The sequence below is a fragment of the Micrococcus sp. R8502A1 genome, assembly GCF_006704135.1.
Lineage (GTDB): Bacteria > Actinomycetota > Actinomycetes > Actinomycetales > Micrococcaceae > Micrococcus > Micrococcus luteus.
Map to the genome: position 1 here is coordinate 1 of NZ_VIGS01000009.1, position 56,866 is coordinate 56,866.

General features: G+C 73.3%; 48 protein-coding genes, 1 tRNA gene and 1 pseudogene (1 of these 50 cut by a window edge). 27 read left to right on the forward strand and 23 right to left on the reverse strand.

The features are described 5' to 3' along the window. Positions 1-236 precede the first annotated feature (236 nt). From FLM69_RS03145 to FLM69_RS03155, 3 genes are all read left to right on the forward strand, one after another. Positions 237-869: a DUF3800 domain-containing protein gene (locus FLM69_RS03145; RefSeq protein WP_052007043.1), complete on the forward strand. Its 633-nt coding sequence runs from the start codon at positions 237-239 to the stop codon at positions 867-869. 132 nt (positions 870-1,001) lie between these two features. Then, entirely contained in the window at positions 1,002-4,511 is a 3,510-nt protein-coding gene (locus FLM69_RS03150) for an AAA family ATPase (protein WP_141842995.1), read from the forward strand. A 402-nt stretch (positions 4,512-4,913) separates the two neighbouring features. Continuing rightward, positions 4,914-5,741 carry a PilZ domain-containing protein gene (locus FLM69_RS03155; RefSeq protein ID WP_036383207.1) on the forward strand — a complete coding sequence of 276 codons (828 nt, stop codon included), beginning with the start codon at positions 4,914-4,916 and terminating at the stop codon, positions 5,739-5,741. A gap of 8 nt (positions 5,742-5,749) precedes the next feature. On the opposite strand, the gene FLM69_RS03160 is transcribed toward FLM69_RS03155, so the two are convergent. After that, the gene (locus FLM69_RS03160; RefSeq protein ID WP_036383209.1) at positions 5,750-6,025 is read right to left on the reverse strand and encodes a DUF1540 domain-containing protein; all 276 of its coding nucleotides are present in this window, start codon (positions 6,023-6,025) and stop codon (positions 5,750-5,752) included. A 327-nt stretch (positions 6,026-6,352) separates the two neighbouring features. Here FLM69_RS03160 and FLM69_RS03165 point away from each other — a divergent pair, with 327 nt between their 5' ends. Beyond that, positions 6,353-7,114: an OBAP family protein gene (locus tag FLM69_RS03165; protein WP_036383211.1), complete on the forward strand. Its 762-nt coding sequence runs from the start codon at positions 6,353-6,355 to the stop codon at positions 7,112-7,114. 170 nt (positions 7,115-7,284) lie between these two features. On the opposite strand, the gene FLM69_RS03170 is transcribed toward FLM69_RS03165, so the two are convergent. The 4 genes from FLM69_RS03170 to FLM69_RS03185 form a co-directional block, all read right to left on the reverse strand. Continuing rightward, positions 7,285-8,466, reverse strand: a complete 1,182-nt coding sequence (locus tag FLM69_RS03170; RefSeq protein WP_036383213.1) for an NAD(P)/FAD-dependent oxidoreductase — start codon at positions 8,464-8,466, stop codon at positions 7,285-7,287. A 111-nt stretch (positions 8,467-8,577) separates the two neighbouring features. Then, on the reverse strand, positions 8,578-9,531 hold the full coding sequence (locus tag FLM69_RS03175) for a WcbI family polysaccharide biosynthesis putative acetyltransferase (RefSeq protein ID WP_141842997.1): 954 nt from the start codon (positions 9,529-9,531) through the stop codon (positions 8,578-8,580). A 183-nt stretch (positions 9,532-9,714) separates the two neighbouring features. Beyond that, positions 9,715-11,094 carry a glycosyltransferase gene (locus tag FLM69_RS03180; protein WP_255502678.1) on the reverse strand — a complete coding sequence of 460 codons (1,380 nt, stop codon included), beginning with the start codon at positions 11,092-11,094 and terminating at the stop codon, positions 9,715-9,717. Beyond that, positions 11,091-12,203, reverse strand: coding sequence for a glycosyltransferase family 4 protein (locus FLM69_RS03185; protein WP_141843001.1), 1,113 nt, complete (start codon positions 12,201-12,203; stop codon positions 11,091-11,093). The genes FLM69_RS03180 and FLM69_RS03185 overlap by 4 nt, the downstream gene beginning before the upstream one ends. 166 nt (positions 12,204-12,369) lie before the next feature. Between FLM69_RS03185 and FLM69_RS03190 the strand changes: the two genes are divergently transcribed. Continuing rightward, entirely contained in the window at positions 12,370-14,376 is a 2,007-nt protein-coding gene (locus FLM69_RS03190) for a glycosyltransferase (protein ID WP_141843003.1), read from the forward strand. A 28-nt stretch (positions 14,377-14,404) separates the two neighbouring features. Here the strand turns inward: FLM69_RS03190 and FLM69_RS03195 are convergent, their stop codons facing one another. From FLM69_RS03195 to FLM69_RS03210, 4 genes are all read right to left on the reverse strand, one after another. Continuing rightward, complete coding sequence (locus FLM69_RS03195; RefSeq protein ID WP_141843005.1) at positions 14,405-15,496, reverse strand: glycosyl transferase; 1,092 nt, start codon at positions 15,494-15,496, stop codon at positions 14,405-14,407. Then, positions 15,496-16,623, reverse strand: coding sequence for a glycosyltransferase (locus tag FLM69_RS03200; RefSeq protein ID WP_078026228.1), 1,128 nt, complete (start codon positions 16,621-16,623; stop codon positions 15,496-15,498). Before FLM69_RS03200 ends, FLM69_RS03195 begins: the two co-directional genes overlap by 1 nt. Before the next feature lie 244 nt (positions 16,624-16,867). After that, positions 16,868-16,940: transfer RNA gene (locus tag FLM69_RS03205), tRNA-Ala, on the reverse strand. 34 nt (positions 16,941-16,974) lie between these two features. Further along, positions 16,975-17,385 (reverse strand): VanZ family protein, encoded by a 411-nt coding sequence (locus FLM69_RS03210; RefSeq protein ID WP_043278591.1) that lies wholly within the window; start codon positions 17,383-17,385, stop codon positions 16,975-16,977. Positions 17,386-17,736: 351 nt separating this feature from the next. Here FLM69_RS03210 and FLM69_RS03215 point away from each other — a divergent pair. Next, positions 17,737-19,434 (forward strand): annotated as a pseudogene (locus tag FLM69_RS03215) (sodium:solute symporter family protein). Positions 19,435-19,468: 34 nt separating this feature from the next. Then, entirely contained in the window at positions 19,469-19,597 is a 129-nt protein-coding gene (locus FLM69_RS11430; protein WP_210411798.1) for a putative transporter small subunit, read from the forward strand. A 263-nt stretch (positions 19,598-19,860) separates the two neighbouring features. Here FLM69_RS11430 and FLM69_RS03220 read toward each other — a convergent pair whose 3' ends face one another. Genes FLM69_RS03220 through FLM69_RS03230 form a run of 3 tightly spaced genes read right to left on the reverse strand, consistent with a single transcriptional unit; the run spans position 19,861 to position 23,053 of the window. Further along, complete coding sequence (locus FLM69_RS03220; RefSeq protein WP_041102625.1) at positions 19,861-20,556, reverse strand: LUD domain-containing protein; 696 nt, start codon at positions 20,554-20,556, stop codon at positions 19,861-19,863. Next, a complete protein-coding gene (locus tag FLM69_RS03225; RefSeq protein WP_141843007.1) occupies positions 20,553-22,193 on the reverse strand; it encodes a LutB/LldF family L-lactate oxidation iron-sulfur protein in 1,641 nt (546 codons plus the stop codon). Before FLM69_RS03225 ends, FLM69_RS03220 begins: the two co-directional genes overlap by 4 nt. Then, entirely contained in the window at positions 22,190-23,053 is an 864-nt protein-coding gene (locus FLM69_RS03230; protein WP_036339657.1) for a (Fe-S)-binding protein, read from the reverse strand. Before FLM69_RS03230 ends, FLM69_RS03225 begins: the two co-directional genes overlap by 4 nt. Positions 23,054-23,254: 201 nt before the next feature. Here FLM69_RS03230 and FLM69_RS03235 point away from each other — a divergent pair, with 201 nt between their 5' ends. Then, entirely contained in the window at positions 23,255-24,916 is a 1,662-nt protein-coding gene (locus FLM69_RS03235; RefSeq protein WP_078026224.1) for an L-lactate permease, read from the forward strand. Positions 24,917-25,016: 100 nt separating this feature from the next. Then, positions 25,017-25,745 (forward strand): FadR/GntR family transcriptional regulator, encoded by a 729-nt coding sequence (locus FLM69_RS03240; RefSeq protein WP_002857917.1) that lies wholly within the window; start codon positions 25,017-25,019, stop codon positions 25,743-25,745. Positions 25,746-25,800: 55 nt separating this feature from the next. Here the strand turns inward: FLM69_RS03240 and FLM69_RS03245 are convergent, their stop codons facing one another. Continuing rightward, positions 25,801-26,298 carry a DUF456 domain-containing protein gene (locus FLM69_RS03245; protein WP_078026223.1) on the reverse strand — a complete coding sequence of 166 codons (498 nt, stop codon included), beginning with the start codon at positions 26,296-26,298 and terminating at the stop codon, positions 25,801-25,803. Positions 26,299-26,402: 104 nt separating this feature from the next. On the opposite strand from FLM69_RS03245, the gene ald reads away from it, so the two are divergent. Next, positions 26,403-27,545, forward strand: a complete 1,143-nt coding sequence (gene ald, locus FLM69_RS03250) for an alanine dehydrogenase (RefSeq protein WP_078026222.1) — start codon at positions 26,403-26,405, stop codon at positions 27,543-27,545. A gap of 36 nt (positions 27,546-27,581) precedes the next feature. Here the strand turns inward: ald and pdxT are convergent, their stop codons facing one another. The 4 genes from pdxT to FLM69_RS03270 all read right to left on the reverse strand — a co-directional run bounded on the left by pdxT (position 27,582) and on the right by FLM69_RS03270 (position 30,653). Continuing rightward, positions 27,582-28,214 (reverse strand): pyridoxal 5'-phosphate synthase glutaminase subunit PdxT, encoded by a 633-nt coding sequence (pdxT, locus tag FLM69_RS03255; protein WP_181743471.1) that lies wholly within the window; start codon positions 28,212-28,214, stop codon positions 27,582-27,584. Beyond that, positions 28,211-29,155 (reverse strand): pyridoxal 5'-phosphate synthase lyase subunit PdxS, encoded by a 945-nt coding sequence (gene pdxS, locus FLM69_RS03260; protein ID WP_036313496.1) that lies wholly within the window; start codon positions 29,153-29,155, stop codon positions 28,211-28,213. Before pdxS ends, pdxT begins: the two co-directional genes overlap by 4 nt. A gap of 115 nt (positions 29,156-29,270) precedes the next feature. Then, positions 29,271-29,756, reverse strand: coding sequence for a DedA family protein (locus FLM69_RS03265; RefSeq protein ID WP_041102620.1), 486 nt, complete (start codon positions 29,754-29,756; stop codon positions 29,271-29,273). A 51-nt stretch (positions 29,757-29,807) separates the two neighbouring features. Further along, positions 29,808-30,653, reverse strand: a complete 846-nt coding sequence (locus FLM69_RS03270; protein WP_078026220.1) for a CoA ester lyase — start codon at positions 30,651-30,653, stop codon at positions 29,808-29,810. A 158-nt stretch (positions 30,654-30,811) separates the two neighbouring features. Here FLM69_RS03270 and FLM69_RS03275 point away from each other — a divergent pair, with 158 nt between their 5' ends. The 10 genes from FLM69_RS03275 (at position 30,812) to FLM69_RS03320 (ending at position 43,288) form a co-directional block, all read left to right on the forward strand. Continuing rightward, on the forward strand, positions 30,812-31,546 hold the full coding sequence (locus FLM69_RS03275) for a GerMN domain-containing protein (protein ID WP_063188608.1): 735 nt from the start codon (positions 30,812-30,814) through the stop codon (positions 31,544-31,546). Positions 31,547-31,618: 72 nt separating this feature from the next. Further along, positions 31,619-32,833 carry a PLP-dependent aminotransferase family protein gene (locus FLM69_RS03280; protein ID WP_141843008.1) on the forward strand — a complete coding sequence of 405 codons (1,215 nt, stop codon included), beginning with the start codon at positions 31,619-31,621 and terminating at the stop codon, positions 32,831-32,833. 94 nt (positions 32,834-32,927) lie between these two features. Next, a complete protein-coding gene (locus FLM69_RS03285; protein ID WP_060974213.1) occupies positions 32,928-34,526 on the forward strand; it encodes a fumarylacetoacetate hydrolase family protein in 1,599 nt (532 codons plus the stop codon). Positions 34,527-34,528: 2 nt separating this feature from the next. After that, positions 34,529-35,230 carry a GntR family transcriptional regulator gene (locus tag FLM69_RS03290; protein WP_063188614.1) on the forward strand — a complete coding sequence of 234 codons (702 nt, stop codon included), beginning with the start codon at positions 34,529-34,531 and terminating at the stop codon, positions 35,228-35,230. 83 nt (positions 35,231-35,313) lie between these two features. Then, positions 35,314-36,858 carry a 5-carboxymethyl-2-hydroxymuconate semialdehyde dehydrogenase gene (hpaE, locus tag FLM69_RS03295; RefSeq protein WP_141843010.1) on the forward strand — a complete coding sequence of 515 codons (1,545 nt, stop codon included), beginning with the start codon at positions 35,314-35,316 and terminating at the stop codon, positions 36,856-36,858. 262 nt (positions 36,859-37,120) lie between these two features. Further along, positions 37,121-38,287: a 3,4-dihydroxyphenylacetate 2,3-dioxygenase gene (hpaD, locus tag FLM69_RS03300; protein ID WP_141843012.1), complete on the forward strand. Its 1,167-nt coding sequence runs from the start codon at positions 37,121-37,123 to the stop codon at positions 38,285-38,287. Positions 38,288-38,682: 395 nt separating this feature from the next. Further along, positions 38,683-39,468, forward strand: coding sequence for a 2-keto-4-pentenoate hydratase (locus tag FLM69_RS03305; protein WP_049146549.1), 786 nt, complete (start codon positions 38,683-38,685; stop codon positions 39,466-39,468). Positions 39,469-39,597: 129 nt separating this feature from the next. Further along, positions 39,598-40,458, forward strand: coding sequence for an HpcH/HpaI aldolase/citrate lyase family protein (locus FLM69_RS03310; RefSeq protein ID WP_141843014.1), 861 nt, complete (start codon positions 39,598-39,600; stop codon positions 40,456-40,458). Between the two features lie 209 nt (positions 40,459-40,667). Then, positions 40,668-41,618, forward strand: coding sequence for a hypothetical protein (locus FLM69_RS03315; protein WP_141843016.1), 951 nt, complete (start codon positions 40,668-40,670; stop codon positions 41,616-41,618). Between the two features lie 173 nt (positions 41,619-41,791). Beyond that, positions 41,792-43,288 carry a YdiU family protein gene (locus FLM69_RS03320; RefSeq protein ID WP_141843018.1) on the forward strand — a complete coding sequence of 499 codons (1,497 nt, stop codon included), beginning with the start codon at positions 41,792-41,794 and terminating at the stop codon, positions 43,286-43,288. Between the two features lie 60 nt (positions 43,289-43,348). On the opposite strand, the gene FLM69_RS03325 is transcribed toward FLM69_RS03320, so the two are convergent. Both FLM69_RS03325 and FLM69_RS03330 read right to left on the reverse strand, forming a co-directional pair. Continuing rightward, a complete protein-coding gene (locus FLM69_RS03325; RefSeq protein WP_141843021.1) occupies positions 43,349-44,638 on the reverse strand; it encodes an NAD(P)/FAD-dependent oxidoreductase in 1,290 nt (429 codons plus the stop codon). Continuing rightward, entirely contained in the window at positions 44,635-44,964 is a 330-nt protein-coding gene (locus FLM69_RS03330) for a bifunctional 3-phenylpropionate/cinnamic acid dioxygenase ferredoxin subunit (protein ID WP_141843023.1), read from the reverse strand. Before FLM69_RS03330 ends, FLM69_RS03325 begins: the two co-directional genes overlap by 4 nt. A 321-nt stretch (positions 44,965-45,285) precedes the next feature. On the opposite strand from FLM69_RS03330, the gene FLM69_RS03335 reads away from it, so the two are divergent. Both FLM69_RS03335 and FLM69_RS03340 read left to right on the forward strand, forming a co-directional pair. Beyond that, positions 45,286-47,196 carry a LysM peptidoglycan-binding domain-containing protein gene (locus tag FLM69_RS03335; protein ID WP_141843024.1) on the forward strand — a complete coding sequence of 637 codons (1,911 nt, stop codon included), beginning with the start codon at positions 45,286-45,288 and terminating at the stop codon, positions 47,194-47,196. A 286-nt stretch (positions 47,197-47,482) separates the two neighbouring features. Beyond that, positions 47,483-48,004 carry an HPP family protein gene (locus tag FLM69_RS03340; RefSeq protein ID WP_063188632.1) on the forward strand — a complete coding sequence of 174 codons (522 nt, stop codon included), beginning with the start codon at positions 47,483-47,485 and terminating at the stop codon, positions 48,002-48,004. Between the two features lie 16 nt (positions 48,005-48,020). Here the strand turns inward: FLM69_RS03340 and FLM69_RS03345 are convergent, their stop codons facing one another. Together FLM69_RS03345 and FLM69_RS03350 are read right to left on the reverse strand one after the other, a co-directional pair. Beyond that, a complete protein-coding gene (locus FLM69_RS03345) occupies positions 48,021-49,151 on the reverse strand; it encodes a histidinol-phosphate transaminase (protein ID WP_181743472.1) in 1,131 nt (376 codons plus the stop codon). A 56-nt stretch (positions 49,152-49,207) separates the two neighbouring features. Further along, positions 49,208-49,936, reverse strand: coding sequence for an IclR family transcriptional regulator (locus FLM69_RS03350; RefSeq protein WP_020624880.1), 729 nt, complete (start codon positions 49,934-49,936; stop codon positions 49,208-49,210). A gap of 198 nt (positions 49,937-50,134) precedes the next feature. On the opposite strand from FLM69_RS03350, the gene FLM69_RS03355 reads away from it, so the two are divergent. Beyond that, on the forward strand, positions 50,135-52,048 hold the full coding sequence (locus FLM69_RS03355; protein ID WP_141843026.1) for an FAD-binding monooxygenase: 1,914 nt from the start codon (positions 50,135-50,137) through the stop codon (positions 52,046-52,048). 30 nt (positions 52,049-52,078) lie between these two features. On the opposite strand, the gene FLM69_RS03360 is transcribed toward FLM69_RS03355, so the two are convergent. Together FLM69_RS03360 and FLM69_RS03365 are read right to left on the reverse strand one after the other, a co-directional pair. Next, the gene (locus tag FLM69_RS03360) at positions 52,079-53,578 is read right to left on the reverse strand and encodes a hypothetical protein (protein ID WP_245245392.1); all 1,500 of its coding nucleotides are present in this window, start codon (positions 53,576-53,578) and stop codon (positions 52,079-52,081) included. A 29-nt stretch (positions 53,579-53,607) separates the two neighbouring features. Beyond that, the gene (locus FLM69_RS03365) at positions 53,608-54,045 is read right to left on the reverse strand and encodes a hypothetical protein (protein WP_141843030.1); all 438 of its coding nucleotides are present in this window, start codon (positions 54,043-54,045) and stop codon (positions 53,608-53,610) included. A gap of 259 nt (positions 54,046-54,304) precedes the next feature. Between FLM69_RS03365 and paaA the strand changes: the two genes are divergently transcribed. The 4 genes in view from paaA to paaD are tightly spaced (at most 3 nt apart) and all read left to right on the forward strand, a layout consistent with a single transcriptional unit that may run on beyond the window. Next, a complete protein-coding gene (gene paaA, locus FLM69_RS03370) occupies positions 54,305-55,312 on the forward strand; it encodes a 1,2-phenylacetyl-CoA epoxidase subunit PaaA (RefSeq protein WP_036316646.1) in 1,008 nt (335 codons plus the stop codon). A 3-nt stretch (positions 55,313-55,315) separates the two neighbouring features. Next, on the forward strand, positions 55,316-55,618 hold the full coding sequence (gene paaB / locus FLM69_RS03375) for a 1,2-phenylacetyl-CoA epoxidase subunit PaaB (protein ID WP_020624884.1): 303 nt from the start codon (positions 55,316-55,318) through the stop codon (positions 55,616-55,618). After that, positions 55,615-56,448, forward strand: coding sequence for a 1,2-phenylacetyl-CoA epoxidase subunit PaaC (paaC, locus tag FLM69_RS03380; RefSeq protein ID WP_095347245.1), 834 nt, complete (start codon positions 55,615-55,617; stop codon positions 56,446-56,448). Before paaB ends, paaC begins: the two co-directional genes overlap by 4 nt. Continuing rightward, positions 56,445-56,866, forward strand: partial view of a 1,2-phenylacetyl-CoA epoxidase subunit PaaD gene (gene paaD / locus FLM69_RS03385; protein WP_061866840.1) — the 5' portion only. It continues 88 nt past the right edge of the window; the window shows 422 of its 510 coding nt (coding positions 1-422); it begins with the start codon at positions 56,445-56,447; its stop codon lies off the right edge, out of view. The genes paaC and paaD overlap by 4 nt, the downstream gene beginning before the upstream one ends.

Genomic DNA, 56,866 nt, shown 5'->3' on the forward strand with positions numbered 1-56,866 from the left:
CCCGCCGTCACCGGTGAGCTCGACGCCGCCCGCGTCGATCTGCGCGAACAGGGCATCAAGCTGCCCTGAGGCTTTCAGCTGCTCGACCAGGTCCTGGCCCGAGGGCTCGCCTGGGTTCTTCTCGTCGGTCATGGTCATGATTCTTACCGTTCCTCTCGGTACGGCTTACACAGACCATCTGACACGCCCATCTGTTCCGGCCGGATACCCCCGCGCGCTTTCCGCAGCAGCTCCGCGTGTTCGATGCGCTCGTGCGGTCCGTCGTCGTCGACCACGGCGGCAAGCTGTTCTACTACGCCGACGAGAAGCAGCGTGGGACGCCCAAGCAGATCGGCCTCGACGTCGAGAAACGCGAAGCCGACGCCATGCGAGAGACTCTGAACCGTCTGGCCCGCCACGCTCACCTCCACGGTCAGAACCTGATGGTGATCATCGACCAGATCAACGAGAAGACGCGGGTGGAGCGCGTCGCATCGATGTACGCGCACATCTTCAGCCGAGCCGGCGACTTCCCAGAGATGCGATGCATCGTGGAACCGCCCATGCACGTGGACAGCTCGCTGAGCTCCAACGTGCAGTTCGCCGACTGGGTCGCAGCCGCCGTCACACGTGCCGTCGACCATCAATTGAACGACTCATCCAAGTACGCCTGGGTTACCGATCCGCAACGGCTCGCATCGACGAGGGGAAGCTTCACCTACGAGTCCAAACTTCACTTGTGGAACCGCGGGGTGCCCGATATCAACCACTCCGAACTCTTCCACCGCGAACGACGACTCGCCCCCACCGTGCAAGGACAACTGCTGGGAACCGCGGTGGACCCGGCTGCGGCAGAGAAGATGGCGAAGATCTGGCGGGCGGGACGCTGAGACCCGGGGTCACTGATGGAGAGAACCCCCCGCCCTGCAGCTGCGCGGGTTCCCCTACTGATACCGGTTTCACAGCCCAGCCAGCGGCTATGCTGAGCCGAGAATCCATCGCCTGAGATCCGAGGAGTGCCGGTGTCCATTCTGCGCGTCCATGACGGACTCTTCGGTCTCACCTTCCAGCAGGCGCTGGACAAGGCCTCCCCCGGAGCGACGATCGCGCTCACCCCCGGAACCTACGCGGAGTTCGAGAGCATTCCGGTCGGAAACCTACGGATCATCGGGGCCGGATCTCGCCCCGAGGACGTCATCCTCGTGACCCAGCTGGATGTGCACGGCCAAATCTCCGTAGAGAATCTGACGCTGCAGGCGCCGCACTTCCACAACGCCGTACGTCTGCACGGCCCCACAGCCTCCGCCGTCTTCCTCTACACCGCCATCCAGCCTGAGCCCACCGGCCAGTTTCCCGCCGTGTACTCGGAGGGTGGCGCGGTGACGGTGCGTCGTTCGACCCTCGACCAGGGTCCCGGGGGCTGTGCCCTCTACGTGGAGGGACAGGGCACCGCGACCTTCGAAGACTCCACCACCGGCACCGTCAACGCCGTGGCTTCAACAGTGACCACCGTTGATTCCACCCACGGGGCCTTCCATCTCTCCGCTGCCAGCAAGGTCCACGCCCGCGGCACCCTGTGCCTGGCCCCGGCAGAAGGCATGCGCGGGCTCGTCTTGACCGCCTTCAGTGTGCTGAAGGCCGAGCGGCTCACCACCGATATCACGTACCTCGAGCTGTCCCTCGAGGACAGCGCTCTAGATGTCGCCGAGGTCTCCACGTCAAGCGATGTCGACGTGCACGTGATGACCTCAGGCGGGTCGCACGTCCAGATACCGCCGGACACTGTGCGCGTGACCGACATCGATCGGCAGAAGGCGGAACAGGAGGTCGCGGAACGTCGACAGCGCGAGGAGGCGGCAGCCCGCCGTCGTGCCGAGGAAGCGGCTGCTGAGGCTGCTGCCACAGGCGAAGCCGCACGCCAGGCGGCCGCTGAAGCTCAGGCGGAGGCCCGCCGCCAGGAGGAAGCCAAGCCCCGGGCGGTGATGTGGACGGCCGCCCAGGGCGCAGACTTCACAACCGTCCAGGACCAGCTCCGCCCCGGTGACACGCTGGTGCTCGAGGAGGGGGACTTCCACCTCCCTGATCCTGCGATCATGCTGAACTGCCACATCCGCGGCACGGGGCGCGCTGACCGCATCCGCCTCCACGGCGCTGTCGGCATCCCGAACGGTGCCAACGTCCGCCTCGAGAACATGCTACTTGTGACACCGTCTACCGGGAACGCCGTGAATGTGCACGCCGGCGGCAACGCCACGCTCACTGGTGTCCTGGTGGACCCCACCAAAGCGGAAGTATTCTCTCCACTGTGCTCCTCCGGTGGGCGGCTCACACTCAACGAGGTGCGGGTCGTCTCCGAACCCACGTCCTACCTTGCCGACGTGCTGGGCACGCAGGGCGGCGTGATCGTGGCCGAGGACTCCACCTTCGGCATCGTTCGTCTTGAGTCCTCCGCACGCGCCACCCTGACCGATTGCACGGCGAACCAGCTCTATGTCTTGGGATCCGGTGAAGCCCTGAGCCTCGGCACCCTCCGTATCCCCCCGACCACCCCGCACCTGCGCGCCCTCGCCGTCGAGGAAGGCGGCCGCGGCACCATCGCGGATCTGTGCGTCGAGGAACCGTGCGAGGTGTTCGTCGCCGGCTCCCTTCAGATCGCCCACGTGAGCTCAGCACCCCACGCGCTTCACCTCATCACCACCGACACGGCGTTGCACAGCATTCCCGAAGATGCCATCGCCACGGCGGAGGAGCCCTCACAGACAGCCACGGCGGATGCCACCCTGGTCGAGCACCCAGGCGAGAACAGCACAGGTGACAGGGAACCCTCCGCCGGGCGTGGCCACGACGGGGCAGATCTGGCGGACACTAACTGCGACCCCATGGCTCAGCTGAGCGCCCTCACCGGGCTGGCCGACGTCAAGAACCAGGTGCAGACGTTCATCGCGGAGGTCCGGTTCGCCGAGGCACGCCGACAGCGCGGCTTCGCCGTCCGGCGGCAGACCCTGCACAGCCAGTTCCTCGGCAACCCCGGCACCGGCAAGACCACGGTGGCCCGGCTGCTGGGCCGCGCACTACATCAGGCAGGTGTGCTGTCCTCGGACGTCTTCGTCGAGGTCACCCGTGAGGACCTGGTCTCTGAGCACATCGGCGGCACTGGACCGAAGACCCGGAGGATCCTGGAGTCCGCTTTGGGCGGCATCCTCTTCATCGACGAGGCCTACACACTCGCGGAAGGAGGGCCCCAGGACTTTGGCCGTGAGGCGATCGCAACCCTGCTGGCCTTCATGGAGAACCACCGAGACGAGTTCATGGTGATCCTCGCGGGCTATCCGGAGCAGATGCACGCATTCTTCAAGGCCAACCCGGGGCTGCGCTCGCGTGTGCCCTTGCGCTTCGACTTCGAGGACTACAGCACAGCCGAGCTCGTCCAGATGGGCCTCGCCGCCCTGGCGGACGACGGCTTCACCGTGGATCCCGACGCCTACCGGCGCACCGTGGCGGAGGCGCACCGGTCCTCGGGGGATCGCAGCAACGGCCGCTGGGTCCGTAATCTCAACGACAGACTCGTCCGGCACATGGCCCATCGCGTCATGGCCGAGTCGGGAGCGGCCGAGGACATGGTGGGGGTCGAAGACGAACGGCTCACCCAAGTCGACCCAGCGGACCTTCATGCTCTGCTGGGCCGATCTACGGAAGACGACACCGGCGTCGACCACCTACTGGTGGAGCTGGACGAGATGGTTGGGCTCGAGACCGTCAAGGCCTGGGTGCGCGGGCTGGTGGCCCAAGCAGAGGCGGACGAGCGCTTGCGCGACGCCGGCGTCGACCTGCCGCGCCCCACGTATCACATGGTGTTCGCCGGCAGCCCGGGAACCGGCAAGACGACCGTCGCCCGCCTGGTCGGGAAGCTCTTCCATCGCCTCGGCATCCTGTCTACTCCCCAGGTGGTCGAAGCCAGTCGGGAGCGAATGGTCGGCCGCTACATCGGTCACACCGAAGAACGCACCGGTCTCCTTCTGGACGAGGCACGCGGTGGTGTGCTGTTCGTGGATGAGGCCTATCAGCTGGACATGCCGGACAGCTCGAACGACTTCGGCAAAGTCGCCGTGGAGACCCTCATAACACGCCTGGAGGACGATCGTCATTCCTTCATCGCGATCTTCGCGGGGTACACCGACCGCATGGCGCAGTTCCTCTCCCTCAACCCGGGGTTGGCATCCCGAGTACCGCACAATATCGAGTTCCCGGACTACAGCCCCGACGACATCGCGGAGATCGTGGTGCGCACCCTGCGTCGGACCTGGTCGTTTGACGAGACCGTGCTCCGGTCCGCCGTCGCGCAGGGACACGCCGCACTGCCGCCGGAGTCCCGCGCCAACGCTCGCCAGGCCCGCAACTACGCCGACGCCATCTCCCAAGCGCACAAGACCTGGATCACCGAGTCATCGACGGACGGCGACGACATCCGGCACATCAGAGACGCGACCATCATCGGTGTCCTTGCAGCGGAACCTACGGGCCAGGATCAGTGACCGCGCTGCCCTGCGACGGGTTCAACCTGGGCATCGTCGAGCGAGAGCCCCGGCAGCTGGAGTACATGCTGGGGGCCTGGGGCTCGCGACCGCGTCCACGCGACCCGGTCCTCAGCGCCGTTCTCTGAACAACAGTGCGCTGGGGAGCGCCGTTTCCCGAACGAAAGCATCAGGAGTTCGCACGTCCGGCGCACCCACTGAGCCGCCCCCTTCAAGTTGAGTCGCGTGGGGCGGAAGGTCATGATCGGCTGGCTCCCTCGACGACGGCATGTGAGTCCCGTCACCGTAGCCCAGCACCACACACCCCCACCGCCCCGCACCCGATAAATACACAACACTCGCCTTGCGTATCTCACTGAGGTGTGCCTTACTGGTTCTCGGACCCCCGCCGGAAGGACTCCCATGGCCCACGCCTCCACGCACCCCGCCCATCCGCTGCCGCCCGTGGCGCCCCGTCGTCTGCTGCTGGCCCAGCGGCTGCTCCGTGGCGAGGGCTCCGTCGAGGTCACGGCCTTCCGCGCCGGCGAGACGCTCACGACGGCCGTCCACGGCGTGAGCGCGGACGGCCGCCTCGTGGTCGCCTACGTCCCCAACCTCCTCGGTTCGCTCGGCGCGTTCCACACGCCCGCGCCGCTGGACGTGCGCGTGGACGTCCTGCGGGACGCCCTGGACCTCACGCTCCCCACCCGCCTGGCATCCGTGCATCTGCTCGGCACCCTGCGCTGGTGCCGGGACTCGGCCGAGGTCGCGGAGCTGGGGCTGCGCGGTCGCGTCGCGGACCTCGTGGCCGACGTCGGCCCGCGGGTGCGCGTGGGCGTCGTCGAGACCCAGCGGATCCTGTTGCACGACGTCGACGGCGTCGCCGTGTTCTGCCGCCACACCCTGCCGCTCACGTCGCGCGGGCTCATCGACCAGACCGAGCTCGCAGACCTTGCGGACGACGTGCTGGGCACCGCCCCCGAGGTGCTCGCAGACCTGGCCGACGCCGTCGCCCTGGGCCTGCTGCCGGGCGAGAGCACCCCGTTGCAGGTCGACACCGCACCCCTGCCCGAGTCCCCCGCCCACGCCCTCGACGCGGACGAAGCCGGGGTGACCCTGCTCCGCGTCCGCGACGGCGAGAGCACCGCGGTGCACGTGGCCCTGCCCGGTGCAGGCCGGCTCGACCACAGCCCGCGGCACGCCTGGCGGCGACTGCTGGACGCGATCCCGGCGCGAGTCGCCCACCCCTGAGGGCGGCGTCAGTCGATCGTGTAGGTGGCGCAGGTGGCCACGTCCGTGACCTCGATGCCCTCGGCGGTGCAGGCGAGGTCGGCGTTGTACGTGCACTCGAGGCGGTGGCACGCACCGACGGTCGAGGTGCTCTCGGTCACCGGGCGGCGGACATCCAGCTGGACGAAGGTGCCGCAGCCGGGCGTGCGGTCGGAGCCGGCGACGGTGATAGCCAGGGCGTTGCAGGACGTCTCGGCGTTGAAGGCGCAGGCGCTGGCGGCGCAGGTGCGGACGGCGGTGGTCATGGCGTGATCCTCCCGGTTCGGGCCCGCCCCGGGATGGGGCGGCGCTGCTGGAATCGAGATTACTCCGGCCCGCGAAGAGCACAAGAGGGGTGAGCCTTAGTCCATAGGTGATTAGCGCAAAGACATTTTGCGCATTGTCGTGTGCCGTATGGACCGACGTCGTGCCCGCCGGCCGCCCGGAATCTTCTGCATCTCTGGCCCTTCTGGCGACCACGCGCCCACTCAGAAGGGTCAGATGCGCAGACGATCCGCCGTCCCCGCCTCCTGAGCAGACCCGGCAGCTCCACCACCCTGGCCGAGTCCGCCCCGCACTCCTAGCGTGGGGCCATGAGCACCCATCGCCTGTCCTCCACCGCCCTCGGATTCGCCGCCGGACTGGGCACCGCGGCCGCTGTCACCGCAGCCCGCAAGATCGCCCTCATGGGCGCCGTGGGGAAGGGCCACCCGCTCAAGCACCGCCTCCTGGACGCGGCATCCGGCCTGGTCCAGCCGAAGTACCCCATGGGCGCGATGAGCACCTATCTCAACGGACTGCACTTCTACGCCGACGACCTCGGCCGACAGGTCGAAGCCAGCCACTTCTGCATCCACCTGCGCCACGACCTGCACCAGTGCGTGATCTTCGACCGCAACGCGCCGGACGCACGGCTGATCGGCATCGAGTACATCATCAGCGAGGAGCGGTTCCGCAGCCTCCCCGACGAGGAGCGGCGCCTGTGGCACAGCCACCACTACGAGGTGAGCTCCGGCGCCCTCACCGCCCCCGGGGTGCCCGAGCTGGCCGAACACAGTTACTTCGAAGACCTCATCCACACCTATGGGAAGACGTTCCACACCTGGCAGTACGACCGGGACGACTTCCCGTACGGCATCCCCCAGCTGATGATGGGCCTCACCGGCGACGGCCAGGTGGACGAGGCCCTCCTGCGCGCCCGCGACGAGCGCGTGGGCGTGGACACCGCGGCCAAGCGGCGCAACCGCGCGGACATCCCGGTCCCGGACGTGGTGCCGGGCGCGAACAGCTGGGAGCGCGGGCGGGTCGTGCAGACCACGCTCGAGGAGCGCCCGGTGCGGGGCCGCGACGACTGAGGCCGACCTCGTCGGCAGGGCGCCGCTTCCCGAACGACAGCAATGCGACACGCCGCCGTTTCCCGAACGAAAACGCTCGGCGGGCCGGCGCCGTCATCCGGATCGGGCGGGGGCGCCCCGCGAGGGACAGCACGTCCGCCGCACGTGTCGCGGCAGCGAGAACGCTGGGCTCAGACCTTGCCCTTGAGCAGTCGGTGCCAGTAGATCCGGGGCTGGCCGAAGCGGTCGAAGGCCGCCGTGCTCTTCCGCGGCTTCGTCAGGTCCACGCCGGGGATCGACCGGTCCTCGGAGCCGTCGCGGACGTGCTCGTCCAGGACCAGCTCGTCCCGGCTGACCATCACGGGGATCACGGTGTAGCCGTCGTACTTCTGGAGCGGCTTCCCCGCGTCCGCGGCCTGGATGTTCTGGGCCAGGATCTTGACCTGCCGGCGCAGGGCACCGCCGGAGGGCCGTGTGCCCAGGGCGGCGGCGTCGCCCAGCGCCCACACGTGCGGGTGCACGGGATGCCGCAGGGTCGCGGGATCCACGGCCGCCAGGCCAGCCTCGCCGTCGTCCGCCAGGCCTGCCTCGGCGATGAACTCCGGGGCCCGCACCACGGGCGTGATGTACGCGGCCGCGACGTCGGTGATCCGCTCACCGGTGTTGAGCACCACCTCGCGGGCCTCGTGGTCCACGGCGTTCACCTCTGCGCCGGCGTGCACATGGATGCCGTACGTCGCCATGGCCTCGGCCAGAGCGGGGTCGATGGTCTGCCGGTCCAGGATCCGGCCGTAGGGGGTCACCAGGTGGACATCCACGTCCGGCAGGATCCCCGTGCGCTCCCACGCCGCGCAGGCCAGGAACAGCGCCTTGAGCACGGTGCCGCCGCACGAGGAGGGCTCAGCCGGCACATTCGCCACCACACGGTCCCCCGCGGCCACACGCGACAGCAGCGCCCGGGCGGCGTCCACGTGCTCGGGCACGTGCGCACTCGCCGCCCATCCGGCGGCGTAGGCCTCACGCAGCCCGTCGATCGCACCCCACCACGGGGTCAGCCCCGGGCAGAGCACCAGGTGGCGGAAGCCCACGGTCAGCCCGGTGCTCGTCACCGCGGTCCGTTCCTCGGCGTCCACGGCCACGACGTGGTCCGGGATCCATTCGACCCCGTCCGGGATGACGGCCCGCATCGGCCGTTCGAACCGGGCCATGTCCGCCTGCCCGCCCGCCGCGTAGTTCAGCATCGGCCGGTAGCGGTGCAGCTGTTGGCCGTCGGCGATGGCGACCCGACCCTGCCGCTTCCGCCGCAGTGCGGCGGCCAAGGACACGCCGGCGTTGCCGCCGCCGACGATCAGGATGTCGTACTGCTCGGTCACGTGGTCCTCCGTGGGGTGGCGGGTCAAGGAAACGGTACGACCGCCCCCGCAGACGTGCTCCGCGGCAGACGGGACGTGCCGCCCATCCTCCACTGGGGGCCGGGGCCGGCGCTAGCCCGCGAGGCCCAGCAGCCGCAGCTGTTCGGCGTACTTGCGCAGCCCCACCTCCACGGCCTGCGGGTTCTGCGCGTACCAGTCCAGGTGGGTCTGTCGCAGCTGCTCGGCCGGAACGGTCTGATCGGCCACGGTCCAGTCCTCGGTCGGCTCGGCGTCGAGGTCGAGGGCCTCCACCACGACCGCCTCGAGGGGCGCGCGCACCCCGCCGAGGAGCACGCGGGAGGCGGGCACGGGCTGGACGGCGACGTCGCCCGGCAGGTGCTCGGCCGCGCGCTCGGCCACGCGGGTCAGCAGCGTGTTGGTCGGGTGGTTCACGGTGTAGAAGCCGACGCCCCGCTCCGCCGCCACGAGGTCCGCCATGGACAGCGTCCCCTTCGCCTCCTCCCGCGCCCGCAGCGCCTGCACGGACGCGGCCGCGGCCTCGCGGATCGCCACCGGCGCCACCTCCCGACGACGGCCCGTCGCCGCCTCAGCCAGCACGCGCAGATCGTGGTACGGCACGACGGGCGGGTCCTCCCCCGGCCGCTCGGCCGCCCCGGGCGCGAACTTCCAGTTGCGGAGGGTGACCTGCCAGGGGAAGCGCGAGACGTCGTACACCACGGGGATCCGCACCACGGCGGCGTCCTCGGGCAGCCGGGCCACGAGCTGGTCCGTGCCGATGGGCATGCCCCGGTAGTCGTGCGGGATCGGCTGGGTGACGAGCGCCTTCACGCGGGGCAGCAGCCGCTCCAGGTGCTCGACCTCGTCCGGCTGGACCTCGAAGGCGGGCGGCACGCGGACGCTCACCAGGTCCGCCCCGTGCAGCGGTGTGCCGGGCTCCCCGCCGAGGAGCCGCCGATACGACTCGCCCTGGCAGTTGCCCCACACCAGCAGCAGGTCGCCCTCGGGCAGGTCCTCGAGCCCGTAGAAGTGCCCGTAGTGCCGGCGTCGTCCCTCATCCCACTGCATCCGTGCGTCCTCTCTCCTCAGCCGTCCACGCGCCGGATCCAGCCGACGCCCGCCGTCCCGAACCACCAGGCCAGGAACGCGGCGAGCGCCGCGAAGTCCAGCTCGTCCAGCTCGCTCATCGGCCCTCCCGTGCTCCGTCCTGCCCGCGATTGTGCCAGCCCCGCCCCACGGACACCGGCCCGCTCAGCCCCAGCCGCCCCACCACGCCTCGAGGTCCGGCACGGCGGCCACGGGCGCCCAACCCAGCCGGGAGGCGGGCACCCGCCACACCCGCGCCGTCCCGCCCCGCCGGCGCCGCCACCGCGCCCGCGCGCACGTCAGCACGGCGAGCACGGCGCGCTCGGCCCGCTCGCCCGGCTCGCCCAGCACCGCCACGCGCTCGACGCCGGCCCGTTCCAGGCGCAGCAGCCACGCGGCGACGGCGTCCGCGTCCGGCCGGGCTCCGGCCGCGGCGGGCCGCAGCGGCACGCGCACGTCCACGGACCAGTCCGGCACCGACCGCACGGCGTCGAGGTCGCCGCGCGCCGGCGTCGGCGGCAGGTCCTCGGCCGCCGCCGCGCCGCCGTTGGGCTCGCCCAGCAGCCGCACGCGGGGGTCGCCGAGCGCCCGCGCCGCCGCCTCGTCGAGGCCGCCCACGACGCCGACCCGCGCCCCCGGTGCCGCGCACAGCACGGCGTCCACCGCCACCACGGCCGCCGCCGCGCCGTCCGTGCCCTCCGGCACCCGCACGCGCGCCTCGACCCGCAGCGGGCCGGCCAGGGACAGGCCGTGGCCGCGGGCCGTCGTCGCGGGGATGCGGGAGGCCAGCACGAGCGCCTCGCGGGCCTTCACCCGGTCGGCCTCGGCGGCGTCGCCGCGTCCGCCGAAGTCGGCGCCGGCCTGCCACGCCACCGCGTCCGGCGCGTGGCGCAGGGCCGCCCCCACGCGCCACAGCCGGTGCGCCAGCTCCCAGTCCTCCCCGCCGTAGCCCACGAAGGCGGGGTCGAAGCCGCCGGCGTCCTCGTAGACCTCGCGCGCCACCGTGAGCACGGCCGAGATGACGTACCGGTAGCCGGTGGAGTCGGCGCGGCGCAGGTCGTCCGTGGCGCGGTACCCCTCGCGCAGCCAGGCCGGCTCGGCCAGGCGGGCGTCCGCGGGCACCTCGTCCCCGGGTCGCCAGCCCTCCGCCCAGGCCCGCTCCAGCCAGGCCTCGGCCAGGTGCCGCCGCCGGCCCACCACCGCGGCGTCCCGGGGCGCCTCGGCCACCGCCGCCACGGCCGCGGCGAGGTACCCCGGCTCGGGGAGCATGTCCCCGTCGAGGAAGGCGAGCACGTCGCCGTCGGCCGCCTCCGCCCCGAGCGCCCGGGCCGCCGAGGCGCGGAACCCGCGGTCCTGCTGGCGCACGGTCACCACGTCGAACGGCAGGCCCGGGTCCACCCGGGGCGGGACGGGCGAGCCGTCGTCGGCCACCACGAGCTGCAGCCCGCCGGTCGGGCCGCGCTGGGCCGCGAGCGCGGCCATGAGCCGGTCGAGGTCCGCCTGGGCCCGGTAGTAGGGCACCACCACGGAGACGGCGGCGCTCACGTCCACCTGTGCACGCGGCGGAGCACGTCGAAGAGCATCCGCGCGCAGTCCTCGGCCCCGGGCGAGAGGTCCACGGCGGGGTCGAGCCACGTGCGCTCGGGGTCCTCGACCGCCTCGGCGATCGCCTCGGCCATCGCGAAGGCCGGCGACCCGTTCGGGTGCACGAGCCGCAGGGTGCCCGGGCGCAGGCGCTCCATCTCCTCCGTGTAGCGGCCGGCGGAGGCGATGGGCCGCCGCCCCACCGAGGTCCACGCCGCCAGGGACCCGGACGCGGACACGTTGCGGTGCGCCGCGAACGGGATGCCCGCCGAGAGCAGGGCCGCGTCCGCGAACTCGTCCGGCACGAACCCGGTGACGCGGAACTCCAGGCCGCGCGCCTCGGCGTCGCGGGTCAGCTCCGCCACGAGGCCGTCATGCCCGATGCTGACGGGTCCGAGCGCCGTCAGCCGGCGCGGCGCCCCGGAGTCCGGGCCCCACTGGCGGTGCAGCTCGGTGAGGGCCTCCAGGGCGAGGGCGTGCCCCTTGCCCGGGTAGACGAAGCCGAAGAGCACGAGGTCCTGGTCGAGGCCGGCCATGTTCTCCGGCACCACCGGTTCGGCATGGGCGGCCGCGGCCCGGCGGTCCTCCACGGGCAGCGGGACCACGTCCGCGGCCACGTCCACGAGGTCCGCCAGCAGCGCCCGTTCGTGCTGGGAGGAGACCACGACGCCGGCCACCGCCTGGGCGAGCCGCGCGTACGCCTCGCCGCGGCGGCGGTAGCGGCCGTCGCCCTCGGCGGGCTGCGGGATGTCGTGCAGGGTGAGCGTGGTGCCCGCGGGCAGGACGTCGACGAGCAGGTCCGCGGCGGCGGTCGCGGTGGGGCCGAACAGTGCGTCCGTGACGTCCAGGTGCACGGCGGCGCCCAGCGCCCGCGCCTCCTCCAGCAGGGGCACGAGGCCCCGGAACGCCGCGACGTCCTCCGCCCTGAACAGCTCCACCTCGGCGCCCACCCTCCGGAGGGCGGCGGCGATCTGCCGGCCATGGCGCACCACGCCGTGCTCCGGCGCGCCCACGGTCACGTACAGCACACGCCCCTGCGGCTGCGAGTCCACGTCCACGATCCCCTTCACCTGCGGCGGCGCTCCTCGACGCGGCGGCGCGCCGGAACGGACAGGATGCCGCTGCTCCGATTCTCCGATCCTGCCCTGACAGACTAGATTCCGCGACCCCCGACCCGGGACGGGGACACGCCGCCCGCGCGGCATCGCATCCCCCAAGGTCAGGAGGCCCTCCCCCGTGAGCATCACCGTCCAGCACGTGCCCGCGCAGCACCCGTACACCCGCGCGATCCGCCCCCTCGACCCGGGCGCCGCGCCGGACGTGGAGTTCCTGCCGGACCCGCCGGTGCCGGGCGCGCCCGCGCACCAGTGGTGGCCGCCCCGGGCCCTGCACGCGGAGTGGCTGGCCGAGCACCGCCCGGACGTGCTGCACGTGCACTTCGGCTTCGAGCACTTCAGCCCCGCCCAGCTGGCCGCCGCCCTGGACGCGCAGCACGCGCACGGGGGCGCCGTCGTCGTGACCGTGCACGACCTCGAGAACCCGCACCTGACGGACCAGGGCCCCCACCGGGACCGCCTGGCCGTGCTGCTGGGCCGCGCGGACGCCGTGCTCACGCTCACCCCCGGCGCCGCGGCGACCCTCGCCCGCGACTACGGCGTGCGCGCCCTCGTGGTCCCCCACCCGCACATCGTCCCGCTCGAGGACCTCGTGGCGCAGGGCGACGACGACGCCCCCGGCGCGGAGCCCGGCCTGCTGCCCCCCGACGCGTCCGACGACGGCGACGGCGCGGCCGCCCCCGCCCGCCTGCTGGTGCACGCCAAGGACCTGCGGGCCCAGGTGGCCCCGGTGGCGCTGCTGCCGGTGCTCGCCGCGGCCGTCGCGACGCTGGCCGACCGCGGCCTCGACGCGCGGGTGACCGTGGAGGTCCAGGACACCGTGCAGGACGAGGACGCCCTGGCCGCGCTGCGCGCGGGCTGCGCCCACCACGGCTTCGAGCTGTGGCAGCACGACCGGTTCGACGACCCCGCCCTGCACGCGCTGCTGCGCGACGTGGACGTGTCCGTGCTGCCGTACCGCATCGGCACCCACTCGGGCTGGGTCGAGATGTGCCGGGACCTGGGGGTGCCGGTCGCCGTCGCGGACATCGGGCACATCGCGGACCAGTCCGGCGCCTGGTTGACCCCCGACTCGCTCGCCGCGTTCGACCCGGAGGATCCCGACTCCCTCGCCGACGCGCTCGAGACGCTGGTGCGCGCCCGCGCGCGCACGGCCCCCGCCGATCCCGCCGCCCGGGCCCGGCAGCGCCGTCGCGTGGCGGCCGCCCACGTGGCGGTCTACCGCGAGGCCCTCGCCCGGGCGCGCGGGGCGCTGCCGGGCGTGTCCGTGCTGGTCATCACGGGGCACCGGGACGAGCACCTGGCCCGCGCGATCGCCGGGCTGGAGCGCTCTCACCGCCGCCCGGACCAGGTCGTTGTGGTGTTCATGGGCCAGCCGGACGGGCGCGTCCCGGCCACGGACCTGCCCGTCACCGTGGGGCACGTGGCCGCCGAGGCCGGCCTGCCGCTGGCGCAGGCCCGCAACCGCGCGGCCGAGCTCGCCACCGGCGAGATCCTCGTCTTCCTCGACGTGGACTGCATCCCGGCGGCCGAGACCGTCGGCGTGCTGGCCACCGAGGTCGCGGCCCACCCCGGGTCCGTGGTGATGGGCCGGCCCCGCTACCTGCGGCCGGGCTGGACCCGCGACGTCGGGGAGGCGGACCTGACCTCGCACCGCGCCGACGCCCTGCTGCGCCGCCTCTCCGTGCCCCACCGGGCGCGCGCGCACCTGACCGCCGGGCCCTCGGACGAGTGGCACCTCGTGTGGACGCTGATCCTGGCGCTGCGGCGCGCGGACCTGGCCCGCATCGGCGGTTTCGACGCGGGCTTCACCGGCTACGGCGCCGAGGACACGGACCTGGCCTTCCGCGCCCGCGCCGCCGGCCTGACGCTGCGGTTCAGCCCCGCCGAGGCGTTCCACCAGCACCACGGCGTGATGACCCCGCCGCTGCACCACCTCGAGGACATCCTGGTCAACGCCCGCCGCTTCCGGCAGGTGCACGGCCGATGGGCCATGGAGGGGTGGCTGCGCGCGTTCGCGGACGCGGGGCTGATCGCGTGGGACCCCGCCGGCGAGCGGCTCGAGCTGCTGCGTCACCCCACGGAGGCGGAGCTGACGGCCGCCCGCCGCGACGACGCCGCGTACTGAGGGGCGAGGCGCCGGGGGCGATCGGGGCTCAGCCCAGGGCGCCCTCGATCGCCGCCTCCCAGCGCCGCCGGTACTCGTCCGGCGCCACGAGCAGCAGGCCCGCGAGCCGGTCGGCGGCGGCCGGGTCCGCGAGGGCGCCGCACACCGCGCCGGCCCAGTCGGCGTCCGGGTCCTCCCACGCGCACCACGGCACGCCCGCGGCCCGGTGGATCTCGCGGACGAACACGCGCTGCTCGTCGAACGGCCGCGGCTCGGGGGCGAGCACCACGGGGCGGCCGGAGCGGGCGGCGTCCACCACGGCGTTGTGCCCGGCCGAGACCACCACGACGTCGGCGTCCGCGGCCCGGCGGGCCGGCGCCTGGACCCAGCCGTGCAGCGTCACGGTGGCGGGCATCGCCTCCGCCGCGAGCCCGCCCGGCGCCTCCGGCTCGCCCACCCCGGCGATCGGGCCGTACACCTCCCACGTCGCCTCCGGCACGGCGGACGCCGCCCGGGCCAGGTCCGCGGCCCGCACCCCGCCGCCGCCCGTCCCGGCGATCACGGCGACGCGCGGGGCGACGCCGGCGGACGACGTCGTCGTGGCGCGGGTGCCGAGCCGGCCGGTGACGTCCGCGACCCCGAGGTAGGTGACCCGGCCGACGTGGGCGGCGCGCCAGGCGGGGACCTCGAGCTCGGCGGCGTAGTGGGCGAAGAGGCCGTCGGCCTCGGCGTAGACGAGGGCGTGCGCGGGGTCGGTGCGCTCGCCGTGCATGCGGCGGTGCAGCACGGGCCAGCCCGCCAGGCGCAGGAACAGGGCGGCCTCCACGGACACGTCCACCACGCACACGTCCGGGTCCACCCGCCGCGCCGCCGCGTGGAGGGCGTCGAAGCGCGCCCGGATCTCGGGCCCCACAGGGGACCAGTGCAGGGGCGAGCGGGCCGGCTGCTCGTGGCCGGGCACGAGGTCCGAGGGCAGCGGGATGACGGGGACGTCCGCGGGCAGCAGTTCGGCCGCCCGCGGGTGGGCGGTCACGACCGTCACGTCGAACGCCCCGGTCGACGCCAGGCCGGCGGCGTGCCGCAGGTGCCCCGCCCCGTGCTGGTGGGCGTAGTAGAGGACCCGTCTGCGGGCCGGGGCCATCAGAGGGACTCCAGGTCCGCCGCATCGGCGGACGGGCGCGGGACCCCATGCGGGTCGAACCCGTACGCGTCCTCGGCGGCGGCGAGGTCACGGGCGTCCTCCGCGGCCTGCTCGAGCAGGTCCACGTAGCCCTCCACCATGGTCTCCGCGCTGAACCGGCAGGCCCACGCACGCACGCGTCCCCGGTCCTTGCGGCGGGCGTGGCGGATCGAGACCGCGAGCTCCTGCGCCGTGTGGTGCACGGCCAGCGCGCCGGCCTGCGGGGCGACGATCTCCCCCATCGCGCCGCTGAGCAGCGCGGCCACCGGCACGCCGAGCGCCATGGCCTCCACCACGGCGAGCCCGAACGGCTCGGCCCACAGGGGCGTGGCCAGGAAGACCTCGCCCGTGGCGAGCATGTGCGGCAGCGCGTGGTGGTCGAGGTGGCCGTGGTAGACGGTGTCCGGGCCGAGCCGCGGCACGACCTCGCGGGCGTGGTACTCCTCGTCCGAGATCGGCCCGGCGAAGTGCAGCTCCATGCCCGCGATCCGGGCGGCGTCGATCGCCACGTGCAGGCCCTTCTCCGCCGTGATCCGGCCCGACCACACGGCGCGGCCGCGCACGGGGACGGCGTCGGAGACCCACTGGTGCAGCTCGATCCCGTTGGGCACCACATCCACCCGCGGCAGCCGATGCTGCCAGGCCAGCGCGTTCGACGCGGACACCGAGGCCCACCGGTGGTGGTCGGGAGCCGTCCAGCCCGGGGCGTCGACGACAGCCAGCACCTCCGCCAGCGTGGCCGGCGTGTGCAGGACGGTGACCACGGGGCGGGCGCGCAGCAGCTCGAGCGGCGCCGGGGAGAGGGAGTTGTTCAGGACGGCGTCGGAGTCGTCATCGAGGATCAACGCGCAGGCCCGGCGGGCGGCCTCCTCGCGCACGCGGGCGCCCGCGCGGCCCGGGCCGGCGCCCTCGGCGGGCAGCACGGCGACGACGTCGCCCGGCACCCGGGTGCCCTCCCGCGCGTAGACGGTGACGTCGTGGCCCCGGCGCACGAGGTGCTCCACGGTCATGGCCGTGTGCATCTCCAGCCCGCCCTCGTAGGGCGAACGAATGGGGTGGAGCATGTGGGTGAGCACGCTGATGCGCATCGGCGTCCCCTTCCCGGCCCGGGCCGGGCCGAACGGCCCCGTGCGGGGCGGCAGAAGCGCGACTGACCTGCGGTGAGACGGCCGCATCACGTCCGCGCTGACGTACCCCGGCACTGTAGACACCCGGGGGGTCCCCCCGGAAGCGCCGACCCCCCTCCCGGGTGAGGGCGGGGAAGGCGCACACGCCCCCGTCACGAGAAAGTCCCGGCCCGCGACCTCGAGGATCGCGGACCGGGACGGTCCGTGGAGCTAAGGGGAATTGAACCCCTGACCTTTTCATTGCGAACGAAACGCTCTACCAACTGAGCTATAGCCCCAGGTCATGCCCTCCCGCAGGAGCGCACCGGACCATCATACGCCCGACGCCCCCGATCCTCCAATCCGGCGGCTGCGCGCGGCGACCACGCCGAGCACCACCCCCGCCAGGTCCGCGACGACATCCACCGGGTCCCCCGTCCGCAGCGGCACCCACGCGTGCTGCACGAGCTCACTCACCGGCGCATGCACCGCGAACGGCAGGGCCCACCACGCGCTCCGCCCCCGCCCCACGGCGAGGAACGCGGGCAGCGCGAACACGGCCACGTGGATCGCCTTGTCCAGCCCCGGCACGGCGAACCCGGCCTCCGGCACCTGCTCGCCCGGCAGGTACAGCACCACCAGCTGCACCACGACGGCGACGACCAGCGCCGCCGCCACGGCGCGGCGCCGTCGTCGGGAAGCGGGGGCGGAGGGGGCGGCCGGGGAGCCGGAGGGAACGGTCATCCGCCCATTCTGTCCGGCTTCCGTGCCGGGCGCTCCTGATCCCGACCCCGCTGAAAAGGCTCTATGTTTTTGCCATTTCTGCGCCGACCATGTGAGGATCAGCCCATCCGGGCGGGCTCGTCCCGCCGGGATGCCGGTGTTGACAGCGCCGCCCAGGGCCGAGGGACCGCGATGGCTTGAGCAGAGAGCTCGCCGTTCGTGGACTCGGGACCCGGCGGGATGCCCTCCACCTCCCCGGCCCCTGGCCGCGACGTGATCGGTACGCCACCCTCCGCCCTGCGGAGCCATGCCCGGACCGGACCGCGCCGGGAGATCGGGACGTCCGTAGTCACTCGCGCGAAAGGAAGTTCGATGCCGCCCTCCCAGGACGCAGCATCCCTGACCCAGCTCGGCGTGATCGGGGTGATCCTGCTCGTCGTGCTGTTCTACGGCGGGACCATGATCATGTCCGTGGCCATCTCCAAGAAGAAGGAGAACGCCGACGCCTACATGACGGCGGGCAACCAGATCGGCTTCGGCGTGTCCGCCGCCTCCATGACGGCCACCTGGATCTGGGCCGCCTCCATGTACGCCTCCGTGACCGCCGGCTACACGTACGGCGTCTCCGGCCCCCTCCACTACGGCCTCTGAGGCGCCCTGATGATCCTGTTCATCTACCCGTTCGGCCGCCGCATCCGCGCGGTCGCTCCGCGCGCCCACACCCTCGCCGAGGTCATGTACGCCCGGCACGGCCGCTCGTCGCAGCTCATGCTGGCCGGCTCCAACGTGCTCGGCTCCGTCATCTCCCTGACCTCCAACTTCATCGCCGGCGGCGCCCTGATCTCCCTGCTGTCCCCGCTGTCCTTCGGCGCGGGCATCCTGATCGTGGCCGCGGGCGTGCTGCTGTACACCCTGTGGTCCGGCTTCCGCGCCTCCGTGCTCACCGACTTCGCCCAGGTGATGGCCATGCTCGGCGCGACCGTCATCATCATCCCCGCCGTGTTCTTCGCCGCCGGCGGCCCGGACATGTTCCAGGCCGGCGTCGAGGCGGGCCACGTCACGGCCCAGCAGCAGAGCTTCTTCTCCTCCGACGCGTTCATGAACCAGGGGGCGCCGTACATCGCCGCCGTGCTGGCCTACGCGATCGGCAACCAGACCATCGCCCAGCGCCTCTTCGCCGTGCGTGAGGACCTCATCAAGCCCACCTTCGTCACGGCCACCCTCGGCTACGGCGGCACCGTGATCGGCGTCGGCATGCTCGGCGTCATGGCGCTCTACCTGGGCGTCGAGCCGCTCGACGGCGACGTCAACAACCTCCTGCCGCAGATGGTCGCCGACCACCTGCCGCTGGCGCTCGTGGCCCTGGCGTTCCTGATGATCATCGGCTCGCTGTCCTCCACCGCCGACTCGGACCTGTCCGCCCTCTCGTCGATCGTGATGACGGACGTCTACGGCCAGTCGGTCGGCCGCAAGAACGCCGACCCGAAGACCATGCTGCTGATCGGCCGCATCACCATGATCGTGGCGACGGCGGCGGCCCTGTACTTCGCCACCGCCAAGTTCGACATCCTCGACCTGCTGGTCTTCGTGGGCGCCCTGTGGGGCTGCCTCGTGTTCCCCGTGATCGCGTCCTTCTACTGGGGCAGGATCACCAACGTCGCGTTCACGGTGTCCGTCCTCGCCGCGCTGACCGTGTTCCTGCCCGTGCGCTTCGAGTGGATCCCGATCGAGGGCGCCTGGGCGTTCGTGGTGGAGACCCTCGCGATCCTCGGCGTGGGCGTCGTGCTGTGCATCATGTGCTTCGGCTTCTTCGGCCTGCGCCCGGCGGTCGTGGTCGGCGCGATCGCCTCGGTCGTGATGCTGTTCCTCGGCTACGGCTTCCTGCGGGACTACGCCACCCTCACGGGCTCGCTCGTGGCCTACGCCGTGTCCTTCCTCGTCTGCTGGGGGCTGTCCGTCCGCTCCGGCCAGGACTTCGACTTCGACCGGATCGCGCGCGTGACCGGCGACTTCGACCCCGCGACCGAGGACCTGCCGCAGGTCGAGCGCGCCTCGGCCCCCGTGTCCTGATCCCCCCGTCCCCCGACTCACAAGGAGCATCCGCATGACCGTCGGTCTGACCCTGTACGTCCTGATGTGGCCCGTCCTCGTGCTGGCCGTCCTCGTCTCGATCGCCCGCGGCTTCTTCGCCGACTGGGCCGCGGCCCGCCGCGAGGGCCGCTCGATCATCTGAGGCATCCGCCGGGGGCTGACCGTGACCCTGGTGGTCCTCGCCCTCGACACGGTCGTCCGCCTGACCCCCGCCGAGACCTCGGCCGCCCTCCCGGGCATCGCCGGGCTCGGGCACATGCTCGTGACCGCCGGTCTCGCGCTGCTGTTCGTCGCCCTGTACAGCGGCGTACGGGAGCGTCAGGACCGCCTCGAGACGGGCCGCGCCGGCGGCGCCGTCGTCGAAGGGGGTCTGACCCGCCCGATCCCTGCCCGACTGCGCCCGCGTCAGCGAGCGCGGTCGAGCAGGATCACGTCCAGGCGGCGCGGCCCGTGCACGCCTTCGACACGCTCGAGCTCGATGTCGCTCGTGGCCGAGGGCCCGGAGATCATGGTGATCGGCGCCGTCGCCTCCACGCGGGCCAGCGCCTCCGGGAAGAGCTCCACCACGGAGTCCAGCGGCACGATGCACACGTGGTGGTCCGGGACCAGGGTGATCGCCCGGCGGCCCTCGTCCGGGCGGCCGCTGAGGAAGATCGTCCCGGTCTCCGCGCAGGAGACCGTCGAGGACGTCACCACCGCGTCCACCTCGTTCAGCGCGTCCACGTTGAGGGGCTCGCGCTCGCCGTCGTGGGCGCCGCGGACCGCGGCCCGCTCCCCCGTGTGACCCACCGCGGGCTCCGTGATGCGCTCCCGGCCGGCCCCGCGCGAGTCCGCGGGGAGCCAGTCAGGCTCCAGACCGGCCGGCACCACGTACCGGGCGTCCGGGCCGAGCAGCTCGGCGATGGCCGCGGCCACCGTCTCCTCGGTCTCGTCCCGCACGGAGGCGCGGTAGTCGATCAGCCGATCGCGCAGCATCTCCACCACCTCGGCCCGGTCCCGGGAGGAGGTCCGCCGGTAGGTGCGCTGCACCGGGTCCGCGACCGGCCCGTCCGCCGTCGCCTCGCGGATGCGCCGCAGGATCTCGGCCTTCGCCTCGCTCATCGTCCGTCCTCCTCGACGTGCTCGTCCTCCGGCCGGTCCAGCCCGGTGACGCCGTCCATGGCGACTCGGTGCTCGGTCTCATCCTTGTGGCGGGCCCACCAGTTGCGGAAGGACTCCCGCGGGGGCGCCGGCACGTCGCGCTCGTCGGTCCAGCCGCCGGCGATGCCCGGCAGCCAGCCGAGCACCCGGTCCGGCCCGGCCGCGACCCGGCCCAGCCCCAGGCCCCGCTCGGCCAGCGACATGCGCCGACCCGAGGACATCACCACGGAGGCGCCCTTCATCGCCACGTCCATCTGCGAGGGCGTGACGGACTCCACCGCCGCCTTGGCGCGGGCCAGGGGGCCGGCAGCGGCGTCCTTCTCCGTGCGCAGGGCCTTCCGGGCGGCGTGGGTGGCCTGCACGTCCTCGTCCCGGAGGTGGATGAGGATCGAGGGGATGTCGATGGCCACGGGGCACACGTCGTAGCACGCCCCGCACAGCGTGGAGGCGTAGGGCAGGGTGCCGTTCTCCCCCGCGTCCACACCGGTGAGCTGCGGGGAGAGGATCGCGCCGATCGGGCCCGGGTAGACCGAGCCGTAGGCGTGGCCGCCGGTCTGCTCGTACACGGGGCACACGTTCATGCACGCCGAGCAGCGGATGCAGTGCAGCGCGGAACGGCCCTTCGGGTCGGACAGCACCGCGGAGCGGCCGTTGTCCAGCAGGACCAGGTGGAACTCCTGGGGACCGTCGCCCTCGGTGACGCCCGTCCACATGGAGGTGTACGGGTTCATCCGCTCGCCCGTGGACGAGCGCGGCAGCAGCTGCAGGAACACCTCGAGGTCCTCGAAGGTGGGCACGAGCTTCTCGATGCCCATCACGGTGATCAGCGTCTCCGGCAGGGTCAGGCACATGCGGCCGTTGCCCTCCGACTCGACGACGGAGAGCGTGCCCGTCTCGGCGACGCCGAAGTTCGCCCCGGAGATCGCCACCTTCGTGCTCAGGAACTTCTCGCGCAGGTGTCGGCGTGCGGCCTCGGCCAGGTCGGCCGGCTCGGAGGTGAGGCTCTCGTCCGTCTCCGGCATCTCCCGGAGGAAGATGTCCCGGATCTCCCGGCGATTGCGATGGATCGCCGGGACGAGGATGTGGCTGGGCCGGTCGTGGCCGAGCTGGACGATGAGCTCGGCCAGGTCCGTCTCGACGGCGGCCACGCCGGCATGCTCGAGCGCGGCGTCCAGGCCGATCTCCTGGGTGGCCATGGACTTGACCTTGATCACCTCGTCCACGCCCTTGGCGGTGACGAGCTCCGTGATGATGCGGTTGGCCTCGGCCGCGTCCCGGGCCCAGTGCACGACGCCGCCGCGCGCGGTGACCTCGGACTCGAGCCGCTCCAGGAGCGCGGGCAGGTCCGCCATGACGGACTGCTTCAGCGCGGAGCCGGCGGCGCGCAGCTCCTGCCAGTCCGGCAGCTCCTCGACGACGCCGGCACGCTTGGCACGGATGGTGTGCGTGGCCCGGCGGATGTTGGCGCGCATCTGGCCGTTCCCCAGCTGCTCGCGGGCAGACTCGGGGAACGGGGTGTTCAGCAGGATCTCGCCCTCGCCGTGGACGGGGCGGACGGTGGGCATTCCCAGGCGCACGCGGGTGGGTGCGGTGCTCATCGGCGGGCCTCCTCAACACGGGCGGACGGTCCGCGGCGGGCGCCGGCGGACGCGGGGATGGACAGTTCGACGGGGCCGTCGACCTCGAGCGGGTTCTCCCGGGTGGCCGCGAGGATCTCGGCGAGGTGCACGGTGCGCAGCGGGCGGCCGTCCTGGCCGCGCGCCTCTCGACGGTGCATGGCCCCGTCCAGGTGGAGCAGGCAGGACGCGTCGCCGCCCGTGCAGAGGGAGGCGCCGGACGCGGTGACCTTCTCGATCTTCTCCTCCGCGATGGCGGCGGAGACGTCCGGGTTCTTCAGGGAGAAGGTGCCGCCGAAGCCGCAGCACTCCTCGGCGTCCGGCAGCGGGCGCAGGTCGATGTCCGCGACGGTGCGCAGCAGGTCCTCCTGGCGCGAGCCCAGGCGCAGCAGGCGCATGCCGTGGCAGGAGGGGTGGTAGGTCACGGTGTGCGGGAACCAGGAGCCGAGCTGGGCCCCGGCGTCCGTCACCCCGAGGACGTCCGTGAGCAGCTGCGACAGCTCGAGGGTGCGGGAGGCGACGACCTCGGCGTCGCGGGCCAGACCCTCGTCCCCGCCGGAGCGGGCGACGTCCGGCTGCTGGTGGCCGAGCGAGGCCACGCAGGAGGCGGAGGGGGCGACGGCGAGGTCGTAGTCGGCCTTCATGAAGGTGCGGACGTGGTTGCGCACGACGGGCAGGGCGTCCTCCATGTATCCGCTGTTGACGTGCATCTGCGAGCAGCAGACCTGGCCGGGCGGGAAGACGACCTCATGGCCGAGCCGCTCGAGGATGCGGACGGTGGCGAGGGCCACCTTGGGGTACATCGCGTCCACGATGCACGTGGCGAACAGGGCGATTCTCATGCCGGTCTCCGTTCCGGACGGGGCGCCTGGGGCGCCGTGCGGTGCGGCAGCACACGGGTGCCGTAGTGGTCAGACCATATCATGCCAGCCGCTTGCGAGGTGACCGCCCTCACAGTACGCTCCTTGGTCTGACCACAGTGGTCCGACCATCACCGGCCCGACCGGATCCCGCCCCGTCCCCTCGCCCACCGGGAGACCCCCGTGCACACCTTCACCCCCACCCCCGATGCCGCCGGCAGCGTCGCGCTCTCCGCCGCGCTCGGCGTCCTGCCCCTGCTGACGTTCTTCGCCACCCTCCTCGGTCTGCGCCTCAAGGCCTGGCAGTCGGGGCTCGCCGCGCTCGTGGTGGCCCTGCTCGTGGCCGTGCTGGGCTTCCACATGCCGGCCCACCTGGCGGCGCTGGCCGCCGCCCAGGGAGCGACCTTCGGCCTGTTCCCGATCGTCTGGATCGTCGTGATGGCGCTGTGGTTCTACCAGGTCACCGTGCTCTCCGGGCGATTCGACGACATGCGCGCGATCTTCGACTCGCTCGGCGGCGGAGACATCCGCATCCAGGCCGTGCTCATCGCGTTCTGCTTCGGCGGCCTGCTCGAGGCCCTCGCCGGCTTCGGCGCCCCCGTGGCCATCACGGCCACCATGGTGCTCGGCCTGGGTGTGCCCCCGCTGCGGGCGGCCACCGCCGTGCTGCTGGCGAACACCGCGCCCGTGGCCTTCGGCGCCGTGGGCACCCCCATCACCACCGCGGGCACGCTCACCGGCATCCCCGCCACGCACATCGGCGCGATCGTCGGCCACCAGGCCCCGTTCGTGGCCGTGTTCGTGCCGTTCCTGCTCGTGTTCATCATCGACGGGCTGCGCGGCGTGCGGCAGACGTGGCCGGCACTGATCGTGATCGGCGCGAGCTTCGCCGTCGCCATCTGGCTGGCCTCGACCCACTTCTCCTACGAGCTCACCGACGTCGTGGCCTCCCTGGTCTCCCTCGCCGCCGCCGTCCTGCTGCTGCGCTTCTGGCGGCCGCGGGGCGCCGAGGAGGCCCGCCAGCGCCTCGACGCCCCCGCCCGCGCGGCGGCGCAGGACCTCACCCCCGGCCGGATCTTCATGGCCGTGCTGCCCTACATCGTGGTCGTGGCCGTGTTCGCCCTGGCCAAGCTGGTCCCCTCGATCACCGCGGCCCTGAACTCCGCCACCGCCAAGATCCCGTGGCCCGGGCTCGACGGGCACCTCGTCGACGCCTCCGGCGCGCCCCTGGCGAGCACCGTGTACAAGTTCGAGTGGCTGGCCTCCCCCGGCACGCTGCTGCTGATCGCCGGCCTGATCATGGCCGTGGTCTACTCCCGGTTCGACCACGACGGCCGGTTCCCGCTCTCGGTGGGGAACGCGCTCGCCGAGATCGGCCGCTGCTTCGCCCGCATGCGCTGGTCCGCCCTGACGATCGTGATCGTGCTCTCCCTGGCCTACGTCATGAACTTCTCGGGCCAGACGGTCGCCATGGGCACGTGGGTGGCCGGCCTGGGCGCGGCCTTCGTGTTCCTGTCCCCGGTGCTCGGCTGGCTCGGCACCGCCGTGACCGGCTCGGACACCTCCGCGAACGCCCTGTTCTCCACCCTGCAGCAGACCGCCGCCACGAACATCGGCGCCGATCCGGCCCTGCTGGTGGCCGCCAACACCTCCGGCGGCGTCGTGGGCAAGATGATCTCCCCGCAGTCCCTGGCGATCGCCGCGACGGCGGTCGGCATGGAGGGCCGGGAGTCCGAGATCCTGCGCCGCGTGGTGGTGTGGTCGCTCGTGCTCCTGCTGGCGGTGTGCACGCTCGTGTACCTGCAGTCCAACGTGCTGGCGTGGATGCTGCCGGCGGCGGGCTGACCGCCTGCACCACCCGAGCGGGGCGGCGTCCGTCGGTAGGATGGACGGTCGCCGCCCCGCCCCCTCGGGTCGCCGCCCCGCCCCCTCGGAAGGTCCGTCCATGACCGCTGCCCCCGCCTACACCATCGTGCTCGACTGGCTCGAGGCCGAGCTGCGCTCCGGCGCCGTGGTCGTGGGGGACAAGCTGCCCGGCGAACGCACCCTGGCCGAACGCTTCGGCATCTCCCGGGCGTCCGTGCGGGAGGCCACCCGGATGCTCGAGGCCATGGGCCTGATCCGCGCCAGCGCCGGCTCCGGGCCGAACTCGGGGGCCGTCGTCGTCTCCGAGCCGTCCGCGGCGCTGGGCTGGGCGCTGCGCCTGCACATCGCCACCCGGTCCCTGCCGATGGCCGACGTCGTCGCCGCGCGCGTGCTCCTCGAGACCGATGCGGCGCAGGCGGCCGCCGCCACCTCCGGCGACCCCGAGAGCGTCGCCGTCCTGGCCGAGGTGGAAACCCTGCTGGACCGGATGGACGACCCCGCGCTGCCGGAAGAGGACTTCCACCTGCTCGACACCGAGTTCCATGTGCGGCTGGCCACCCTGGGCGGGAACGTCGTGACGGCGATGATGCTGGACTCCCTGCGCCAGGCGACCATCGGCTACGTGACCGAGACCGTGGCCGGGCTGTCCGACTGGCCCGCCGTGCGCGCCGGCCTGCAGGCCGACCATCGGCGGATCCTCGCCGCCTCCGCCGCCGGGGACGGCCGGGCGGCCGCGCAGGAGCTGCGGGAGCACGTCCTCGGCTTCGCCGCCCTCGCCCAGGCCGGCAGGGTGCCCGCCGGCGGCTGAGCCGGCGAAGGGTCCGGCGCGCGCGGGGTCCCGCCGGACGGACGGCTCCGGCGGTTCAGGCGGTGAGGCCGTGCACCAGGGCGCCCACGCCCACGGCGGTCAGCGAGCCCAGCGCGCAGCAGAACTCCACGAGCATGCCCACACCCATGGCCGTGAGCGCGCCGATCGAGCTGCTCAGGGCGGCCCGGGCGTCCCGGGTGCGGGCCCACTGGGAGGCGAACAGGCCGACGGCGAAGCCGAGGAACAGACCCACCACCGGGATCACGAAGAACCCGACGGCGGCGCCGGCCACCCCCCACAGGATCGGGCCGCGGGTGACGCGTTCACGTCGCAGCCGTCGGCCGGTCAGCACCGCGGACGCGCTCAGCCCCGCCACGGCGAGACCGGCCGCGATGACGCCGAACGTCCAGGACGCGGGGGAGCCCAGCAGCGCGGCCCAGCCGAGAGCCGTCACGAGGTTGAGCAGCGAGCCGGGCAGGACGGGATACACGGTGCCCACCAGCCCCACCAGGAGCAGGAGCACGGCCACGAGGGAGATCAGCGCGGGAGTCACCGCACCAGTATGACGGGACGGGCACCGCGGTGACGGCGGCACCGCGACCGCGCAGCGGCCCCCGCGCCCTCGCTGGAACGTGCCGGATGGGCTAGATTCGCCGCATGTTGGTCGCCGTGCCCACCGAAGTGAAGAACAACGAGTTCCGTGTGGCCCTGACGCAGGGCGGGGTCCAGGAGCTGGTGCGAGCGGGCCACCAGGTCCTCGTGCAGTCGGGGGCCGGCGCCGGCTCCGGCGCCTCGGACCAGGACTACCGCGACGCCGGCGCCGAGCTGGTCGACGACGTCGACGAGCTCTGGGAGCGCGCCGAGCTGGTCCTCAAGGTCAAGGAGCCGCAGCCGGAGGAGTACGGCCGCCTGCGCCGCGGCCAGGTCCTCTTCACCTACCTGCACCTGGCCGCCTCCCCCGCGTGCACGCGGGCGATCCTGGACGCCGGCACGACGGCGATCGCCTACGAGACGGTCACCCGCGGCCGCTCCCTGCCGCTGCTGGCCCCCATGAGCCAGGTGGCCGGCCGCCTGGCCCCCGCCGCGGGCGCCTACCACCTCCTCCAGCCGCAGGGCGGCTCGGGTGTGCTGATGGGCGGCGTGCCCGGCACCCGCCGCGCCCGGGTGGCCGTGATCGGCGGAGGTGTGGCCGGCGAGGCGGCGGCCGTGATCGCCGCGGGCATGGGCGCGGACGTGACCGTCCTGGACATCTCCCTCGAGCGGCTCGCGCAGCTGGACGCCGTCCACCAGGGCCGGATCCGCACGCTGGCCTCGTCCCACCTGAACATCGGTGAGACCGTGGCGGACGCGGACCTCGTGATCGGCTCCGTGCTGATCCCCGGCGCCGCGGCCCCGAAGCTGGTGACCGCCGAGATGGTGGAGTCCATGCGGCCCGGCTCGGTGCTGGTGGACATCGCGATCGACCAGGGCGGCTGCTTCGAGAACTCGCGGGCCACCACCCACCAGGACCCGACGTACCTCGTGGGGGACAAGATCTACTACTGCGTCTCCAACATGCCCGGCGCCGTGCCCCAGACCTCCACCTCGGCCCTGACCAACGCGACGCTGCCCTACATCAAGCGCATCGCCGACCTCGGATGGCGCGCCGCGCTGGCCGCGGACGAGGGCTTCGCCGGGGGCCTCAACGCGCACGACGGCGTCCTCACCCTGCCCTCCGTCGCCACGGCCGTGGCCGACGAGCTCGGCCTGGACCCCCGGAAGGACGTCCGCGTCACCTCCGAGGTGCTCGCGGAGGCCTGAGCCCCGCGCCCGTCGCGCGCGGGGCAGGCCGGCCGCTCAGAGCCCCGCGAGGAACGCCCGGTGGAAGGACCAGTCGCCGGTCACCTCGGGGTGGAAGGCCGTGGCGAGCAGGTGGCCCTGCCGCACGGCCACGGGCAGCCGCGCGTCGCCGTCGAGCCCCGGGTCCGCCGCGGGCACGGACAGACGCGACGCCGGCACGCTCGCCAGGACCTCGACGCCCTCCCCCGCCTGGAGGACGGCGGGGGCGCGGATGAACACGGCGTGCACCGGCTCCGCCGCGACCGCGGGGATGTCCAGGTCCTCCTCGAACGAGTCGACCTGCGCGCCGAACGCATTGCGCCGCACGGCCACGTCCAGCACGCCGAGCCCGCCCTGATCCGGCGCCGGGTTGCGGATCTCGCGGGCCAGCATGATCAGCCCCGCGCACGTGCCGTAGGCGGGCAGCCCGTCGCGGAGGGCGGCGATGAGCGGGTCCCTCATCCCCATGATCCGGGCGAGGCGGTCCATCACGGAGGACTCGCCGCCGGGCAGCACGATGCCGTCCAGACCCTCGAGGTCCGCGGGGCGGCGCACCGGGCGCGTGCGCGCGCCGAGGGACTCGAGCACGTGCACGTGCTCCCGCACGTCGCCCTGGAGGGCGAGCACGCCGACGGTCTTCTGTGGACTCACCAGCCGCGCTCGGCCAGGCGGTGCGGGGCGGGCAGGTCGCCCACGTTGATGCCCACCATGGCCTCGCCCAGGCCGCGGGAGGCCTCGGCGACCGCCATCGGGTCGTCGAACTGGGCGGTGGCCTTGACGATGGCGCGGGCACGCTCGGCCGGGTTGCCGGACTTGAAGATGCCGGAGCCCACGAACACGCCGTCGGCGCCCATCTGCATCATCAGGGCCGCGTCGGCCGGGGTGGCCACGCCGCCGGCGGTGAACATCACGACGGGCAGGGCGCCGGTCTCGGCGACCTCGCGCACCAGTTCGTACGGCGCCTGCAGCTCCTTCGCGGCCACGTACAGCTCGTCCTGGGCCAGGCCCTGGAGCTGGGCGATCTCCTTGCGGATGGTGCGGATGTGCTTCACGGCCTCGGAGACGTCGCCGGTGCCGGCCTCGCCCTTGGACCGGATCATGGCCGCGCCCTCGGTGATGCGGCGCAGGGCCTCGCCGAGGTTGGTGGCGCCGCACACGAAGGGCACGTCGAAGTCCCACTTGTCGATGTGGTTCACGTAGTCCGCCGGGGAGAGCACCTCGGACTCGTCGATGAAGTCCACCTTGAGCGCCTGCAGCACCTGGGCCTCCACGAAGTGGCCGATGCGCGCCTTGGCCATCACGGGGATGGACACGGCTTCGACGATGCCGTCGATCAGGTCGGGGTCGGACATGCGGGCCACGCCGCCCTGGGCGCGGATGTCGGCTGGGACCCGCTCGAGCGCCATGACGGCCACGGCGCCGGCGTCCTCGGCGATGCGCGCCTGCTCCGCGTTGACGACGTCCATGATCACGCCGCCCTTCATCATGTCCGCCAGGCCGCGCTTGACGCGGGTCGTGCCGGTGCCGCGGGCGCCGTCGTCGGCGGCGGAGGCGGTGGAGGCGGAGAAGCTGCGGGCGCGCTCGTCGCTCATGGTGGTCCTTCCGAAGGGGTGGCGGCCCCGGCCGCGGGGCGGCTGGCCGGGGCGAAGACGCGGTCAACTCTAGTCCCCCGGCGGCGAAGCCCGGCCCGCGTCACGGACGACGACGTCACCCGGCCCCGTGCCGGCGCAGCGTGCGGCGTCGGCGCCAGACGACGAACGCGGCCACGGCCGCGAGGATCAGCACGAGGGCGAGGACGCCCCGGCCCTCTCCGAGCGCCGCGCCGATGACGGCCCAGACCACGGCCATCCCGACGGTCCCGTACACCACGCCCCACAGGAACGTGCCGAGCGCGGCCGCCGGCAGGAACCGGCGCCAGGGCATGCGGGCGACGCCGGCGGAGCCGATCACCGCCGTCTGGATGCCCACCGTGAGGTAGCAGAATGGGATGGCCCACACCCCGTGGCGCTGGATGAAGCGCTGGGCTCGGACATAGACGGGCCCCTCCATCACGCGGGCGAACCAGCGGGTCCGCTCGACGCCGGAGGCCAGCCCCCGCCCGAGCGAGAACACGATCAGGGTGCGCAGGATCGCCAGCATCCAGAAGAACCCGATGGACCACAGCAGCGGCAGCCCGTCGATCCACGCCATCATGGGCGGAGCCACCCGTCGGTGCGGGGACTCATGCGCGCGCCCCGGCCGTGCTCACGCGTTCCAGAGCCCGTACGAGTCCGCGAGGTCCGCGATCTTCTGGGCGCGCAGCACGCGGGGCAGGTACGAGCCGTCGCCGACGGCGGCGCCCTGCGCGTGCTTCTCGAGCAGGTCGCGGGCCCACGCGAGCTCGTCCTCGGACGGGGACATCGCCCGGTTGACCCAGTCCACCTGATCCCGGTTCAGGACGAGGCGGCCGGTCATGCCCATCGAGGCGGTGACGGCGCTGGACTCGATGACCGCGTCCTCACCGTCCGTGTTGCCGGGCGGTCCGTCGATCGCCCCGGGCAGACCGCCCACGCGGGAGGCGATCACCATGCGGGAGCGGGCGTAGGCCATGGCCAGCGGGTCCTCGCCGACGCCGACGTCCTTGCGGAAGTCGTTCACGCCGAAGGCGAGACGGAACGTGCCCGGCGCCTTGGCCACGGCCGTGGCGTTCTCGATGCCCAGGGCGGACTCCAGCAGGGCGATCACCGGGGTGCCGGCGCGCAGCCGCATGGCGGTGAACGTGACCTGCTCCGGCTCCTTGGTCTCGGCCAGCACGACGCCGCGCACGCCGTCGAGGCCCGCGAGCGCCTCGAGGTCCCGCTGCCAGTGGTCCGTGGAGGTCGCGGAGATGCGCACCCACGCCGTCATGCCGCCGGAGAGGGCGTCCACGACGTGCCGGCGGGCCGCGTCCTTCTGCTCCTCCGGCACGGCGGCCTCGAGGTCGAAGATGACGGAGTCGGCCTCGGAGGCCAGGGCGGGGGCGAACGCGTCGGGGGTGGCCGCGTTGACCAGCAGCCAGGAGCGGCTGAGCTTGGCGGGCAGGGCGGCGGCGCGACGGTTCCTCACGGGCATGGCCTCCAGCCTAGCCCGCCGCGGCCGTCCGCCCGCGGGCCCCTTCCCACCCGTGGGAGGCCTCACACCCGCTCGCGGCGGGCGAGGCGGACGGCCGTAGCATGGAGGGGCCGTCGGCCCGTCCGACGCCGCCGAGCCCCGACCGCCAGGAGTACCCGATGCGCCCGCCCTCCCCTCCCCGCGCCCTGCGGCTCATGGGTGCCGTGGCCGCCGCGTGCCTGCTGGCCGGCTGCGCGGTCGACCCCGGCCTGGCCGAGGACTCGGCGTCCGACGACGGCGTGCCCCTGCCCGCGACGGAGGGGTACCAGCCGCTGACGGTCTACCTCGCCGTCGCGGAGACGGAGGCGGTCCCGGGGACGAGCGGCCGGCCCTTCGGCTGCGGCGACCTGCTGGTTCCCGTGCAGACCGTGCCGACGGACACCGAGGACGAGGCGGACGCCGCGCTGGACTTCCTGTTCGCGGACGAGCAGGGCTGGCACGGCGACCCGTCGCTGTGGAACGCCGTGTTCGACGCGCGCGAGACCCTCACCCCGACCGGGCACCGCCGCGAGGGCGACGTGGAGATCTTCACCTTCACCGGCACCGTGACGCCGGAGGACGACTGCACGGCCGAGCGGATCCGCGCCCAGCTGCAGGCGACCGCCGCCGCCTTCACGTCAGCGGGACAGGTCCGGCTCGAGGTGGACGGCCGGGACCTCGACGACGTGTTGGGGCTCGAGCCGCTCCGCCTCGGCGAGTCCGTGGACGTCCCGCAGGGGGAGCCCACGCCGAGTGGGGAGCCGAGCGACGGATCCGGCGGGCAGACGTGGGCGCCGGAGGGCGAGTCGTCCTGGGGTCCCGCCGAGCCGACCCAGGGCACGTGGTCCCCCGCCCAGGAGCCGAGCGCCCCCTGACCGCGCGACCCGCCGTCGTCGCCCGTCATCGGACCTTCGGGCACGGCCGCGCCGTGCTATAGGGTGCCGAGCGTGCGGAACCTCCGAGATCACCTGTCCCAGCGCGCCGTCGGCGTGAAGCAGTCCGCGGTCCGCGACGTCTTCGACATCGCGATGGACCCGAACCTCATCTCGCTCGCGGGCGGGAACCCGTGGCTCGCCGACCTGCCCCTCGACGAGCTGGGCCGGATCGCCTCCGACCTGATGACCCGGTTCGGCACGGAGTCCCTGCAGTACGGCCCGGGCCAGGGCACCGAGGAGATGCGTGCCGCCGCGACCGCCGTGATGGCCGCCGACGGCATCCCGGACGCGGATCCCGAGCTCGTGGTCATCACCCCCGGCTCGCAGGCCGCGATCGACACCGCCTGCCGGGCGTTCGCGAACCCGGGCGACGTCGTCGTGGTGGAGGACCCCACATTCGTGGGCGCGTTGACCACCTTCACCACCTGGCAGCTCGAGGCCGTGGCCACGGGCACCGACGACCACGGCCTCGTGCCCGCGGCCCTCGACGAGACCCTGACCCGCCTGGCCGCCGAGGGCCGCCGCGTGGCCTTCCTCTACACGATCCCCTCGTTCGCGAACCCCTCGGGCGCCCTGCTGCCCCCGGGCCGCCGCGCCGAGGTGGGCGCGATCTGCGAGAAGCACGGCGTGCTCATCGTGGAGGACAACCCGTACGGGCAGATCGCGTTCGACGGCGAGCCCGTCGCCCCGATCGCCGCCGACCACCGGGACAACGTGGTCCACCTCGGCACGATGTCCAAGATCTTCTCCCCGGGCGTGCGCATCGGCTGGGCGCTCGTGCCGGCCGCGCTCAAGCGCGAGTTCTACCTGTGCGCGGAGTCGGCCTACATCCACGCGTCCACGTACTCGCAGATGCTCTCCACCGCCTTCGTCACGCAGCTGGACTGGCAGGGCCACGTCCGCCACGTGACCGGGCTGTACCGCGAGCGGGCCGGGGCGCTCGTGGACGCGGTGCGTGAGCACTGGGACCCAGGGGTCGAGTTCATCACCCCGCAGGGCGGCTTCTTCCTGTGGGCCACCCTGCCGACCGGGGTGGACACCCTCGAGGTGATGCACCGCGGCATCGAGGCGGGCGCGGTGTTCGTGCCGGGGGCGGCCTTCACCCCCGTCGAGGGCACGCACTCCACCCTGCGCCTGGCGTACTCGTTCGTGGACGCCGAGAAGCTCGTGGAGGGCGTGCGGCGCCTGGCCCCGGCGGTGAACGAGTCGATCGCCCGGGCCCGCTGAGCCGCAGCGGGCGCCCACAACGACGTCGGCCCGGCGCGTCTGCCGGGCGTGCGACCTCTTCCCCGGGCCCGCGAGATCGTATACGATCTCGACCATGACGCAGAGCACACCGGATCCCACGCCCACCGTCACCGAGCACGACTTCACCGTCCGGGAGAACCGGCCGGGCAAGGTGCTCGCCGTCCACCTGAACTACCCCTCCCGCATCGCCCAGCGCGGCCGGTCCCCGCAGGCCCCCGGCTACTTCCTCAAGGCCGGCACCTCCCTCGCCCGCACCGGCGACACCATCGAGCGCCCCGCCGGCACCGAGCTGCTCGCCTACGAGGGCGAGATCGCGCTGATCATCGGCCGCACCGCCCGGCGCGTCAGCCCGAAGGAGGGCTGGTCGCACGTCTCCGGCATCACCGCCGCCAACGACTGGGGCCTCTACGACCTCCGCCACGCGGACAAGGGCTCCAACGTCAAGAACAAGTCCGGCGACGGCTACACCCCGCTCGGCCCCGCGGTGATCTCCGCCGCGGGCCTGGACCCGGCCGCCCTGCGCGTGCGCACCTGGGTCAACGGCGAGATCGTCCAGGACGACACCACCGAGGGCCTCGTCTTCCCGTTCGGCCGGCTCGTGGCCGACCTCTCGCAGCTCATGACGCTCGAGGAGGGCGACGTCATCCTCACCGGCACCCCCGCCGGCTCCTCCGTGGCCCAGCCGGGCGACGTCGTCGAGGTGGAGGTGGACGCCCCCAGCGCCCCCGGCGCACCGACCACCGGCCGCTTGGTGACGACGGTCGTCGACTCGGAGCACTCCCTGGCCCCGTTCGGCGCGCAGCCGCAGGTGGACGACGTGCAGCGCGAGGAGGCCTGGGGCTCCCGCGAGGCCGCCGGTCTGGCCCCGCAGGCCGCGGCGCCGTCGTCGTCCGCGGTGGACGAGAACGGCCACTGGGTCGCGAGCGCCCCGCAGCCGGACCGCTCCCTGCTGACCCCCGAGCTGCGCGCCAAGATCGACGCCATCGCGGTGGCCACCCTCACCGCCCAGCTGCAGAAGCGCGGCGTCCAGAACGCGACCATCGACGGCCCGCGCCCGATCCACCGGGGTCGGCGCGTCCTCGGCTACGCCAAGACCCTGCGCTACATCCCCAAGCGCGAGGACCTGGCCAAGGAGTTCGGCGGCGGCTTCAACGCCCAGAAGCGGGCGATCGACTCGGTGCAGCCGGACGACGTGGTGGTCATGGAGGCCCGTGGCGAGCACGGCACCGGCACCCTCGGGGACGTCCTGGCCCTGCGCGCCCAGGTGAACGGCGCGAACGCCGTGATCACGGACGGCGGCATCCGCGACTCCGCCGCCGTCGCCGAGGTCGGCCTCCAGGTGTACGCCGGCGCCACGCACCCGGCGGTGCTGGGCCGCCGTCACATCCCGTGGGAGGTCGGCGGCACCATCGCCTGCGGCGGCACCACCGTGCAGCCCGGCGACATCATCGTCGGCGACGACGACGGTGTGGTGGTCATCCCGCCGTCCCTGCTCCAGGAGGTTGTGGACGACGCCTACGAGCAGGAGCTCCAGGACGCCTGGGCGTACGAGCAGGTCAAGGCCGGCTACCCGGTGGACGGGATGTTCCCCCCGAACGCCGAGTGGAAGGCCAAGTTCGCCGAGTACCGCAAGACCCTGCCGGACGCCCCGGCCCCGGAGGGCGACGCCTGAGCATGCGCCGCACGGACATCGGAACGGTCGGCCTCGCAGGCGCCCCCGTCTCCAAGGCGGACCGCGCCTACCAGGCGATCCTCGAGGGGATCCGGGACCAGCGCCACGAGCCGGGCGACCGGCTGGTGCTGTCCCAGATCGCCGCGGAGCTGGGCATGTCCGTGGTGCCCGTGCGGGAGGCGATCCGCCGCCTGCAGTCCGAGAAGCTGGTGGCCTACGAGCGCAACGTGGGCGCCACCGTGGTGGGCATCGACCCAGTCGAGTACCGCCACACCATGGAGACGCTGGCGCTGGTGGAGGGGTTCTCCACCGCCCAGTGCGCCCCGCACGTGACCGCCGAGGACCTCGCGGCGGCCCGCGAGGTGAACGCGACCATGCGCGCGATGACGGAGTCGGAGAAGGCCTGGGACCCGGTGGCGTTCACCGAGCTCAACCGCCGCTTCCACTCGATCCTGTTCGAGCATCACCAGAACGAGCACGTGCACGACCTGGTGCACCGCGGCTGGAACCGCCTGGCCGCGCTGCGCTCCTCCACGTTCGCGTACGTGCCCGGTCGGGCGGTGGCCTCCGTGGACGAGCACGAGCACCTGCTGCGCCTGATCGAGGACGGGGCGCGCTTCGAGGAGATCGAGGCCGCCGCCCGCGCCCACCGCCTGAACACCCTGCACGCCTACCTGGAGCACAGCGCCGAGCCGTCCGCGTGACCGCCGGCCGGACCGGCGCCGACGCCGGCTGCTCCAAGCCCCGATCATCAGACCCACCCGAAGAACTCAGTGAAAGAGACACCATGACGGAGAAGACCAGCATCGAGGCCCGCAAGCCCGAGGGCCTGCCCGACGTCCTGCGCCACTACATCGACGGCGAGTTCGTTGACTCGATCGACGGCGACACCTTCGAGGTGCTCGACCCGGTGACCAACGAGCCGTACCTGACGGCCGCCTCCGGCAAGGCCGCGGACATCGACCGCGCCGTCGCCGCCGCCAAGCGGGCCTTCGAGTCCGGCGAATGGTCCCAGGCCCTGCCGCGCCAGCGCTCCCGCGTGCTGCACGCGATCGCCGACATCATGGAGACCCGCGGCGACCAGCTGGCCGAGATGGAGTGCTTCGACACCGGCCTGCCGATCAAGCAGGCGAGGGGCCAGGCCGCCCGCGCCGCCGAGAACTTCCGCTTCTTCGCGGACCTGATCGTGGCCCAGCACGACGACACCTTCAAGGTGCCGGGCCGCCAGATCAACTACGTGAACCGCAAGCCGATCGGCGTCGCCGGCCTGATCACCCCGTGGAACACCCCGTTCATGCTGGAGTCCTGGAAGCTGGCCCCGGCCATCGCCACCGGCAACTCGGTGGTCCTGAAGCCGGCGGAGTTCACCCCGCTCTCGGCCTCCCTGTGGGGCGACATCTTCGAGGAGGCCGGCCTGCCGAAGGGTGTGTTCAACATGGTGCACGGCTTCGGTGAGGAGGGCTACGCGGGCGACCCGCTCGTGAAGCACCCGGACGTGCCGCTGATCTCCTTCACCGGCGAGTCCCGCACCGGCCAGATCATCTTCGCCAACGCCGCCCCGCACCTGAAGGGCCTGTCCATGGAGCTCGGCGGCAAGTCCCCGGCCGTGGTGTTCGAGGATGCGGACCTGGACGCGGCGATCGACGCGACCATCTTCGGCGTGTTCTCCCTGAACGGCGAGCGCTGCACCGCAGGCTCCCGCATCCTGGTCCAGCGTTCCGTCTACGACGAGTTCGTGGAGCGCTACGCCGCCCAGGCCTCCCGCGTGAAGGTCGGCCTGCCGGACGACGAGACCACCGAGGTCGGCGCCATCGTGCACCCGGAGCACTTCGAGAAGGTCATGTCCTACGTGGAGATCGGCAAGACCGAGGCCCGCCTGGTGGCCGGCGGCGGCCGCCCGGAGGGCTTCCCCGAGGGCAACTTCGTGCAGCCCACCGTGTTCGCGGACGTGGCCCCGGAAGCCCGGATCTTCCAGGAGGAGATCTTCGGCCCGGTCGTGGCCATCACCCCCTTCGACACGGAGGAGGAGGCCCTGCAGCTGGCCAACAACACCAAGTACGGTCTGGCCGCCTACATCTGGACCAACGACCTCAAGCGCGCCCACAACGTCGCGCAGAACGTGGAGGCCGGCATGGTGTGGCTGAACTCCAACAATGTGCGGGACCTGCGCACCCCGTTCGGCGGGGTGAAGGCCTCCGGCCTGGGCCACGAGGGCGGCTACCGCTCGATCGACTTCTACACCGACCAGCAGGCCGTGCACATCAACCTCGGCGAGGTCCACAACCCGGTGTTCGGCAAGCAGGAGCAGGCCGCGGCGAAGATCGACGGCTGACCCCGCGCTGACCGGCGACCACGACCGCGCCCGCACCGTCCCCGCGACGGTGCGGGCGACGTCGTCGTGGTGGGGCCGGGCCGGGCCTCTCCCCCGGCCCACCGACGCGGGTTGAGTTGTCGCGGGTGCAGGCGCCCCGGTCCCGCGACAACTCAACCCGCGTTCCTCGACCGCCTTCCCGTCGGCCGCGCGGATCGTATACGATCGAGCCCGTGACCGTGTCCCAGGCCACAGCGCACCGCCCCCTCACCAAGGAGCACCGATGACCAACCTCGAGAGCCGCCAGAAGACCTCCTCCGGCTTCTTCGTCACCAAGGAAGCCCCCATCGACCCGGAGAACCCCCTCCCCACCCCGACGTCCGAGGCGCCGGACATCCTGCGCTGCGCCTCGATGGAGCTCGTGGTCACGGACCTCGCCCAGTCCCGCGAGTTCTACGTGGACGTGCTCGGCCTCGTGGTCACCGAGGAGGACGAGGAGACCGTCTACCTGCGCTCCATGGAGGAGTTCATCCACCACAACCTGGTGCTGCGCCAGGGCGAGACCGCCGCCGTGGCCGCGTTCTCCTACCGCGTGCGCACCCCCGAGGACCTGGACAAGGCGGTCGCCTTCTACGAGGAGCTGGGCCGCCGCGTCGAGCGTCGGAAGGACGGCTTCGTCAAGGGCGTCGGCGACTCCGTGCGCGTCGAGGACCCGCTGGGCTTCCCCTACGAGTTCTTCCACGACGTCGAGCACGTGGAGCGCCTGGCCTGGCGCTACGACCTCTACACCCCGGGCGCCCTGGTTCGCCTGGACCACTTCAACCAGGTGACCCCGGATGTGCCGCGTGCCGCCCGCTACATGCAGGACCTGGGCTTCCGCGTCACCGAGGACATCCAGGACGAGAACGGCACCGTCTACGCCGCGTGGATGCGCCGCAAGCCCACCGTGCACGACACCGCCATGACCGGCGGCGACGGCCCCCGGATGCACCACGTGTGCTTCGCCACGCACGAGAAGCACAACATCCTGGCGATCTGCGACAAGCTCGGCGCCCTGCGCATGTCCGACCACATCGAGCGCGGTCCGGGCCGCCACGGCGTCTCCAACGCGTTCTACCTCTACCTGCGTGACCCCGACGGCCACCGCGTGGAGGTCTACACCCAGGACTACTACACCGGCGACCCTGACAACCCCGTGGTCACCTGGGACGTGCACGACAACCAGCGCCGCGACTGGTGGGGCACCCCGGTCGTGCCGTCGTGGTACACCGACGCCTCCCGCGTGCTGGACCTCGACGGCAACCTGCAGCCGCTGATCTCCCGCACCGACGACTCCGAGATGGACGTGACCATCGGCGCCGACGGCTTCTCCTACACCCGCGAGGGGCAGGGCGAGGAGTCCATGCCGGAGTGGAAGCAGGGCGAGTACAAGCTCGGCAACCAGCTCTGACCGGCACCGCCGGGCGCCGCTTCGGGACACCACGACGACGGCGGGCACCCAACGCAGGTGCCCGCCGTCGGCGTCCGCCCTCCCTGCCACCCTCCGCGTCTCCCCGCTCCACGCCGTTCGAGGCGGAAAATCCACCTCATTCGAGCCGGGAGGGCCAGTTTGAGCTCGATTTCCCGCCTCAAAGCGTGGGGAGCAGGGGTGTCCCGCCTCGCAGACGGGCGTCGGGGGGCTGGCCTGGCTCACGGTGCACCGCCGCAAGCCCGGGCTGGGCATCGGGACGCGCGCCCCGGACTGATCCGGGGCGGTGACAGGATGGCGACGGGGCCGGGGGCAGAGCCGCGTAATCGTATACGATCAAGGCCAGGCCCCTGCCCGTCGTCGTGAAGGAGACCGCTGTGCTGGACCACGAGACCCACGTCAAGATCGCCGACGAGCTGCACCGTGCGGGCATCGACCGCGTGCCCGTGCCGCGGCTGACCGCGCGCTACCCGGAGATGGAGATCGAGGACTCGTACGCCGTCCAGCGCATCTGGGCCGAGCGCCAGGTCGAGGCGGGCCGCCGCAAGGTGGGCCACAAGATCGGCCTGACCTCCAAGGCCATGCAGGACGCGACCGGGATCGACGAGCCGGACTACGGCGTGATCTTCGACGACCAGGTGTTCGAGTCCGGCCACGTGTACGAGTGGAAGAAGTACACCCATCCGCGCATCGAGATGGAGCTGGCGTTCGTGCTGCGGGACGAGCTGCGCGGGCCCGGCCTGAACCTGATGGACGTGCTGCGCGCCACCGAGTACGTGGTGCCCGCGCTGGAGGTGCTGGACTCGCGCATCGAGATGGCCGGCCGCACCATCACGGACACCATCTCGGACAACGCCGCCCTGGGCTCCCTGGTGATCGGCGGCCGCCCCGTGGGCGTGCACGACGTCGACCTGCGGTGGGTCTCCGGCATCCTCTCCCGCAACGAGGAGATCATCGAGACCGGCGTGGCCGCGGGCGTGCTGAACCACCCGGCCAACGGCGTGCACTGGCTGGCCAACCGCATCGCCGAGCACGGAGACGCGCTCGAAGCCGGTGAGATCGTGCTCGCCGGCTCCTTCACCCGCCCGATGTGGGTGTACGAGGGCGACACCGTCTACGCCGACTACGGCCCGCTCGGCACCATTACCTGCCGCTTCGCCTGAGCCGCCCGCCGTCGTCGTCCCACCCCGCCCGCAACGCAGGTTGACCTATCACCAGTACGACCCCGCTCCACCCGTGACAACTCAACCCGCGTCGGGTGGAGGGCGCGGAGAACCCCGGAGGAACATCCCATGCCCGTCCGCCACAACCCGCAGCCGCTGTTCCGCGACCTCTTCACACCCGAGGCCGTCGCCGCCCGTGGGGGCCGCCCCGCCGCCGGCATGTTCCTCTCCTCCGGGGACCCGACGACGGCGGAGATCTGCGCCGGCGCGGGCCTCGACTACCTGCTCATCGACGCCGAGCACGCCCCGCTGACCCTGCAGGACGTCCTCACCCAGCTGCGCACGATCGCCGGCTACCGCGTGCCCACCCTGGTGCGCGTGCCGGCGCTGGACACCGTGGCCATCAAGCAGTTCCTGGACCTGGGCGCCCAGACGCTGCTGGTGCCCATGGTCGACGACGCCGCGATGGCCCGCCGTGCCGTGGCCGCCGCCCGCTACCCGGACGGCTCCGCCGAGGGCGGGGTGCGCGGCGTGGGCTCCGCCCTGGCGCGCTCCGGCCGCTGGAACCGGGTCCCCGGCTACCTGCCCGGCGCGGCGGACCACGTCTCCGTGATCGTGCAGATCGAGACGGCCGCCGGCGTGCGCAACGCGGACGGGATCGCGGCGGTGGACGGGATCGACGGCGTCTTCATCGGCCCCTCGGACCTCTCCGCATCCCTGGGGCTGCTCGGCCAGCAGTCGCACCCGGAGGTGGTGGCCGCGGTCGAGGAGGTCATCGCGAAGGTCAAGGCCGCCGGGAAGTTCGTGGGCGTCAATGCGTTCGTGCCCGCGCAGGCCGACGCCTACGCCGTCGCCGGCGCGGACTACGTCAACGTGGGCGCCGACGTCGCCCTGCTGGCCCGCGCCGCCGAGGCCCTCGCCGACCGCTGGTGCCCGGCCCCGAGCGACGCCGCGACCGACGGGGAGGGCGCGCCCCGCGCGTCGTACTGACCTGGCCATCCCCTCACTTCGGGGCGCGAAATCCACCCCATGGACGTCCGATCCTGGCCCATGACGTGGATTTCCCGCCTCGAATGGCTCGGGGCCGGCGCTTCGGGGGACGTCGCCGCCTCCTGCACAACCGCACCGGACCCCCTCGTGCATCCCCAGACCCCCGCTCGTCCGTCTCGGGACGCGGAGCGACGGGGCACGCTCGCCGCATGCCTCGTCGCCCCGCCCCGCTGCCGCTGTCGCTCGACCCCGCCGCCTTCACGGTCGACGACGCGCGCCGGGCGGGCGTGACGTGGCCCCGACTGCAGTCCTCAGACCTGCGGCGGCTGCGCCACGGCATCTACGGGCCGGCCGGCCCTGCGGCGGTCTCCGTGCGTGAGTGGACGATGGATGAGGTCCGCGCGTACCAGCGGCGCCATCCCGACGTCGTCGTCAGCCATGAGACCGCCGCGCGCCTGCACGGCCTGACCGTGCCCGCACGGCTGTTGGCCCCCGGTGCGGTGCACGTCAGCGTCGGCACCTCGGGCGGCCGGCCGGTCCAGGCGGGTCTGGTGCCGCACCGCATCGAAGTGCCGGAGAGACAGCGGATGACGCGGGGCGGCGTGCTCGTGACGACGCCGGCCCGCACCCTGTGGGACCTGTGCGCGGCACGGGCGGCGCTCACGGAGCGGGACGTCGTCGTCGCCGGTGACGCCCTGCTCTGCCCGCCGTGGCTGCCCGGCGGCGGACGCGGGGCTCCCGCCTACACCACGGAGGAGCTCATCGGTTCCCTGGCCGAACGGGGACGTTTCCGGGGGCGAGGACTGGCCCGGGCGGCGCTGGCGAGGATGCGCGTGGGGGCGGATTCGCCGCGCGAGACGCGTCTGCGGCTGGCGCTCGTGGACGCCGGGCTACCGGAGCCCGAGGTGCAGTGTCGGCTGGACCCGTCAGACCGCCGCGCTCCGACGGTCGACCTCGGGTATCGGCAGTGGCGCCTCGCGTTGCAATACGAGGGCGAGCACCACCGCACCGCCGAGCAGCAGGCCCGAGACGTGCTGCGCGACCGCTGGTGCGCCGACGACGACTGGCTGTCGATCAAGGTCATGTGGGCCGACGCCCGGGACGACTACGCGGACGTCGTCGCGCGGGTGCGGCGCCGGGCGGCCGAGTTCAGTGGGTGACCCGGTGAGATCCACGGCCCCCGCGGCCCGCCACGGCCCCCTCGTTTCGAGGCGGGAAATCCAGGTCATAGCACTCTGGTCCACGCCCGTGGGGTCGATTTCCCGCCTCGAAAGGACGGGACCAGTGGGAGTCGGCCCGTGAACACCCGTCCTCCCCCACGTAGCGTGGCCCCATGACCACGTCCGCCCCCACCCTGAGCTCGCATTTCGCCGACACCTTCCCCGAGCTCGCCCTGCCCTGGCAGGCCCAGGCCACGGACGGCCCGCGGCTCGTCCTGCTCAACGCCGGCCTCGCGGCGGAGCTCGGCCTCGACGCCGAGTGGCTCGCCACCGACGACGGCGTCCGCTTCCTCACCGGCGAGCAGCCCGGCCCGGACGCACGGCCGGTCGCGCAGGCGTACGCGGGCCACCAGTTCGGCCACTACTCCCCCCGCCTGGGTGACGGGCGCGCCCTCCTCCTCGGCGAGCTCACGGCTCCGGACGGTCGGCTCCACGACCTGCATCTCAAGGGCTCCGGTCGCACGCCCTTCGCGCGCGGCAACGCCGACGGGCAGGCCGTGCTCGGCCCCATGCTCCGCGAGTACGTGGTCTCCGAGGCGATGCACGCCCTCGGCGTGCCGACCACGCGGGCGCTCGCCGTCGTCGCCACGGGCCACCCGGTCCGCCGCGAGACCGTGCTGCCGGGCGCGGTGCTAGCCCGGACGGCCGCGTCGCACCTGCGCGTCGGCACGGCCCAGTACGCCGCGGCCCTCCCCGAGCAGGCGCACCCCACGGAGGTGCTGCGCCGGATCGTCGACGAGGCCATCGCCCGCCACCACCCGCACGCCACCGACGCCGAGCACCCCGCGCTCGCGCTCTACGAGGCGGTGATCGCCGCGCAGGCCGAGCTCATCTCCCGCTGGATGCTCGTCGGCTTCGTGCACGGTGTGATGAACACGGACAACATGACCCTGTCCGGCGAGACCATCGACTACGGCCCCTGCGCGTTCATCGACGCCTTCGACCCGGCCGCGAGCTTCTCCTCGATCGACACCCAGGGCCGGTACGCGTACGGCAACCAGGGGCCCATCGCCGCGTGGAACCTCGCCCGGCTCGGCGAGGCCCTCGTGCCCGTGCTCGACGACGACCCCGACCGCGCCGTCGCACTCGCCCAGGAGGCGCTGGGCAGGTTCCACGGCGCCCATCTCGCGGCGTGGCGGGGCGGACTGCGGGACAAGCTCGGCCTCCCGGCGTCGGTGGCGGAGGACGACGTCGCCGCGCTCACCGACCGCCTGTTCCCGTGGCTGGCCGCGGCGCGGGCCGACTGGACCTCGTTCTGGGTGCGGCTGGCCGAGCACACGGCGGCGCCCGTGGACGACGACGCGGCGCGCACCGAGGCGGCACGACTCGTCCCCGGTGCCCCGGACACCGCGGGTCTCGCCGCCTGGCTCGCGGACTGGCGGGCGAGGGGTCCCGATCCGGCCCGCATGCGCGCGGTGAACCCCGTCTACATCCCACGGAACCACCTGCTCGACGAGGCCCTGACGGCCGCGGAGGACGGGGATCTCACCGCCGTCCACCGGCTGCTCGAGGCCGTCACGGATCCCTTCACCCCGCGCCCCGGGTTCGAGCGGTACGCGGAGCCGGGTCCGGCGGACGGGGCCCCGTTCGTCACCTACTGCGGCACCTGACCGCTTTCGTCGACGAAACGGGCGCCCTCCAGGGCACTTTCGTCGACGAAACGGGCGCTCTCACCCCCGCGCCAGCGACTTGACCGGCACGGCCGGGTCCGCGAGCGCGGCGGCGTCCACCACGATCCCCCGGTCGATGATGCGCCGGGCGGCCTTGACGGTCATGGGGTCGTCGATCGACGCGGCCCCGCGCAGGGTCCCGTCCGCGGCCAGGGCGAAGCTCGCCACCACCGTCCCGCGCACCTCGCGATCCACGATCCGCCCACCGGCCGGCACCGCCATGTCCCCCACGGCCTCCACGTGGGCGTCGTACCGGTCGGACCAGAACCACGGGGCGCCCGGGGCGTCCGCCTGCTCCCCCAGGAGCGCCGCCGCGGCGGCCGCACCGGACCGCAGGGCCGGCTCCCAGTGCCGCGACGGCGCCCACGCGGACTCCCGGGCGCGCGCGGCGTCACCCACGGCCAGGATCCCGGGCACGGCCGTGCGGCCCATCGCGTCCGTGAGCACGCCGTCGGCCACCTCCAACCCCGCGTCCTCGGCGAGCGCGGTGTCCGGCACGGTGCCTCCGGCCAGCACCACGACGTCGGCGTCCACGGTCCGCCCGTCGTGGAGGTGGAGCCGGTGGGCGGCCGGCAGCACGGCGCCGCCGTCGGCGTCCCGGTGCTCGATCCAGGCCGCCCGGCCGACCTCGACCGCGACCCCGTGCTCGGCGTGCATCCGGTGCAGGCGGGCGGCCAGCGCCGGCCCGACCGCTGCACCAGCCGGGGCGTCCGTCCCGGTCACGAGCGTCACCGCGGCGAGCGAGCGGCGCGCCGCGGCCGCGACCTCCGCCCCCGTGAAGCCGCCGCCCACGACCGCCACGTCGGTCCCGAACGTCAGGCGGTCACGCAGGGCCTCGGCGTCGGCGCGGGTGCGCAGGGCGATCAGGTCCGGGTGGTCGGCGCCGGCGACGTCGAGGGCCCGGGGTCGCCCGCCCGTGGCGAGCACGACGGCGTCCGCTTCCAGGACCCGCCCGGAGGCCGTCTCCACCCGGTGGGGCGCGGGGCCGCCGTCGGGGTGGACGCCGCCCGGCACCACCCGGGCCGCCGCGTCCTCCACCAGCTCCACGCCGTGCTCGGCGAACCACGTCGGCGGGGCGAGCAGCAGGCGGCGCGCGTCCGCGTCGCCGGTCAGGAACTCCTTGCTCAGGGGTGGCCGGTCATAGGGCACGCCCTGCGGGTCCACGAGTGCGATCTCGCCCGCGAAACCGCGACGCCGCAGCTCGCGGACCACGGCGAAGCCCGCGACGCCGCCGCCCACCACCGCGACCGAGCCGGGCACGCCCGCCGGGGCGTCGACGTCGTGGCTCATGCGCCGGGGACGAGGTAGAGCTGGCCCTCGCGCTCCTCGACGCGGTGCACGCCGACGCCCTTGGTGGCGGGCAGGCAGAGCGCCTCGCCGGTGCGCAGGCAGAACTGCGCGGCGTGCAGCGGGCACTCCACGCGGTCGTCCTCGAGCCAGCCCTCGGCCAGCGAGGCGTCCTCGTGGGTGCACGTGTCGTCGATCGCGTGGAACTCGCCCGAGTCCGTGTGGAACACCGCGACGTCGTCCCTCGTCCCCGCCGTCGCCGCCGGGACGACGATCGCCTCGCCCTCCGGGATGTCCGCCGCCGCGCCGATGTGGATCGGCTCCGCCATGGTCTGCCTCCTCTGGTTCCCGGGCCGGACGGCCCGTGGTGGTCTCCCGTCACCGTATCCCCCGGCGCGGACCCGACACCCCTCCGCTGTGCTCCGCACCGGCGCCACACCGTGCCCACCTGTGAATGGATGAACCGGACATCACGGGGGCGTGAAATCACCCGAGAGGCCCGAGAAAAAGGTCCCCGGGAATGGTCGATCACGCTACGATCACGACGGCCCTCCGGCCCTCATCCCGCCCGCACCACGTCACCGACCCGGGAAAGCGACACGCCCCGTGCCTGTCGTTCCTCGGGCACTCCACCTTCCGAAGGCATCCGCATGAAGATTCTCCCGCCGCGTTCCGCCGCGTCCCCCCGCCCGCTCGCGCCCGCCGTCGCGGTCGCCGGCGTCGCGACCGTCCCGCAGGAGGGCGAGAACCTCGTCCCGGCCGAGGAGGCTCCGGCCGGCGTCGTGCTCGGCGAGCCCGTGGTGGACCGCCCGTTCACGGTGGCCGCCGACGTGTGGGACGCCGCGGCGGACGACGCCGTCGAGCGCGTGGAGATCCGCGTGCGTCAGGACGGGGCCTGGGGCCCGTGGCAGGTCCTGGAGCGGCCCGTCCTGCCTGAGGACGCCGCCCCCGCGCGCACCGGCACGGACCCGTTCGTCGCGTTCGGCGCGGACGGCGCCCAGCTGCGCGTGACCACCGTCGACGGCGCAGCCCCGGCCGGCCTCGAGCTGTCCCTCATCGACCCGGGCACGGCCGCCACGGACGAGACCGTCGCGAGCGCGCACCCGGCGGTGGCCGCCGAGCAGGCCGCCGAGACCGCCGGCCTGCCCCGGGGCGTGAAGTCGAGCGCCGTCGTCGGGGGCGAGGAGCCCGCCGAGGCCCGCACCGTGGCCACGGCCTCGGACGCGCGCGCGAAGATCCTCCCGGACGTGATCACCCGCGCGCAGTGGGGCGCGGACGAGTCCTGGGCGGAGGACTCCCCGCAGTTCGACCAGGTGCGCGCGCTGACCATCCACCACACGGCCGGCACGAACGACTACTCGCGCGCCCAGGCCGTGGAGCAGATGCGCGGCATCTACGCGTACTACACGAAGACCCTCGGCTGGGGCGACTTCCCGTACCACCTGATCACGGACCGCTTCGGCAACATCTACGAGGGCCGCCGCGGTGCCCTGGACTCGAACCCGCTGGGCACGCACGCGGGCGGGTTCAACCGGGGCACGATGGGTGTCTCCACGATGGGCGACTACGACGTGGTCGCCCCGTCCGAGGAGGTCGTGGACGCGATGGCCCGCGCCACCGCCTACTACCTGTACCGCGACGGCATCGACGCGCGGGGCCGGGTCACCCTGACCTCGGGCGGCAGCACGAAGTACGCCGCGGGCACCCCCGTCACCGTGGACACGATCTTCCCGCACCGGGCCACGTCCGCGACCGCGTGCCCGGGGCAGCACCTGATGGCCCGCTTCGACGACCTGCGGGACCGCGCCGAGGCCATCGCGACGGCGGCCGGCCAGCCGCCGGCACCGGCCACCCCGGCTCCGACGCCGGCCCCGACGACCGAGCCGTCGACCGCCGGCACGTCCACGGTGCAGCCGAACGACGGCTGGTGGACCATCGCCCGCCGCACCGGCGTACCTGCGGCCACCCTCCAGGAGCTCAACGGCATGACCGAGTCGACCGTGCTCCACCCGGGCATGGTGCTGCGCACCGTCGCCGACCCGACCGCCCCGGAGCCCACCCCGATCACCACCGGCACCTACACGGTGCAGCCGAACGACGGCTGGTGGGTCATCGCCCGACGGACCGGCGTGTCCGCCGCGAAGCTCCAGCGGCTCAACGGCATGACGGCGTCCACCGTCCTGCACCCGGGGATGGTGCTCATCACGGCCGCCACGGCGCCGGCCTCCCCGCCCGCGCCTGCTCCGGCCCCGGGCACGTACACGGTCCGCGAGGGCGACGGCTGGTGGATCATCGCCCACCGCACCGGCGTGACGATGGAGACCCTCCAGCGCCTCAACGGCATGACCGCGACCACCGTGCTGCACCCGGAGATGGTGCTGCGGACCGGCCAGACCGCCTCCGCCCCGGCGCCCTCGCCCGCCACGTACGTGGTCCAGGCGAACGACGGCTGGTGGCTCATCGCCCAGCGCACGGGCGTCTCCATGGAGCGCCTGCAGCGCCTCAACGGTATGACGGTCTCGACCATGCTCCACCCGGGCATGGTGCTGCGCACCGCCTGAGCACCCCGCCGGGACGACGTCGGCCCGCGCCTGCGCGTGAAGGTGCGGGCCGACGTCGTCGGTTGAGTTATCACCGGTCGTAGGCCGCCGCACCCGGGATAAGTCAACCGGCGTTCCCCCGAGGCACGAGTGGCACGCCGAAGACGCCCTCGTGGCGCCGCGCCGCTGAGCGGCCGTCACAGTCCCTCCCCCTCGGCCCCCGGACGGCCCCGGGCCCCGCCCGCGGCCTACCCTGGAGGAGCCCGACCCGGGAAGCGACCGAGTCACGAGGAGATGAGACGAGCGCATGACCCGCCTGCCCGGTCTGCGTCGCCCGCGGTTCCTGGACCCGTGGCGTCGCCCGCTGGCCCCTCGTCTGCCCTGGCACGTGGTCCTCGCGGCCTCGATCGCGGGGGCACTGACCATCGCCACCCTCAGCCTCGGCGAGGACCTGGCCTCCGCGCCGCTGCTGGTGGGCGCCTTCGGCTCCTCCTGCGTGCTCGTGTTCCTCGTGCCGCACGGCCCGCACTCCCACCCCGCCAACGTGCTCGTGGGGCACGTGGTCTCGGCCGCATGCGGGATCGCCGTGATCTCCATGCTGCCCCTGGCCTGGTACTCGCTCGCGGCCGGCATGGGCCTGGCCATGGCCGCCATGGCCGGGCTCCGCGTGATCCACGCCCCCGCGGGCGCCACCGCGCTGACGGTCATGCTGAGCAACGCGGACTGGGACTACCTGGTCACCCCGGTGCTCGCCGGGGCGCTGGTCCTCACCGGGTGCGCGCTGCTGTACCGCCGCCTGATGTGGCGGGTGATCGGGCCGGCGGAGTGAGCTCACGCCGGGCCGCTCACGTCAGGAAGTCGCGCGCCACCTCGAGGAAGCGGTCGTTGGCCTCCTGCTCGCCGATGCTCACGCGCACGCCCTCGTCCGCGAACGCCCGGACGGACAGGGCCCGGGCCTGGGCGGCCTCGGCGAAGGCCTGCGTGCGCTCGCCGAGCGGCAGCCACACGAAGTTGGCCTGCGAGGAGGGCAGGTCCCAGCCAGCCTCGGCCAGGGCGGCGGCGACGCGCTCGCGCTCGTCGACGACGACCTGCACGCGCTCGAGGACCTCGTCCAGGTGCTCGAGCGAGGCGATCGCGGCCTCCTCGGCCACCGTGGACACCGCGAACGGGGTGGCCACGGTGCGCAGGGCCTTGGTGATCTCCGGCTGCGAGACCGAGTAGCCCACGCGCAGGTTGGCCAGGCCGTGCGCCTTCGAGAAGGTGCGCAGCACGACGACGTTCGCGTGCTTGCGGTACATCTCCAGACCCTTGACCGCGTCCTCGTCGCGGACGAACTCCACGTACGCCTCGTCGATGACCACGAGGATGTGCGCGGGCACGCGCGCCAGGAAGTCCTCGACCTCGGCGGTCGTGAGCACGGGGCCGGTCGGGTTGTTGGGGGTGCAGAGCAGGATCACGCGGGTCCGCTCCGTGATCGCCTCCAGCATGGCCGGCAGGTCGTGGCGGTGGTCCGCGGTGAGCGGCACCTGCACGTCCACGGCACCGGCGGTGCGGACCACGATCGGGTAGGCCTCGAAGGAGCGCCACGCGAAGATCACCTCGTCGCCCTCCCCGGCCTCGCCGTGGCCGGCGAAGGCGGTGATGACCTGGGCCAGGGCGCCGAGGGAGCCGGCACCGGTCACGACGTCGTCCGCCGGGACGTCCAGGTGCGCGGCCAGGGCCTGGCGCAGGCCGGTGGAGAGGGTGTCCGGGTAGCGGCAGAGGGTGCTGGGCGCGCCCTCCGGGCCGGTCACGACCTGACGCACCCGGTCGATCACGCCGGGCACGGGCGCGTAGGGGTTCTCGTTCGAGGAGAGCTTGTAGGGGTGCAGGCCCGGGACGGCGACCGGCGGCTTGCCGGCGGCGTACGGCGGCAGCATGCCGACCTTCTTGTGGGGCGCGACCACGGCGGGCGTCTGCTGTGCGTCATCAGTCATGGCCACCAGGGTAATGCGGGCTGCGGACGCCGTGAGCGGCACCACGGGACCCGGGCTCAGGCTGCGCCGAAGGCGACGGCGACGGCCCGGGCCGCCTCACCGAGCCGGTCCCCGAGGCGCGCCGGGTCCTCCGGCCGCGTCGCGTAGACCACGGCGAGGGCGGCGGGCAGCTGGCCCGGGACCCGCAGCGGCACGGCCACCGAGGAGACGCCGGTGATGACCTCGTCGGAGCTGACGGCCCAGCCGCGCTCCCGCACGTCGTCGAGCTCGGGTCGCTCGGGCGGGGCCTCACCGGGCAGCCGCGCCCACTCCTGTCCGGTCAGGGCGACGGCGATCGCCATCCCCGGCGCACCGACCCCGAGGGGGTGCCGGGTCCCCGGCCGCTGCGTGACGAGGTTGCCGCTGGGCGGCTCGGCCGTGGCCAGGGTGAGGCAGTGGGCCCCGTCCCACACCACCAGGAACGCGGTCATGCCCAGGTCGGTGGAGACGGCGGTCAGGTGCGGCATGGCCGCCGCGCGCAGATCCTGCTCCACCCGGCGGGCGAGGACGGCCAGGCCGGGGGCGGCGTGGACGCGGCCGAGGCCGTCGCGGCGCAGCAGGCCGTGGGCCTCGAAGGTGCGCAGCATGCGGTAGGCGACCGAGCGATGGACGCCCAGGCCGTCGGCGAGGTCGGCGATGGTGGGCGGCTCGGGCGCCTCCACGACGGTCTCGAGCAGGGTGAGCGCGCGGGAGAGCGTCTGGGAGGGTGCGCCCTCCCGGACCGGGCCGCCGTCGTGCTCTGCCATCCGTGCTCCTCGCCTCGCGTGCCGGACGTGACGCGCCCGGGGCGTGGTCGGCCCGCGCACCGGTTGTGAACCCTGTCACGTCCGCGTACAGTCTGGCACACATGTGTTCCCAGGGGGAACACCGTGTTCTCTGAGAGAACACGCCGTCGGGTGGCACGCGCGCCGCGCAGCGACATCCCCCGCAGCGAAAGGACCCCCATGCTCTTCCACCACCACGGCTATGTCTCCACGAACCCGCGCGTCCAGGTGGCGGCCGGCATCGGCCTGGACCGCCCCGCCGAGCTGCCGGACGAGATGGACGTGCTGATCGTCGGCTCCGGCCCGGCCGGCATGATCGCCGCCGCCCAGCTCGCGATGTTCCCGGACGTCCACACCCGCATCATCGAGCGCCGCCCCCACCGCCTCGAGATCGGCCAGGCGGACGGCATCCAGGCCCGCTCCGTGGAGACCTTCCAGGCCTTCGGCTTCGCGAGCGAGATCATCGACGAGGCCTTCGACCTGACCTCCATGGCGTTCTGGAACCCGGCCGAGGACGACGCGGACACGATCGTGCGCACCTCGCTGGCCGAGGACGACCCGGAGGGCGTCTCCGAGTTCCCGCACCTGATCGTGAACCAGGCCCGCATCCTGGACTGGTTCGCCGAGTACATGAAGAACTCCCCCACCCGTGCGGAGCCGGACTACGGCTGGGCGTTCGAGACCCTCGAGGACACGAACGACGGCGAGCACCCCGTGCTCGTGACCCTGCGCCGCACCGTGGACGCCCAGGGCAACGCCCTCGAGGACCCCGCCTCGGGACCAACCCGCCAGGTGCGCGCCAAGTACGTGGTGGGCGCGGACGGCGCGGGCTCTCGCGTCCGCAAGGCGATCGGCCACACCCTGACCGGCGACGCCGCGAACCACGCGTGGGGCGTCATGGACGCGCTGGCCGACACGGACTTCCCGGACATCCGCACCAAGTGCGCGATCCACTCGTCCAGCGGCTCGATCCTCCTGATCCCCCGCGAAGGCGGGCACCTGTTCCGCATGTACGTGGACCTCGGCGAGGTCCCGGCGGACGACAACCACAAGGTGCGCCAGACCCCGCTCGAGGAGATCATCCGCCGGGCCCAGCAGATCCTGCGCCCCTACACGCTGGACGTGAAGGAGGTCGCCTGGCATTCGGTGTACGAGGTGGGCCACCGCCTCACCTCGGGCTTCGACAACCGCGAGCGCGTGGCCCACCCCAACGTGTTCCTGCTCGGCGACGCCTGTCACACCCACTCCGCGAAGGCCGGCCAGGGCATGAACGTGTCCATGCAGGACGGCTGGAACCTCGGCTGGAAGCTGGGCCAGGTGCTCTCCGGGATGGCCCCGGTCGAGCTCGTGCCGACCTACTCGGAGGAGCGCAAGGAGATCGCCAAGAACCTGATCGACTTCGACAAGGAGTGGTCGACGCTCATGGCCAAGCCCACCTCCGAGCTGGGCGACCCGAACGAGGTGGCCGAGTTCTACACGAAGACCGCCGAGTTCCCGGCCGGCTTCATGACGGAGTACCAACCCTCCCTCCTCACCACGGACGCCACCGGTCAGGCGCTGGCGCAGGGCTACCCCATCGGCAAGCGCTTCAAGTCGGGGCTGGTGGAGCGCTCGTGCGACACCAACGTGAAGCACCTGGGCCACCTGCACCGCGCGGACGGCCGCTGGCGCGTCTACGTGTTCGCCGACACCGCCTCCCCGCGCGCCGAGGATTCGAAGGTCGCGGCGTGGGCGAAGGCGATCGTGGAGGACCCGCGGTCCTTCCGCAACCGCCACACCCCGTCGGACGGACCGGAAGACGCCCGCTTCGACATCAAGGTCGTGTACCAGCAGAAGCAGACCGAGTTCGCCCACCCGGACGTGCCGTCGATCTTCCGGCCGACCACCGGCCCCCTCGGCCTGCACGACCTGAACAACATCTTCGCCACGTGTCAGCCCAAGCACGGCGAGGACATCTTCGAGGCCCGCGGCATCAGCCGTGACGGCGCCGTCGTCGTGGTCCGCCCAGACCAGTACGTCTCCGGCGTCTTCGGCCTGGACGAGGTCGACCGCCTGAACGCGTTCTTCGCGGGCGTGCTGCTCGACGCGAACTGAGCAGGTGGCGGGCGCCCCCCGCCGGTGCGCTCACCGGGATCCCGGGGGCAGGTGGTCCCGCTCGGGCGGCGTGCGGCGCAGGCGCACCGCCCGGCTCGAGGCCACGGTGCCGGCGGTCAGCCCGGCCAACGCGGCGGAGAGCCCGGCGACCTCCGCCCGGGATGCGGGCTCGGCGGTCTCGAACTGCCGGATCAGGTCCACCTGGGCGTCGAAGGCGTGGGCGGCGCCCAGGTCGTCCTCGGCCGCCAGCGGAGACGTGGGCCGGAAGCCACCCCCGGGCGCATCCCACCCGTGTCCGGCCGGGTGGAAGACCACCTCGGCCCGGCGCGCCGAGACGGGGGCGGGCGCCCCGTCCGCGGCGACGGCCAGGTCCCCGTCCGAGGAGAACTCCAGCACCTCGGTCCGTCCGGTCTCCACCGCGTTGCCGGACGGTGCCGCGACCGTCATGACGCCGGCCACGGGGTACACGGACGTGAAGTCCTCGCGCCCGGCCAGGTTGACGGCGTGCACCCCGCCCTGGGAGTAGCCGGCCAGGACGAGCGGGGCGCCGTGCGGGACGCCGGCCGCCTCGAGCGCCGCCCGCACCGCCGGGGCCGTGACCTCGGACTCGGAGCCGAGGGCGTCCAGCAGCCCGCCGGCGTCCCACGGGTCGGTCGACTCGGGATCCGGGATCAGGCCGCCGCGGGTGCCCGGCAGGCCCACCACCCAGGCGCGGCTCCCGTTCTCTCGCACCACCTCCGTGACCGTGAGGTCCCCGTCCCCCTCCTCACGCGGGATGAGCGAGGCCAGCCCCGTGGCCGAGCCGTCCAGCAGGGCGGGCGCCGTCGGCCGGTCCTGCGGCGCCCCGTGCGGGGTCACCGCGCCCCGGGGCGCCGCACCGGCGAGGGTCAGGGCGTCCGCCGCCACGGTCCATGCCTCGTCCGGGGAGACCCGCAGCGCCTCGGTGAGGTCCGACGCGGCATCCGTCCCCTTCTTCGCCGCGGAGGAGACGGGCCGCTTCAGCACGCGCTTCTGCGCCCTCGTCAGCATCTTCACGTCGATCCGCGCCAGCGCCGCGAGCAGGGGGAACCCGGCGGCCGCGAGCATGGCGGCCACGATGGCCTCGGGCACCGCCTGGACGACGTCCTGCACGAGCCGCTCCGCCTCGCGGGTGGTGAGGCCGTCATGGCCGTCCCGCCAGAGCAGCGCCGGCAGCTCCTCCAGGGAGGCGTCCTCGGCGGCCATGATGCCGGCCGCCGCGCGCTCGGCCTCCTCGTAGCGGGCCGCCGCGGAGAGCAGGTCACGGTGCAGCTCGGCGCACTGCTCCGACAGGCTCCGCACCCGACCGACCGCCTCCGCCAGCCGGTCCTGCAGCAGGGCGGCGGAGGCGAGCCACGTGGCCGACCGGCCCAGCCCGAAGGCGGCCGCGTCGACCTGCCACGAGGCTCCGGCCGCCTCGTCGGCGGCGTGCTCGTGCCGCCCGGCCACCACGCGCATCTCCTCGGCCTCCGCGTAGATCGAGCCCGGTCCGCCGTGCGTGCTGAAGGCCACCGCCCCCGGACCGGCACCCCGCCCGCCGGTCACGCCGCCACCGCCAGCGAGCGCAGGACGGCCAGCGCCGTCTCCTCGGCCGCCCGCTGCCGGGCCTCCGCGTCCCGGCGCGCGTCCTCGGCGTCCCGCTCGGCGGTGGCCCGCAGGGCGAGCCACTCCCCGGCCTCCCGTTCGAGCTCCGCCGCCAGGGTCACCGCGCGGCGCACGGCCTCCCCATAGGCGCCGGCGGCCTCCCCGCGCCATGCCGTGTGCATCGCCGAGCGCACGTCCGTGGCGGCGCTGACCAGCCCGCCCAGCGCCGTGCGCAGCTGGGTCTGGGCCACGGCGAGGTCGGCGAGGGCCTGCTCGGCGGCCTCCCGCTCGCGCCGGGCGGGGTCGGCCCACGCGGCCAGGCGGGCGGCGTCGTCGTCGAGTCCGGCGGCCCGCAGGGCCGTGGCGATCTGCTGAGGTCCGATGAGGGGTGACATGCGGCCACCGTAGGGAGGGCCCGGGTCCGGCGACCGCGGCGAGGGACGATCCGGGGATGGGGGACGCCGTCGGGACGCCTGTGCAGGAGCCAACCCTCCCGCACCGTCCCGGCGGCCGCGTCGCACCCGGGCCCCGCGCGCCCCGGCGTGTTGACCGAGGTCACACCCTGGCCTATCCTGAACGAGCGGTCAGTAATTCGGTGCGCCCCGGTGCGCCCTGACCACGGAACCAGCCCGCACTCAGCGTGAGGTGATCCCCATGACGCAGACCAGCTCCCCCCAGCACCTGGCCTCCGTCCCGTCCCCCGAGGATGCGGCCGGCCAGGAGAACTTCGATCGCCTGATCGCGGAGGACTCACGCATCGAGCCCCGCGACTGGATGCCCGAGGCGTACCGCAAGTCCCTGACCCGCCAGGTCTCCCAGCACGCGCACTCCGAGATCATCGGCATGCAGCCGGAGGCCAACTGGATCACCCGCGCCCCCTCCCTGAAGCGCAAGGCGATCCTGATGGCCAAGGTCCAGGACGAGGCCGGCCACGGCCTGTACCTGTACTCCGCCGCCGAGACCCTCGGCACCCCGCGGGACGAGCTGAACGAGCAGCTGCTCTCCGGCCGCGCGAAGTACTCCTCGATCTTCAACTACCCGGCCCGCACCTGGGCGGACATGGGCGCGATCGGCTGGCTCGTCGACGGCGCCGCGATCTGCAACCAGGTGCCGCTGTGCCGCGCCTCCTACGGCCCGTACGGCCGCGCGATGGTGCGCATCTGCAAGGAGGAGTCGTTCCACCAGCGCCAGGGCTGGGAGATCCTCTACGAGCTCTCGCACGGCACCCCGGAGCAGAAGCAGATGGCCCAGGACGCCGTGGACCGCTTCTACGGCCCGGCCCTGCAGATGTTCGGCCCGCCGGACGAGGACTCCCCCAACTCCCGCCAGTCCATGGCCTGGAAGGTCAAGCGCTTCTCCAACGACGACCTGCGCCAGCGCTTCGTGGACATGATCGTCCCGCAGGCCGAGGCCCTCGGCCTCACCCTGCCGGACCCGGACCTGAAGTGGAACGAGGAGCGCGGCCACTACGACTTCGGCGAGCTGGACTGGGACGAGTTCATGTCCGTGATCAAGGGCGACGGCCCCATGAACACCCAGCGCATGGCCCGCCGCATCCAGGCCCACGAGGAGGGCGCCTGGGTCCGCGAGGCCGCCGCCGCCTACGCCCGCCGCCAGGCCGAGCAGAACGCGCCGGCCGAGACCCACCTGATCGGAGCCTGACCCATGAGCGAGACCACCGCCGCCTCCCACGCCTGGCCCCTGTGGGAGGTCTTCGTCCGCGCCAACCGCGGCCTCTCCCACGTGCACGCCGGCTCGCTGCACGCCCCGGACGCCACCCTGGCGCTGCGCAACGCGCGTGACCTGTACACCCGCCGCAACGAGGGCACCTCCGTGTGGGTCGTCCCGGCCGAGGCCATCGCGGCCTCCGACCCGGACTCCAAGGGCGGCTTCTTCGAGTCCGCGCAGGGCAAGTCCTACCGTCACGCCACCTACTACCAGCAGTCCGAGGGGGTGCCGCACCTGTGAGCTTCGCGACCAACGACTCCGCCACGAGGCACTCCGCGGGCGTGGCCATCACCGCCGAGGAGATCGCGGCGGGCGAGCAGAAGGCGAGCGACGACGTCGCCCGCTACGCCCTCGCCCTCGGCGACGACGCCCTGATGCTCGGTCAGCGCCTGTCCTGGTGGATCTCCCGCGCCCCGGAGCTCGAGGAGGACATCGCCCTGGGCAACATCGCCCTGGACCTCGTGGGCCACGCCCGCTTCCTCCTCTCCTACGCCGGCACCGCGTGGGGCAAGACCGAGGACGAGCTCGCGTACTTCCGCGACGAGGAGGAGTTCCGCTCCGTCCGCCTCGTGGAGGCCGAGAACGGCGACTTCGCCAAGACGATCGCCCGCCAGCTGTACTACTCCTTCTACTCGTACGAGCTGTACACCCGCCTGCGCGAGTCCACGGACTCCACGCTCGCCGCCATCGCGGACAAGGCCCTCAAGGAGGTCCTGTACCACCAGGACCACGCCGCCCTGTGGCTGCAGCGCCTGGGCCTGGGCACCGAGGAGTCGAAGCGCCGCATGCAGCGCGGCCTGGACGAGCTGTGGCCCTACGTGGCCGAGCTCTTCCACGACGACGACGTCGTCCGCGCCCTCGCCGAGCAGGGCGTCGCCGTGCTGCCGTCCTCGCTCGAGGAGCCCACGATGACCCGCATCCGCGCGGCCATCGAGGAGGCCGGCCTGACCGTCCCGACGACGGGCACCGCCCGCGGCGGCGACCGTTCCGGTGCCATGAGCGAGTACCGCGGGTACATCCTCGCGGAGATGCAGTCCCTGGCGCGCCGTCACCCGGGAGCGACCTGGTGACCACCGCCAGCGAGCTGCGCCCCGCCGATCCCGCCGACGCGCGGGTCTGGGATGCGGCCTCCACCGTGCACGACCCGGAGATCCCCGTGCTGTCCATCGCGGACCTCGGGATCCTCCGGGAGGCACGGGCCGATGGCGAGAGGGCCGTCGTCGTCATCACGCCCACCTATTCCGGCTGTCCCGCCATGGACACCATCACCACGGACGTCAGCCGCGCGCTCGAGCGCGCCGGGTTCCCCGACGCCGAGGTGCGCCTGGTGCTCCAGCCGGCGTGGACCACGGACTGGATGACGGACGAGGGCAAGGCCAAGCTCAACGAGTACGGCATCGCCCCGCCCGTCGCGCGCACCACGGACGGCCCGGTCAGGATCGGCATGGCCGTGAAGTGCCCGCGCTGCCACTCCCTGAACACCCGCGA

What these genes read in the sequence shown, in the direction of transcription:
- FLM69_RS03155 (WP_036383207.1), top strand. Translation starts at nt 4,914, where the DNA reads ATGGCCCACGCCTCCACGCACCCCGCCCATCCGCTGCCGCCCGTGGCG.
- FLM69_RS03160 (WP_036383209.1), bottom strand. Translation starts at nt 6,025, where the DNA reads ATGACCACCGCCGTCCGCACCTGCGCCGCCAGCGCCTGCGCCTTCAAC.
- FLM69_RS03165 (WP_036383211.1), top strand. Translation starts at nt 6,353, where the DNA reads ATGAGCACCCATCGCCTGTCCTCCACCGCCCTCGGATTCGCCGCCGGA.
- FLM69_RS03175 (WP_141842997.1), bottom strand. Translation starts at nt 9,531, where the DNA reads ATGCAGTGGGATGAGGGACGACGCCGGCACTACGGGCACTTCTACGGG.
- FLM69_RS03195 (WP_141843005.1), bottom strand. Translation starts at nt 15,496, where the DNA reads ATGGCCCCGGCCCGCAGACGGGTCCTCTACTACGCCCACCAGCACGGG.
- FLM69_RS03200 (WP_078026228.1), bottom strand. Translation starts at nt 16,623, where the DNA reads ATGCGCATCAGCGTGCTCACCCACATGCTCCACCCCATTCGTTCGCCC.
- FLM69_RS03210 (WP_043278591.1), bottom strand. Translation starts at nt 17,385, where the DNA reads ATGACCGTTCCCTCCGGCTCCCCGGCCGCCCCCTCCGCCCCCGCTTCC.
- FLM69_RS11430 (WP_210411798.1), top strand. Translation starts at nt 19,469, where the DNA reads ATGACCGTCGGTCTGACCCTGTACGTCCTGATGTGGCCCGTCCTCGTG.
- FLM69_RS03220 (WP_041102625.1), bottom strand. Translation starts at nt 20,556, where the DNA reads ATGAGCGAGGCGAAGGCCGAGATCCTGCGGCGCATCCGCGAGGCGACG.
- FLM69_RS03225 (WP_141843007.1), bottom strand. Translation starts at nt 22,193, where the DNA reads ATGAGCACCGCACCCACCCGCGTGCGCCTGGGAATGCCCACCGTCCGC.
- FLM69_RS03230 (WP_036339657.1), bottom strand. Translation starts at nt 23,053, where the DNA reads ATGAGAATCGCCCTGTTCGCCACGTGCATCGTGGACGCGATGTACCCC.
- FLM69_RS03240 (WP_002857917.1), top strand. Translation starts at nt 25,017, where the DNA reads ATGACCGCTGCCCCCGCCTACACCATCGTGCTCGACTGGCTCGAGGCC.
- ald (WP_078026222.1), top strand. Translation starts at nt 26,403, where the DNA reads ATGTTGGTCGCCGTGCCCACCGAAGTGAAGAACAACGAGTTCCGTGTG.
- pdxS (WP_036313496.1), bottom strand. Translation starts at nt 29,155, where the DNA reads ATGAGCGACGAGCGCGCCCGCAGCTTCTCCGCCTCCACCGCCTCCGCC.
- FLM69_RS03265 (WP_041102620.1), bottom strand. Translation starts at nt 29,756, where the DNA reads ATGATGGCGTGGATCGACGGGCTGCCGCTGCTGTGGTCCATCGGGTTC.
- FLM69_RS03270 (WP_078026220.1), bottom strand. Translation starts at nt 30,653, where the DNA reads ATGCCCGTGAGGAACCGTCGCGCCGCCGCCCTGCCCGCCAAGCTCAGC.
- FLM69_RS03275 (WP_063188608.1), top strand. Translation starts at nt 30,812, where the DNA reads ATGCGCCCGCCCTCCCCTCCCCGCGCCCTGCGGCTCATGGGTGCCGTG.
- FLM69_RS03285 (WP_060974213.1), top strand. Translation starts at nt 32,928, where the DNA reads ATGACGCAGAGCACACCGGATCCCACGCCCACCGTCACCGAGCACGAC.
- FLM69_RS03290 (WP_063188614.1), top strand. Translation starts at nt 34,529, where the DNA reads ATGCGCCGCACGGACATCGGAACGGTCGGCCTCGCAGGCGCCCCCGTC.
- hpaE (WP_141843010.1), top strand. Translation starts at nt 35,314, where the DNA reads ATGACGGAGAAGACCAGCATCGAGGCCCGCAAGCCCGAGGGCCTGCCC.
- hpaD (WP_141843012.1), top strand. Translation starts at nt 37,121, where the DNA reads ATGACCAACCTCGAGAGCCGCCAGAAGACCTCCTCCGGCTTCTTCGTC.
- FLM69_RS03310 (WP_141843014.1), top strand. Translation starts at nt 39,598, where the DNA reads ATGCCCGTCCGCCACAACCCGCAGCCGCTGTTCCGCGACCTCTTCACA.
- FLM69_RS03315 (WP_141843016.1), top strand. Translation starts at nt 40,668, where the DNA reads ATGCCTCGTCGCCCCGCCCCGCTGCCGCTGTCGCTCGACCCCGCCGCC.
- FLM69_RS03320 (WP_141843018.1), top strand. Translation starts at nt 41,792, where the DNA reads ATGACCACGTCCGCCCCCACCCTGAGCTCGCATTTCGCCGACACCTTC.
- FLM69_RS03325 (WP_141843021.1), bottom strand. Translation starts at nt 44,638, where the DNA reads ATGAGCCACGACGTCGACGCCCCGGCGGGCGTGCCCGGCTCGGTCGCG.
- FLM69_RS03330 (WP_141843023.1), bottom strand. Translation starts at nt 44,964, where the DNA reads ATGGCGGAGCCGATCCACATCGGCGCGGCGGCGGACATCCCGGAGGGC.
- FLM69_RS03335 (WP_141843024.1), top strand. Translation starts at nt 45,286, where the DNA reads ATGAAGATTCTCCCGCCGCGTTCCGCCGCGTCCCCCCGCCCGCTCGCG.
- FLM69_RS03340 (WP_063188632.1), top strand. Translation starts at nt 47,483, where the DNA reads ATGACCCGCCTGCCCGGTCTGCGTCGCCCGCGGTTCCTGGACCCGTGG.
- FLM69_RS03345 (WP_181743472.1), bottom strand. Translation starts at nt 49,151, where the DNA reads ATGACTGATGACGCACAGCAGACGCCCGCCGTGGTCGCGCCCCACAAG.
- FLM69_RS03350 (WP_020624880.1), bottom strand. Translation starts at nt 49,936, where the DNA reads ATGGCAGAGCACGACGGCGGCCCGGTCCGGGAGGGCGCACCCTCCCAG.
- FLM69_RS03355 (WP_141843026.1), top strand. Translation starts at nt 50,135, where the DNA reads ATGCTCTTCCACCACCACGGCTATGTCTCCACGAACCCGCGCGTCCAG.
- FLM69_RS03365 (WP_141843030.1), bottom strand. Translation starts at nt 54,045, where the DNA reads ATGTCACCCCTCATCGGACCTCAGCAGATCGCCACGGCCCTGCGGGCC.
- paaA (WP_036316646.1), top strand. Translation starts at nt 54,305, where the DNA reads ATGACGCAGACCAGCTCCCCCCAGCACCTGGCCTCCGTCCCGTCCCCC.
- paaB (WP_020624884.1), top strand. Translation starts at nt 55,316, where the DNA reads ATGAGCGAGACCACCGCCGCCTCCCACGCCTGGCCCCTGTGGGAGGTC.